This window comes from Salmonella bongori NCTC 12419, from assembly GCF_000252995.1.
Classification (GTDB): domain Bacteria; phylum Pseudomonadota; class Gammaproteobacteria; order Enterobacterales; family Enterobacteriaceae; genus Salmonella; species Salmonella bongori.
On record NC_015761.1, the window covers coordinates 3917307 to 3974977 of the forward strand.

General features: G+C 51.8%; 56 protein-coding genes and 1 pseudogene (1 of these 57 only partly in view). 25 read left to right on the forward strand and 32 right to left on the reverse strand.

Going from position 1 to position 57671, the window contains the following annotated elements; genetic code table 11:
• Window positions 1-1814, reverse strand: partial view of a formate dehydrogenase-N subunit alpha gene (fdnG, locus tag SBG_RS18515; protein WP_077909600.1) — the 5' portion only. It extends 1237 nt beyond the left edge of the window; only the first 1814 of its 3051 coding nucleotides appear in the window; it begins with the start codon at window positions 1812-1814; its stop codon lies off the left edge, out of view.
• Window positions 1815-2008: 194 nt separating this feature from the next.
• Between fdnG and fdhD the strand changes: the two genes are divergently transcribed.
• A complete protein-coding gene (fdhD, locus tag SBG_RS18525) occupies window positions 2009-2845 on the forward strand; it encodes a formate dehydrogenase accessory sulfurtransferase FdhD (protein WP_024135159.1) in 837 nt (278 codons plus the stop codon).
• 128 nt (window positions 2846-2973) lie between these two features.
• A complete protein-coding gene (locus SBG_RS18530) occupies window positions 2974-3186 on the forward strand; it encodes a YdgH/BhsA/McbA family protein (RefSeq protein WP_000836010.1) in 213 nt (70 codons plus the stop codon).
• A 45-nt stretch (window positions 3187-3231) separates the two neighbouring features.
• Here the strand turns inward: SBG_RS18530 and SBG_RS18535 are convergent, their stop codons facing one another.
• The gene (locus tag SBG_RS18535) at window positions 3232-3555 is read right to left on the reverse strand and encodes an AzlD domain-containing protein (protein ID WP_000527673.1); all 324 of its coding nucleotides are present in this window, start codon (window positions 3553-3555) and stop codon (window positions 3232-3234) included.
• Window positions 3555-4214: an AzlC family ABC transporter permease gene (locus SBG_RS18540; protein WP_000683592.1), complete on the reverse strand. Its 660-nt coding sequence runs from the start codon at window positions 4212-4214 to the stop codon at window positions 3555-3557. The genes SBG_RS18535 and SBG_RS18540 overlap by 1 nt, the downstream gene beginning before the upstream one ends.
• A gap of 101 nt (window positions 4215-4315) precedes the next feature.
• On the opposite strand from SBG_RS18540, the gene SBG_RS18545 reads away from it, so the two are divergent.
• A complete protein-coding gene (locus SBG_RS18545) occupies window positions 4316-4864 on the forward strand; it encodes a helix-turn-helix domain-containing protein (RefSeq protein WP_020845729.1) in 549 nt (182 codons plus the stop codon).
• A 50-nt stretch (window positions 4865-4914) separates the two neighbouring features.
• Here SBG_RS18545 and rhaM read toward each other — a convergent pair whose 3' ends face one another.
• From rhaM to rhaB, 5 genes are all read right to left on the reverse strand, one after another.
• Complete coding sequence (gene rhaM, locus SBG_RS18550) at window positions 4915-5229, reverse strand: L-rhamnose mutarotase (RefSeq protein WP_000619471.1); 315 nt, start codon at window positions 5227-5229, stop codon at window positions 4915-4917.
• Window positions 5226-6374 carry a lactaldehyde reductase gene (gene fucO, locus SBG_RS18555; protein WP_000009273.1) on the reverse strand — a complete coding sequence of 383 codons (1149 nt, stop codon included), beginning with the start codon at window positions 6372-6374 and terminating at the stop codon, window positions 5226-5228. The genes rhaM and fucO overlap by 4 nt, the downstream gene beginning before the upstream one ends.
• A gap of 116 nt (window positions 6375-6490) precedes the next feature.
• The gene (rhaD, locus tag SBG_RS18560; protein ID WP_001179785.1) at window positions 6491-7318 is read right to left on the reverse strand and encodes a rhamnulose-1-phosphate aldolase; all 828 of its coding nucleotides are present in this window, start codon (window positions 7316-7318) and stop codon (window positions 6491-6493) included.
• Between the two features lie 142 nt (window positions 7319-7460).
• A complete protein-coding gene (gene rhaA, locus SBG_RS18565; protein ID WP_000211452.1) occupies window positions 7461-8720 on the reverse strand; it encodes an L-rhamnose isomerase in 1260 nt (419 codons plus the stop codon).
• Window positions 8717-10186, reverse strand: coding sequence for a rhamnulokinase (gene rhaB / locus SBG_RS18570; RefSeq protein WP_000143950.1), 1470 nt, complete (start codon window positions 10184-10186; stop codon window positions 8717-8719). The genes rhaA and rhaB overlap by 4 nt, the downstream gene beginning before the upstream one ends.
• 300 nt (window positions 10187-10486) lie before the next feature.
• Between rhaB and rhaS the strand changes: the two genes are divergently transcribed.
• Window positions 10487-11323 carry an HTH-type transcriptional activator RhaS gene (rhaS, locus tag SBG_RS18580; RefSeq protein WP_000217122.1) on the forward strand — a complete coding sequence of 279 codons (837 nt, stop codon included), beginning with the start codon at window positions 10487-10489 and terminating at the stop codon, window positions 11321-11323.
• 130 nt (window positions 11324-11453) lie between these two features.
• Complete coding sequence (rhaR, locus tag SBG_RS18585) at window positions 11454-12302, forward strand: HTH-type transcriptional activator RhaR (protein WP_000013286.1); 849 nt, start codon at window positions 11454-11456, stop codon at window positions 12300-12302.
• On the opposite strand, the gene rhaT is transcribed toward rhaR, so the two are convergent.
• On the reverse strand, window positions 12299-13333 hold the full coding sequence (gene rhaT, locus SBG_RS18590; RefSeq protein WP_000063535.1) for an L-rhamnose/proton symporter RhaT: 1035 nt from the start codon (window positions 13331-13333) through the stop codon (window positions 12299-12301). The two genes, rhaR and rhaT, sit on opposite strands and share 4 nt — an antisense overlap.
• A 614-nt stretch (window positions 13334-13947) precedes the next feature.
• Between rhaT and SBG_RS18600 the strand changes: the two genes are divergently transcribed.
• The gene (locus SBG_RS18600; RefSeq protein WP_015703087.1) at window positions 13948-14631 is read left to right on the forward strand and encodes an oligogalacturonate-specific porin KdgM family protein; all 684 of its coding nucleotides are present in this window, start codon (window positions 13948-13950) and stop codon (window positions 14629-14631) included.
• A gap of 140 nt (window positions 14632-14771) precedes the next feature.
• On the opposite strand, the gene SBG_RS18605 is transcribed toward SBG_RS18600, so the two are convergent.
• The 3 genes from SBG_RS18605 to SBG_RS18615 are packed head-to-tail and all read right to left on the reverse strand — an operon-like array spanning window position 14772 to window position 17589.
• On the reverse strand, window positions 14772-16079 hold the full coding sequence (locus tag SBG_RS18605) for a TRAP transporter large permease (RefSeq protein ID WP_000566807.1): 1308 nt from the start codon (window positions 16077-16079) through the stop codon (window positions 14772-14774).
• Window positions 16072-16587: a TRAP transporter small permease gene (locus SBG_RS18610; protein WP_001091418.1), complete on the reverse strand. Its 516-nt coding sequence runs from the start codon at window positions 16585-16587 to the stop codon at window positions 16072-16074. Before SBG_RS18610 ends, SBG_RS18605 begins: the two co-directional genes overlap by 8 nt.
• Before the next feature lie 18 nt (window positions 16588-16605).
• Window positions 16606-17589, reverse strand: coding sequence for a TRAP transporter substrate-binding protein (locus SBG_RS18615; protein ID WP_000812809.1), 984 nt, complete (start codon window positions 17587-17589; stop codon window positions 16606-16608).
• Between the two features lie 329 nt (window positions 17590-17918).
• On the opposite strand from SBG_RS18615, the gene sodA reads away from it, so the two are divergent.
• Window positions 17919-18539 (forward strand): superoxide dismutase [Mn], encoded by a 621-nt coding sequence (gene sodA / locus SBG_RS18620; protein ID WP_000122637.1) that lies wholly within the window; start codon window positions 17919-17921, stop codon window positions 18537-18539.
• A gap of 69 nt (window positions 18540-18608) precedes the next feature.
• On the forward strand, window positions 18609-19280 hold the full coding sequence (gene yiiM / locus SBG_RS18625; protein ID WP_000559241.1) for a 6-hydroxyaminopurine reductase: 672 nt from the start codon (window positions 18609-18611) through the stop codon (window positions 19278-19280).
• A gap of 82 nt (window positions 19281-19362) precedes the next feature.
• On the opposite strand, the gene cpxA is transcribed toward yiiM, so the two are convergent.
• Window positions 19363-20736: an envelope stress sensor histidine kinase CpxA gene (gene cpxA, locus SBG_RS18630; protein ID WP_000580407.1), complete on the reverse strand. Its 1374-nt coding sequence runs from the start codon at window positions 20734-20736 to the stop codon at window positions 19363-19365.
• A complete protein-coding gene (gene cpxR / locus SBG_RS18635) occupies window positions 20733-21434 on the reverse strand; it encodes an envelope stress response regulator transcription factor CpxR (protein WP_001033730.1) in 702 nt (233 codons plus the stop codon). Before cpxR ends, cpxA begins: the two co-directional genes overlap by 4 nt.
• A 150-nt stretch (window positions 21435-21584) precedes the next feature.
• Between cpxR and cpxP the strand changes: the two genes are divergently transcribed.
• The 7 genes from cpxP to SBG_RS18670 all read left to right on the forward strand — a co-directional run bounded on the left by cpxP (window position 21585) and on the right by SBG_RS18670 (window position 29293).
• The gene (gene cpxP, locus SBG_RS18640) at window positions 21585-22085 is read left to right on the forward strand and encodes a cell-envelope stress modulator CpxP (protein ID WP_001233472.1); all 501 of its coding nucleotides are present in this window, start codon (window positions 21585-21587) and stop codon (window positions 22083-22085) included.
• A 147-nt stretch (window positions 22086-22232) separates the two neighbouring features.
• The gene (gene fieF / locus SBG_RS18645) at window positions 22233-23135 is read left to right on the forward strand and encodes a CDF family cation-efflux transporter FieF (RefSeq protein ID WP_001077319.1); all 903 of its coding nucleotides are present in this window, start codon (window positions 22233-22235) and stop codon (window positions 23133-23135) included.
• 184 nt (window positions 23136-23319) lie between these two features.
• Window positions 23320-24282, forward strand: a complete 963-nt coding sequence (gene pfkA / locus SBG_RS18650) for a 6-phosphofructokinase (RefSeq protein ID WP_000591793.1) — start codon at window positions 23320-23322, stop codon at window positions 24280-24282.
• Between the two features lie 206 nt (window positions 24283-24488).
• Complete coding sequence (locus SBG_RS18655) at window positions 24489-25478, forward strand: sulfate ABC transporter substrate-binding protein (RefSeq protein WP_000758705.1); 990 nt, start codon at window positions 24489-24491, stop codon at window positions 25476-25478.
• A gap of 101 nt (window positions 25479-25579) precedes the next feature.
• A complete protein-coding gene (locus tag SBG_RS18660) occupies window positions 25580-26329 on the forward strand; it encodes a CDP-diacylglycerol diphosphatase (protein WP_000750751.1) in 750 nt (249 codons plus the stop codon).
• Between the two features lie 73 nt (window positions 26330-26402).
• Window positions 26403-27707 carry an SLC13 family permease gene (locus SBG_RS18665; protein WP_000061010.1) on the forward strand — a complete coding sequence of 435 codons (1305 nt, stop codon included), beginning with the start codon at window positions 26403-26405 and terminating at the stop codon, window positions 27705-27707.
• Window positions 27708-27820: 113 nt separating this feature from the next.
• Window positions 27821-29293: a DASS family sodium-coupled anion symporter gene (locus SBG_RS18670; RefSeq protein WP_000375609.1), complete on the forward strand. Its 1473-nt coding sequence runs from the start codon at window positions 27821-27823 to the stop codon at window positions 29291-29293.
• 40 nt (window positions 29294-29333) lie between these two features.
• Here SBG_RS18670 and tpiA read toward each other — a convergent pair whose 3' ends face one another.
• Both tpiA and SBG_RS18680 read right to left on the reverse strand, forming a co-directional pair.
• A complete protein-coding gene (gene tpiA / locus SBG_RS18675; protein WP_001216334.1) occupies window positions 29334-30101 on the reverse strand; it encodes a triose-phosphate isomerase in 768 nt (255 codons plus the stop codon).
• A gap of 109 nt (window positions 30102-30210) precedes the next feature.
• Entirely contained in the window at window positions 30211-30810 is a 600-nt protein-coding gene (locus tag SBG_RS18680) for a YiiQ family protein (protein WP_000802236.1), read from the reverse strand.
• 100 nt (window positions 30811-30910) lie between these two features.
• Here SBG_RS18680 and SBG_RS18685 point away from each other — a divergent pair, with 100 nt between their 5' ends.
• Window positions 30911-31357 (forward strand): DUF805 domain-containing protein, encoded by a 447-nt coding sequence (locus SBG_RS18685; RefSeq protein WP_000155240.1) that lies wholly within the window; start codon window positions 30911-30913, stop codon window positions 31355-31357.
• 102 nt (window positions 31358-31459) lie between these two features.
• Here SBG_RS18685 and fpr read toward each other — a convergent pair whose 3' ends face one another.
• Together fpr and glpX are read right to left on the reverse strand one after the other, a co-directional pair.
• On the reverse strand, window positions 31460-32206 hold the full coding sequence (gene fpr / locus SBG_RS18690) for a ferredoxin--NADP(+) reductase (RefSeq protein WP_000796288.1): 747 nt from the start codon (window positions 32204-32206) through the stop codon (window positions 31460-31462).
• A gap of 96 nt (window positions 32207-32302) precedes the next feature.
• The gene (gene glpX / locus SBG_RS18695) at window positions 32303-33313 is read right to left on the reverse strand and encodes a class II fructose-bisphosphatase (RefSeq protein ID WP_001250627.1); all 1011 of its coding nucleotides are present in this window, start codon (window positions 33311-33313) and stop codon (window positions 32303-32305) included.
• Window positions 33314-33523: 210 nt separating this feature from the next.
• Here glpX and SBG_RS18700 point away from each other — a divergent pair, with 210 nt between their 5' ends.
• Genes SBG_RS18700 through SBG_RS23280 form a run of 3 tightly spaced genes read left to right on the forward strand, consistent with a single transcriptional unit; the run spans window position 33524 to window position 35336 of the window.
• A complete protein-coding gene (locus SBG_RS18700) occupies window positions 33524-33709 on the forward strand; it encodes a hypothetical protein (RefSeq protein ID WP_000237157.1) in 186 nt (61 codons plus the stop codon).
• Window positions 33710-33765: 56 nt separating this feature from the next.
• The gene (locus tag SBG_RS23275) at window positions 33766-34737 is read left to right on the forward strand and encodes a hypothetical protein (RefSeq protein WP_231845615.1); all 972 of its coding nucleotides are present in this window, start codon (window positions 33766-33768) and stop codon (window positions 34735-34737) included.
• A complete protein-coding gene (locus SBG_RS23280) occupies window positions 34707-35336 on the forward strand; it encodes a deaminase (protein WP_052308280.1) in 630 nt (209 codons plus the stop codon). Before SBG_RS23275 ends, SBG_RS23280 begins: the two co-directional genes overlap by 31 nt.
• Window positions 35337-35381: 45 nt before the next feature.
• On the opposite strand, the gene glpK is transcribed toward SBG_RS23280, so the two are convergent.
• Entirely contained in the window at window positions 35382-36890 is a 1509-nt protein-coding gene (gene glpK, locus SBG_RS18710; protein WP_000136773.1) for a glycerol kinase GlpK, read from the reverse strand.
• A gap of 20 nt (window positions 36891-36910) precedes the next feature.
• Window positions 36911-37756, reverse strand: a complete 846-nt coding sequence (locus SBG_RS18715) for an MIP/aquaporin family protein (protein ID WP_000084288.1) — start codon at window positions 37754-37756, stop codon at window positions 36911-36913.
• A gap of 398 nt (window positions 37757-38154) precedes the next feature.
• Between SBG_RS18715 and zapB the strand changes: the two genes are divergently transcribed.
• The gene (gene zapB / locus SBG_RS18725) at window positions 38155-38394 is read left to right on the forward strand and encodes a septal ring assembly protein ZapB (RefSeq protein WP_000051364.1); all 240 of its coding nucleotides are present in this window, start codon (window positions 38155-38157) and stop codon (window positions 38392-38394) included.
• Window positions 38395-38595: 201 nt separating this feature from the next.
• Here the strand turns inward: zapB and rraA are convergent, their stop codons facing one another.
• The 7 genes from rraA to priA form a co-directional block, all read right to left on the reverse strand.
• Window positions 38596-39081 (reverse strand): ribonuclease E activity regulator RraA, encoded by a 486-nt coding sequence (rraA, locus tag SBG_RS18730; protein ID WP_000872917.1) that lies wholly within the window; start codon window positions 39079-39081, stop codon window positions 38596-38598.
• A 92-nt stretch (window positions 39082-39173) separates the two neighbouring features.
• Window positions 39174-40100 carry a 1,4-dihydroxy-2-naphthoate polyprenyltransferase gene (menA, locus tag SBG_RS18735; RefSeq protein ID WP_000139495.1) on the reverse strand — a complete coding sequence of 309 codons (927 nt, stop codon included), beginning with the start codon at window positions 40098-40100 and terminating at the stop codon, window positions 39174-39176.
• A gap of 66 nt (window positions 40101-40166) precedes the next feature.
• Complete coding sequence (gene hslU / locus SBG_RS18740; protein ID WP_001293333.1) at window positions 40167-41498, reverse strand: HslU--HslV peptidase ATPase subunit; 1332 nt, start codon at window positions 41496-41498, stop codon at window positions 40167-40169.
• A gap of 9 nt (window positions 41499-41507) precedes the next feature.
• On the reverse strand, window positions 41508-42038 hold the full coding sequence (gene hslV, locus SBG_RS18745; RefSeq protein ID WP_000208241.1) for an ATP-dependent protease subunit HslV: 531 nt from the start codon (window positions 42036-42038) through the stop codon (window positions 41508-41510).
• Between the two features lie 91 nt (window positions 42039-42129).
• Window positions 42130-43113: a cell division protein FtsN gene (gene ftsN / locus SBG_RS18750; RefSeq protein ID WP_015703088.1), complete on the reverse strand. Its 984-nt coding sequence runs from the start codon at window positions 43111-43113 to the stop codon at window positions 42130-42132.
• A gap of 93 nt (window positions 43114-43206) precedes the next feature.
• Window positions 43207-44232, reverse strand: a complete 1026-nt coding sequence (cytR, locus tag SBG_RS18755; RefSeq protein ID WP_000841340.1) for a DNA-binding transcriptional regulator CytR — start codon at window positions 44230-44232, stop codon at window positions 43207-43209.
• A 154-nt stretch (window positions 44233-44386) separates the two neighbouring features.
• Window positions 44387-46585, reverse strand: coding sequence for a primosomal protein N' (priA, locus tag SBG_RS18760; RefSeq protein ID WP_000109408.1), 2199 nt, complete (start codon window positions 46583-46585; stop codon window positions 44387-44389).
• Between the two features lie 203 nt (window positions 46586-46788).
• Between priA and rpmE the strand changes: the two genes are divergently transcribed.
• Window positions 46789-47001 carry a 50S ribosomal protein L31 gene (rpmE, locus tag SBG_RS18765; RefSeq protein WP_000715284.1) on the forward strand — a complete coding sequence of 71 codons (213 nt, stop codon included), beginning with the start codon at window positions 46789-46791 and terminating at the stop codon, window positions 46999-47001.
• Between the two features lie 44 nt (window positions 47002-47045).
• Here rpmE and SBG_RS18770 read toward each other — a convergent pair whose 3' ends face one another.
• The 3 genes and pseudogenes from SBG_RS18770 to metJ form a co-directional block, all read right to left on the reverse strand.
• Entirely contained in the window at window positions 47046-47711 is a 666-nt protein-coding gene (locus tag SBG_RS18770; RefSeq protein ID WP_000832007.1) for a TIGR02117 family protein, read from the reverse strand.
• A 137-nt stretch (window positions 47712-47848) separates the two neighbouring features.
• Window positions 47849-48042, reverse strand: a pseudogene (locus SBG_RS23285) (YiiX family permuted papain-like enzyme); the annotation flags it as partial.
• Window positions 48043-48100: 58 nt separating this feature from the next.
• Window positions 48101-48418 (reverse strand): met regulon transcriptional regulator MetJ, encoded by a 318-nt coding sequence (metJ, locus tag SBG_RS18775; protein ID WP_000852811.1) that lies wholly within the window; start codon window positions 48416-48418, stop codon window positions 48101-48103.
• Window positions 48419-48682: 264 nt separating this feature from the next.
• On the opposite strand from metJ, the gene metB reads away from it, so the two are divergent.
• On the forward strand, window positions 48683-49843 hold the full coding sequence (gene metB / locus SBG_RS18780) for a cystathionine gamma-synthase (protein WP_000197196.1): 1161 nt from the start codon (window positions 48683-48685) through the stop codon (window positions 49841-49843).
• Between the two features lie 2 nt (window positions 49844-49845).
• Window positions 49846-52278, forward strand: coding sequence for a bifunctional aspartate kinase/homoserine dehydrogenase II (locus SBG_RS18785; RefSeq protein ID WP_000115240.1), 2433 nt, complete (start codon window positions 49846-49848; stop codon window positions 52276-52278).
• A gap of 90 nt (window positions 52279-52368) precedes the next feature.
• On the opposite strand, the gene SBG_RS18790 is transcribed toward SBG_RS18785, so the two are convergent.
• Window positions 52369-53376: an MFS transporter gene (locus SBG_RS18790; RefSeq protein WP_000401539.1), complete on the reverse strand. Its 1008-nt coding sequence runs from the start codon at window positions 53374-53376 to the stop codon at window positions 52369-52371.
• Between the two features lie 223 nt (window positions 53377-53599).
• Window positions 53600-54736: a hypothetical protein gene (locus SBG_RS18795; protein WP_000074703.1), complete on the reverse strand. Its 1137-nt coding sequence runs from the start codon at window positions 54734-54736 to the stop codon at window positions 53600-53602.
• A gap of 135 nt (window positions 54737-54871) precedes the next feature.
• Between SBG_RS18795 and SBG_RS18800 the strand changes: the two genes are divergently transcribed.
• Both SBG_RS18800 and metF read left to right on the forward strand, forming a co-directional pair.
• The gene (locus SBG_RS18800) at window positions 54872-56428 is read left to right on the forward strand and encodes a bifunctional metallophosphatase/5'-nucleotidase (RefSeq protein ID WP_000768321.1); all 1557 of its coding nucleotides are present in this window, start codon (window positions 54872-54874) and stop codon (window positions 56426-56428) included.
• A gap of 194 nt (window positions 56429-56622) precedes the next feature.
• Window positions 56623-57513, forward strand: a complete 891-nt coding sequence (metF, locus tag SBG_RS18805; RefSeq protein WP_000007508.1) for a methylenetetrahydrofolate reductase — start codon at window positions 56623-56625, stop codon at window positions 57511-57513.
• The last annotated feature ends 158 nt before the right edge of the window (window positions 57514-57671 follow it).

Sequence of the window (57671 nt, forward strand, 5' to 3'; positions counted from 1 at the left end):
GATGGATCAACATCGTTAGACTCACCGTGGTTTTGCCAGAAGGTGGACGTTTCGGTGTTGAGTGGATCGATAGTGACCAGGAACTTGAGTTTGGAAAGCGATGCGATCACTTTGTTTTTGTTCGGGAATGAGGCGACCGGGTTAAAGCCCTGGCAAATATAGCCATTCACTTTCCCTTCGTTCATCATCTCAAAGTACTGCAACACGTCGTACCCTTTATCCCACTTCGGCAGCCAGTCAAAGCCCCAGCTGTTTTCCGCCGTCGCTTTATCACCAAAGAAGGCCTTCATCATTGACACGAAGAATTTCGGGTAGTTGCCCCAGTAGTTCACTTGCCCCTGGAGCAGTGGCTTTGGCGTGTTGGCGGCAAGGTAAGTCTGTAGATCGGTTTGCTTTTCGCTTGGCAGCGTCAGATAACCCGGCAGGCTTTGTGACAGCAGGCCTAAGTCGGTCAGCCCCTGAATGTTGGAGTGACCGCGCAGGGCGTTGACACCGCCGCCTGCCATCCCCATATTGCCGAGCAGTAGCTGAATCATCGCCATAGTACGGATGTTCTGCGCACCGACGGAGTGCTGCGTCCAGCCCAGCGCGTACAGGAATGACGCGGTTTTATCTTTGGCGCTGGTTTCTGCGATGTACTCACAGACTTTCAGGAAATCGGCTTTTGGCGTCCCGCAGATATTTTCCACAACCTCCGGCGTATAGCGGGAAACGTGCTGTTTCAGCAGGTTCCAGACGCAACGCGGATGTTGCAGCGTGGTGTCACGTTTGGCAAAGCCGTTTTCGTCCAGCTCATAGTTCCAGCTGGTTTTATCGTACTTGCGTTTATCCGCGTCATAGCCGGTGAACAAACCATCGTCGAAGCCAAAATCTTCACGCACGATCAGGCTGGCGTTGGTGTACGCCTCGGTGTATTCACGGTTATATTTTTCGTTCGTCAGCAGGTACAGCATTACGCCTGACAGGAAAGCAATGTCAGTACCAGAGCGGATCGGGGCATAGAAATCGGCTACCGACGCCGTACGCGTAAAGCGTGGATCGATAACAATCAGTTTCGCGCCGTTGCGAATTTTCGCTTCCATCGCCCAGCGGAACCCGACCGGGTGGGCTTCAGCGGCGTTACCGCCCATCACCACGACGAGGTTGGCGTTCTTGATGTCGACCCAGTGGTTGGTCATCGCACCGCGACCAAATGTTGGAGCAAGACTTGCTACCGTTGGTCCGTGTCAGACACGCGCCTGGTTGTCGACCGCGAGCATACCCAGCGCGCGGGAGAATTTTTGCGTTAAATAACCGGTTTCGTTACTGGACGCGGAAGCACACAGCATCCCGGTGGAGAGCCAGCGGTTAACGGTGACGCCGTCGGCATTCTGCGCCTGATAGTTGGCGTCGCGGTCTTCCTTCATCAGTTTGGCGATGCGCTCAAACGCTTCTTCCCAACTGAGCTTTTGCCATTTATCGGAGCCAGGTGCACGGTATTCGGGGAACTTCAGGCGGCTTTCTGAATGGATGAAATCCACCAGACCGGCCCCTTTCGGGCACAATGCGCCACGGTTAACCGGATGATCCGGATCCCCTTCGATATGGAAAATAGATGCTTTGGCGTTTTTCGCACCGTCGCCGAGGCTGTACATCAACAGCCCGCAGCCAACGGAACAGTAGGTGCAGGTGTTACGGGTTTCGCGGGTGCGCAGCAGTTTATATTGCCGTGTTTCCGCTAGCGCTACGCTGGGTGCAAAACCCAGTGCCGCCGCCGTGGTGCCTGCCATACCGCCAGCGCAGATCTTAAAGAACTGCCTTCTGCTGACCTGCATGGTTTGCTCCTTGTTTCGACATTGTCACTTCTCTTTCACATTTCTCTATCCGAAACGCTCAGGGAGTGGTTGTTATTTTTCTTTACGGGCTGGCCCGCAAAGGTTCAGAATTGGGTAAATTTTCCTCCATCCGGGAGGAGTTGTGACAGAATACCATAATGTTGGTGTGCGTGTTCTTATATGGTTAAAAGAAAGTGAACAATATACTGTCTGAAGAAGTCCTAAATGTGACTGATTTCACAACCTCACGCCAGCTGACTCTCTGGAAACGCGAGGATTTACAGCACCCCCGACGTGATGATGTGGCCGAAGAAGTGCCGGTTGCGCTGGTGTATAACGGCATTTCGCATGTCGTCATGATGGCTTCTCCGAAGGATTTGCCCCATTTTGCGATGGGATTTTCGCTGTCTGAAGGGATCATTGACAGTCCGCGTGACATTTTTGGGATGGATGTTGTGCCGTCCTGTAACGGACTTGAAGTGCAGATCGAACTTTCCAGCCGCCGCTTTATGGGGCTGAAAGCGCGTCGCCGCGCGCTTGCCGGCCGCACCGGCTGCGGCGTGTGTGGCGTTGAACAGCTCAATGACATCGGTAAGCCGGTGCAGCCGTTGCCATTTACCCAGACGTTTAACCTCGGCAACCTTGATCGGGCGTTAACACATCTGAATGATTTTCAACCGACAGGTAAGCTGACCGGTTGTACCCATGCGGCAGCGTGGGTCATGCCGTCGGGTGAACTGGCGGGGGGCCATGAAGATGTCGGACGCCACGTTGCGCTTGATAAACTTTTAGGCCGTCGCGCCGTAGAAGGTGAACGCTGGCGGCAGGGTGCAGTACTGGTCTCCAGCCGCGCCAGCTATGAAATGGTGCAAAAATCCGCCATGTGCGGCGTAGAGATCCTGTTTGCAGTTTCTGCCGCGACGACGCTCGCCGTTGAGGTCGCCGGGCGCTGCAATCTGACGCTGGTGGGGTTTTGTAAGCCGGGCCGGGCGACGGTTTATACCCATCCTCAACGGTTGATCAGTGCGTGATTGATATTCAATTAGTTTGAAAAAGAAAGGCAAATCCTTCCACTTTTAGTTGTCCATGTATCCGCCTATGATTTAGCTCATCAAGGCATGGTGCCTTACTCAAACAACGAATCGTAAGGATTTATATCATGAAAAGCATCAAAACTTTTGTCGCAGTTATCGCTTTGGCTACCTCTTTTGGCACTTTTGCTGCCCAGTCTGTCACCGCAACCGGTACGACGCTGGAAAACACCGAAGCGAAGATTGCCGCGCAGGCTGAACAAGCGGGTGCAAGCTCTTATAAAATTACTCAGGCATACACCGGCAACCGCGTACATATGACGGCAGAACTGCTGAACTAAGCCGCCAGCCACTGTCGAAAGAGCGCCCCGGGGCGCTTTTTTTGTTTAATTTATCCCCGCCAGCCGCAATAGCGCAGTGACTACCGCGGCGGCGATAATCACCACAATCAGCGGCATTTTACGCCAGGCTAAAAATACGGCGAAGGCCACACCCAGAACGCGCGCCATCCCGGCAAAATGTTCACCTTCGTAGAAGGTGGTCGCCAGAGCAACAGAGAATAACAGCACCGTGGCCGCATCTGACAGCAACGCCTGTGAACGTTCGGATAGCGCCAGACGGCTGCCAAGTTTCGCGCCGCCGAGCCGCATCAAATAGGTTCCCGCAGACAAAAGAGCAATACCGATAATAAATAGCGTCATATTGCCCATTATTTTTCCCTCGCCAGTAAGCCCAGCAGCGAAAGCAGCACCGGCAATCCGGCCGCCACAAAAGGAACGGCGGCAAGCGACAGCGCGGCGCCGCTGCAACCACGAATCAATGTGGTGCGGTTTTTAAACGCCGGTATCACTAACGCCAGTAAGATCGCCGGGAATACGGCATCCAGACCGATGGTTTCCGGTGCCGGGAGCAGTTTGCCGACACCTGCGCCAATCAGTGTGCCAATCGGCCACAATAGGGCGACGCCCAGACCGCATAGCCAGTAGGCGGCTTTACGTTGTTCGGGTGTTTTTTGCGACAAGCCGAATACCACGCTCTCATCATTCATAATATGGCAGCCGAAAAAGCTGGCGGCGCGGGTGCCAACCAAATCGCGCACCGTTACGCCAAACGGCACGTGGCGGGCATTCACCAGTAACCCTGCCGCTGCCGCTGCCAGCGGATTACCACCGCTGGCAACGATCCCAATAAACATAAATTCGGACGCGCCTGCCAGCACAAAAATAGAGAGTACAAACGGCACCCACATGGGGAAGCCGTAGGCCATTGCCAGCGAACCATAAGACATGCCGACAACACCCACAGCCAGGCACACTAAAAATATCGCTTTTATCGTGTCTCCTTTGAGACAGGAAAAGTAATGTTTCATCTTCTTTTAGCCATATCGAACGAATTTTCATTATAATGAACGGAACAGATATGCTTTACAAGACGAACGTTTCGTTCGTTATAGTGAACGTTGGATTTTTTATGACACAACCTATCAGCGTCATTGCCAGAAGCCTGGTGCGCGAACGCCGGAGAACCGGATTATCGCTGGCGGAAATTGCCCGGCGTGCGGGAATTGCCAAATCGACCCTCTCACAGTTAGAAGCGGGAAATGGCAATCCCAGCCTTGAAACGTTGTGGTCGCTTTGCGTTGCGCTGGATATTCCCTTTGCGCGTCTGCTGGAGCCGCAGGAACAAAAAACGCAGGTGATTCGTCGCGGTGAAGGGATGAAAGTCGTGGCGGAACAAGCGCATTATCAGGCTATTTTGCTGGCGGCGTGCCCGCCGGGAGCGCGGCGTGATATCTATCTGCTGCTGACCCAGCCTGGAGCGGATCGCGTTTCTCATCCACATCCGTCGGGATCGGTGGAGCATATTATCGTGACGCAGGGAAAAGCGCTGGTCGGCTTAACCGACGCAGCGGAGGAGTTGGCGGAAGGGGATTATATTTGCTACCCCGGTGACCAGTCGCATATTTTTAAAGCGCTGGAGCCGGATACCCAGGCGATTCTGGTGCTGGAGCAGAACTGAGCCAGCTGCCGGTTGTGCCGGATGGCGCTACGCTTATCCGGCCTACGGTCCTAAGCCAGATAGAACACTTCCTGTAGCTCGGCGCTAACCGGGCTATTGTCCGGATTGGCGGGCATTACATCGCGCATAAATTTCCACCAGCGCTGACAGACGTCGGTGCTGGCAACGGCGTTCCAGCGCTCCTCGGATTCAATCTCAACGGTGGCGAACAGCAGATTCCGTTCCTTATCAAGGTAGATTGCGTAGTGATGGGCGCCATGTGCCTTCAGCACGCTTTCCAGTTCCGGCCAGATGGGGTTATGGCGACGTTGATACTCCGCGTGGGCATCAGCATTCACCTGCATCACGAAGGCCTTGCGGATCATAATGCCTCCAGATACAGCTCGCGAACTTCATCACGGCTGGCGGCGCGCGGGTTGCACGGCGCGCAAGGGTCAGCAAGCGCTTTATCCAGCCAGCCTTCGATATCTTCTTTGGTGACGCCCAGTGTGCTAAAGCCCTGTGGAATACCCACGCGTTGGCTTAGCGCGCGAATGGCGTTAATGGCTTCCTGGCTCGCGGCTTCATCGCTCATGCCACGCGTATCCACGCCCATCGCCTGCGCCACGCGGGCAAAGCGCGCTACCGCGTTGGGACGGTTAAAGTTTTCGATGATCGGCAGCAGGATGGCATTGCAGACGCCGTGCGGCAGGTTATGCGTCGCGCCCGGCTGGTGCGCCAGTGCGTGAACCAGGCCCAGACCAGCGCTGTTGAACGCCATTCCCGCCAGATATTGTCCAAACGCCATTTGCTCACGGGCTTCGAGGTTATGACCATCCTCAACCGCTTTCGGCAGCCACAGATTGATCAGACGAATTGCTTCCAGCGCGTTGGCATCAGTGAGGGGATGTGCGCCTACCGAAACATACGCTTCCACCGCGTGGGTCAGCGCGTCCATACCGGTTGCCGCGGTGACAGAGGCCGGGATCTCCAGCATTACGCTGGCATCATCTACGGCGATATCCGGGATGATGTTCGGGTCGATAATGACCTCTTTTACCTGACGCGTGGTGTCGATGATAACCGCATTGCTGGTCATTTCTGCAGCGGTACCGGCGGTGGTATTGATCGCGACCAGCGGTACGCCCGCGTTCTTCACTTTTCCGACGCCGGAGTAGGCGGTAGACGGCCCCGGGTTGGCGGTGAGGATTTTCACTGCCTTCGCGGTGTCGATCGGGCTGCCGCCGCCGAAGGCGATGATGTAATCACAGGCTTGCGCCTGGTACACAGCATAGCCTTTTTGTACCAGAGCCTCGGTGGGGTTCGGGAAGACTTCATCAAACAGGTGATAAGGCAGCTGATGCGCGTCCAGAGCGCTAAACAGGCTGTCCAGTAGGCCGAGTTTGACCAGTTGACCATCGGTTACGATCAGCGCTTTGCCCCATTGCTTATTCGCCACCAGATTGACCATATCGCCAATTGCCCCTGCGCCATGCAGGCTGATTTTAGGCAATGCCAACATAAAGCTCATAACGTTCTCCTTGAACAAGATCCCTGGTGCCTGATGGCGCTACGCGTCTCGGGCCTACGATGAAACGAGTACTGTCATGTAGGCCGGATAAGGCGAAAGCGCACCCGGCACCTGTATTAGTACAGTTCGATCGCGCTGGCCAACGGGGTTACGCCAAAGCGTTTTGCGAGCGCCACCAGCTCGTCACGTGCGATGGTCTGTTTCATACCGCCCATCGAATAGATTTTGACTAACACCTCAGCTGATTTCTCGGCGGTATCTATCAAACCGAACGCTTCATCAAGGTTAGGTCCGCTTCCGAATACGCCGTGGAAAGGCCACAGCACCAGCGAATGTTTTTGCATCTCCTGGGCAGTTGCCTGACCGATTTCATCGGTACCTGGCACCATCCACGGCAAAATGCCCACGCCATCCGGGAAGACCACCAGGCACTCAGTGCTCCCTTCCCACAGTTTGCGGGTGATAAGCGCGGTGTTATTTTCCAGGACATAGGTAAGGGCAATCAGGTTGGTGGCGTGGCAATGCATAATCACGCGGTCTTTGCCGTGGGTGGCTTTGATGCGTTCGCAGTGGGAGAGAAAATGCGCCGGGAGTTCGGAGGTTGGGACGGCTTCATGGGTTAAGCCCCACAGGATATGGTAACCTGCGCCGTCGCTGTCCACTTTGACCACGCCTAAATTGGCTGCCGGATCGAGCTGAATGTTACGGAAGAATTTGCCGGAGCCGGTGACGATGAACGGCGTGTTTGCCAGCATCGGCATCGGCTGGCTGAGGGCAATGTAGCGCGGCTTTTCGTGGAAATCAGCGCTAAAGGGGGCAATATCCGCCTCATCCAGGCGTAGCGTCAGGTTGCCGCCGTTACGTTCATCCCAGCCTTTCAGCCAGGCGTCGGAAGTCGCTTTGATCATCCCCTGGACAAACCAGGAGGTGGTAATATTTTGCATGTTCGTGTTCCCATTTATTGCCCGAAGGTTATTCGGGTCTTACGTAGGCCGGATAAGCGCAGCGCCATCCGGCAATCGTGTTTCATTTATTGCCGGATGGCGACGCGGGCGTCTTATCCGGCCTACAGATCAGGCGTCGCTGTCAGCTACGTTTGCTCAGAATCTCTTTCTCGTATGTTCGTACGCTTTCCAGCCATTGGCTGCCAGCAGGCGTATCATGGCGCTGGCAGTACATTTCCCAGACGGCCTGCCACGGCAGGGATTTTTGCTCTTCCAGCAGCGCCAGACGCGCGGTGTAGTCACCGCTGGCTTCAAGCTGACGCAGTTGTTTTGTGGGTTCCAGCAGAGCGCGCAGCAGCGCTTTTTTCATGTTGCGGGTACCGATGACCCATGCCGCGATGCGGTTGATAGAGGCGTCAAAGAAATCCAGGCCAATGTGAACGCGATCAAACAGATTGTGGCGCACGATTTCACTGGCAATTGCCTGGGTTTCATCATCCAGCAATACCACGTGGTCGCTGTCCCAACGTACCGGACGGCTTACATGTAGCAACAGGCGCGGCACGTACAGCATAGCGGCGGAGATTTTGTCGGAAATCACCTCGGTAGGATGGAAGTGACCGGCGTCCAGACATAGCGCGGTTTGACGGCTGGTGGCATAGCCCATATAGAACTCATTGGATCCGACGGTGTAGCTTTCTGCACCAATACCGAACAGCTTGCTTTCTACCGCATCAATATGATGCGCCGGGTTCAGCTTTTCGCTGATCACCTCATCCAGTGCCTCCAGCAGACGCTGGCGTGGGGCTAAACGGTCAACGGTGATATCTTTCATGCCGTCCGGGATCCAGATATTCATCACCGACGGTGTGCCCAACTGCTCGCCGAAATAGGCTGAAACGCGGCGGCTGGCTTTGCAGTGATCTATCCAGAACTGACGGATTTTGTCGTCAGCATGCGCCAGCGTGAAGCCGTCTGCGCTCAGAGGATGTGAGAAACAGGACGGGTTGAAATCCAGACCCAGTTTGTTGGCTTTTGCCCATTCCACCCAGTTTTTAAAATGTTCAGGTTTGATTTGATCGCGGGCAACCGGCGCCTCGGACTCAAGATAAATCGCGTGCAGATTCAGGCGTTTTGGCCCCGGGATCAGGCTCAGTGCCTGCTCAAGGTCCGCACGCAGTTCGGTGGCGTTACGCGCTTTACCAGGATAATTACCGGTCGCCTGAATGCCGCCGGTTAGCGAACCTTCCGGGTTTTCAAAACCGGCGACGTCATCGCCCTGCCAGCAGTGCATAGAGACCGGCAAACGATCGAGCTGGCGCAGCGCCTCTTCGACATCAATACCTACCGCAGCGAAACGTTGTTTCGCCAGTTCCCAGGCGTGTTCAAGTTGAGTGGTCATGCGCAAAGCTCCTTTGTCTGTCGTGTTGGTTGAAACTGCGCTTTGTGACGGGCAATTTCACTGTCAGGATTAGGGATAAAGGTTTTCAGGTCGTCGTTAGCGCAAACAACCTGGCGGAACTCATCGACGTTGCTTAGCTCGTCGAGAGTCATTAATTGGATACCGATGTTGCCAAGAGTGGAGGCTTCAATCGGCCCGGCCAGCACCCGTATACCGCAGGCGTCGGCGCACAATTGATTGAGTAGAGTGTTCTGGCAGCCGCCGCCGACAATATGCAACTGGCTGAATGCTTCCCCACGCAGGCAGGCCAGCTCCTCCAGGACATCGGCATACAGCAAGGCCAGGCTGTCAAAGATGCAGCGCGCCAGCTCGGCATTGCTGACGGGAACCGGCTGGTCGGTTTCGCGGCAGGCAGCCTGAATCTCGGCGCTCATATCTGCCGGATTGATAAAGCGGTCGTCATTCGGGTTAATCAGGAAACGGCAGGCGGGAAGTGCCTGCGTTTGCGCGATCAACGCTGGCAGATCGGTCACATTGCGTTCTTTCAGCACACGCTGAAGCAGCCACAGGCCCATGATATTTTTCAGCACACGGTAGCGGCCTTCCGCCCCGCCTTCGTTGGTGATGTTGGCGGCCAATGCGTCGTCGGTGGTGTACGGCATCTTGCTTTCGAAGCCCATCAATGACCAGGTCCCTGATGAAAGATAGGCGCTATGCTTATTCGCCAGCGGTGAGGCAATGACGGCGCTGGCCGTATCGTGGCTGGCGACGGCAACCACCGGGATACGGTTGCCCTGCGGACAGATCCAGTAACCAATGACATTGCCAGGGTGGGTCGGGCGACCAAACCAGCTTTTCTCTACCCCGGCCCATGCCAGCAACGTTTCGTCCCAGTCATCGGTGTTGATGTTGACCAATTGAGTGGTCGTGGCGTTGGTATATTCCCAGTTCAGTTCACCGGTCAGGCGATAGCTAAAGTAGTCGGGCATCAGCAGCGCGTGCGCAACCTGAGGAAGTAACTCTGGCTGCTGTTCGGCCAGTGCGCGCAGTTGATAAAGCGTATTGAACGGCAGAAACTGAATGCCGCTACGGTGATAGATTTCACTTTTACCGAGCTGTTTCTGTGCCTGAGCCATTATGCCGGTTGTTCGGCTGTCACGGTAAGAGATCGGTAAACCGACGCGTTGACCCTGTTTGTCGATCAGCACATAGTCCACACCCCAGGTATCAATCCCGATACTGTCAATCCGGATACCTTCATCGCACACTTTCTGTAGCCCCAGGCGAATAGCCGCTTCCAGGCTATCAATATCCCAGGTATCAAAGCCTGCTGTTTTTTGCAGGCAGTTGGTGAAGCGGTGGATTTCGCGCAGCGACAGGGTGCGATGATCGCAATCGTAACGCGCCAGCATTACGCGTCCGCTGGATGCCCCGAGATCGACCGCGACACAATGGCGAAAAGTCATGATGAGGTCCTTCTGAAAGTGAATGCACCCAGTCTAAGAACCCCAGCTCACCGCTACCTTCTTGTTAGTGACAGTCAGAATTAGCCGCTGGCAACATGGCAAAGATGAACGTGATAGCGTTCACAGTTTCCATTAATTTGCCGGTTTCATGCTGATGTGATGCCCGCCGCATTTCCCGATCTTTCCGCTGGTTTCTTGAAAAAATGACCGTCTTTACGCGCTTTAGCGTCGAAAATTTAAGGTGAGATTGATAACCCTTAATTACTATTTCGGTCATGTTGAATTCAGGAGGAAGCGAGCATGACTGTACTGCATAGCGTGGATTTTTTTCCGTCAGGTAAGGCCCCTGTCGCCATTGAACCCCGACTTCCCCAATCGGCGTTTCCGGAACATCATCATGATTTTCATGAAATTGTGATTGTTGAGCATGGAACCGGAATTCACGTTTTTAACGGTCAGCCTTATACCATTAGCGGCGGTACCGTCTGCTTTGTTCGCGATCATGATCGGCATTTATATGAACATACTGATAATCTCTGCCTGACGAATGTGTTATACCGCTCGCCGGACGCGTTTCAGTTTCTTGCCGGATTAAATCAGCTTCTTCCGCAGGAACAGGACGGGCACTATCCCTCCCACTGGCGGGTCAATCAGGGAATATTGCAACAGGTTCGCCAGTTGGTGGGGCAAATGGAGAATGTGGGTGAAGGAATGGACGCGCCGACGGCGGCGAACCGTGAAATCCTGTTTATGCAACTGCTGGTTTTGTTGCGTAAAAGCAGTCTGATGGAAGGCGCGGTCGATAATGATGCACGTCTTAATCACCTGATGGCATGGCTGGAAGACCATTTTGCCGAAGAGGTATGTTGGGAAGCTGTGGCGGAGCAGTTTTCGCTGTCGCTCCGCACTCTGCATCGTCAGCTTAAACAGCATACCGGGCTTACCCCCCAACGTTATCTCAACCGTTTACGCCTGATTAAGGCCCGCCATCTGCTGCGCCATAGTGATGAAAGCGTTACTGACATTGCCTATCGCTGCGGTTTTGGCGACAGTAACCACTTTTCGACGCTTTTTCGCCGCGAATTCAACTGGTCACCTCGTGATATTCGTCAGGGGCGCGATGCGATACTCCAGTAACGCGAATGCTATCACCGTTTTTGGTTACAGGATTTGCTAGTAATAAGCGCCTTGTAATACCGGGTGGCGGCGATCTATAGGTCGGGTAAACGTAGCGCTACCCGGCAAGCATTCAACCTGAGGTGTTGCGGTGGCGAATCAATTGATCCTTCTCAAAGACGATTTTTTTGCGGATGACGAGCAGGCCGTCGCCGTTGCCGCTCGCTATCCTCAGGATGTCTTTGCAGAACATACTCATGAGTTTTGCGAACTTGTCATTGTCTGGCGCGGCAATGGTCTGCACGTACTAAACGATCGTCCTTACCGGATCACGCGTGGCGATCTGTTTTATATCCGCGCCCAGGACAAACACTCCTACGCCTCCGTTAATGACCTGGTTTTGCAGAACATCATTTATTGTCCCGAACGGTTGAAGCTGAATCTGGATTGGGATACGGCTATCCCCGGATTTAATCATGCCGATGGGCATCCCCACTGGCGATTAGGCAGCGCCGGCATGGCACAGGCACGTCAGCTGATTGGTCAGATTGAGCATGAAAGCCAGCAGCATGATCCACAGGCGAATACCATGACGGAACTGTTGTTCGGCCAGTTGGTAATGACGCTACAACGACATCGCTATGCGACCACTACCCAATCACCAATCTCCAGCGAGACGCTGCTCGATAAGCTGATTACCGCGCTGGCCGCAAGTCTGGAACGCCCCTTTGTGCTGGATGCCTTTTGCGCACAGGAGCAGTGCAGCGAGCGGGTGTTACGCCAGCAGTTCAGAAGCCAAACCGGAATGAGTATTAACCAGTATCTGCGCCAGGTACGTATTTGCCACGGACAGTATCTGCTTTCGCACAGTCGGTTGATGATTGGGGACATTGCGATGCGCTGCGGTTTTGAAGACAGCAATTATTTTTCGGTGGTATTCACACGGGAAACCGGGATGACGCCAAGCCAGTGGCGTCATCTCAGTGAGCAGAGCGATTAACTAGCCATCCCCATTCCGACGATATTGGCAGCAACGATGATCACGACGCAGCCCAGACTCAATACGCTGACAGGATGACGACCGGCATTTTTCCACTCTTTCAGTAACAGACCGACAATCCCGCCGCACAGCACATAGAAGCTCATATGCAGCATCCAGCTCATATAGTCATATTGCGCCGGAATACGCGCGTGGCCCCAGGCATAGAAAAAGAACTGTAAATACCACATCAGACCGCCCAGCGCCGACAGCAGTATATTGCTGATGATCAGCGGTTTTGCCAGCGAGAAGTCAGCTTTTATCGACAGGTTTTTCACTTTTGCCAGACGAATAAAGCAGAAGCCAAGGTTAACCAGCGCGCCGCCGCCCATGATCACGACATAGCTTGGCAGGGCGACATAAAGCGGGTCAACACCCAGCGCGGCAGCGGCTTCGTGCATCGGTTTTGCCGCATTCATCGCAAACGACATTCCGGCGGAGAATACGCCACACATAACCGCCAGCAGCAAGCCTTTTTTCAGATTAAACTCTTCAGCTTTAATCCCCATTTTGCGCTCTTTTAACTGCCCGGCGCGCGTCACAATCCCGACGCCGATCAGGGCGACAAAGACGCCAAGCAGGGTCATGCGTCCCCCTTCGGTATGGATTAACACATCGAAATTACCGTTGATAATCGGCGTCATCAGTGTGCCGACGATAAGCGTAATGCCGATAGCGATACCGATACCCATTGACATGCCAAGGTAACGCATGGTCAGGCCGTAATTAATGTTGCCGATGCCCCACATGGCGCCGAACAAAAAAACGGGTAGAAGCGTGGAGAGACTAAACGATCCATAATAGGTCCAGAAATCTGGTAGCAACAAGGCGCTAATTGCCCATGGCAGAATAAGCCAGGAGACAATGCCGCCCACTGACCACATGGTTTCCCATGACCACTGTTTCACTTGTTTGAACGGGGCATAGAAACAGGCTGCACTGGCCGCCCCTATCAAATGCCAGAAAATACCCATCGTAATCGCATTACTCATGACATGATCCTCATTATTTTTATGGACGGGGTACCCCTTCCGTAGGCATGAGTTTAAAAATTGTTCAGCCTGTTAACCTTGTAACGTTTGCCGCCGTTGCGCGTACTCTGGCAATCAGCACGTTAATGAGGTGATTAAGTTCACGTTTTAAAAAAGACGAAACAGATGATGGTGATATAAGACTTAGTTAATGCAGCGGATAATATTAGTTTTATAAACTTCCTTCATAAAAACGACACGAAACGGTATGGTTGGCAATAATGCAAAGAAAACGCTGCGTGAGATCACATAATGAGGAAATCCTGACGAACTGCCAGTTAAAAAATGGTTATACAGGGATTGGTTATTTTATTTGATTATATTTATAGTTTAAATGCCTAAAAATTAATGTTAGCAATCAACAAAATATAATAATAAGGAAATCCCTATATTAACGACGTTAATGAAGTTACAGTTTATTTTTATGTTGCGAATATAAATTTCATTTATTTTATTTTGCTTTTTGAACATTATCTCAATTTTAAATTAAAGGAGATTGTCTGTATTGTCGCGCTCCGTAATGCATATTATGGTTGCAATGTTAGACATAAAACACCGTTTTAATTTTAAATTGAATGGATCATGTTATGAGAAAAGCTCTTTTCTTACTATTACCTCTTGCTGTAACTAATGCGCATGCAGTTTATGTTGATGTTCGCCATGAATATCTTGACGACAGTAAAGCTAACTTTGACCGTGCATATATCTCTCATCGTTTTGCGAATGGTTTTGGTTTTGCGCTGGAGGCTATCTCAAAATCAGGCGGGGATGACACAAATAAAGCCTTTAACGATATGGAAACACAGGGTAACGAATATACGATAAGCTATCAGTTCAAAACCGGAGATGTCGCCTGGCAGCCGGGTTTTGTGCTGGAAACGGGTGACGGTTATTCTACCTATAAGCCTTATTTTCGCGCGACGTGGACATTGAGTGAAAGCTGGTGGATTGGGGCGCGTTATCGTTTCGAATATGTACGACGCTCTTCTGATGCCCGGGATGATGATACCATCAATCGTATGGATGCTTGGGCAGGTTATAAATGGAATAATTTTGACTGGACCATTGAAGGGATTTATAAGAAAGCCGATAAATATGATCTTTATGATGGTGGTAAGGATAACTATGAATATAACTTCAGAACGGCTTATATCATCGGCCAATGGTCTCCGTTTGTTGAGGTCGGTAATGTTTCTGTAAGCGGCAACAGTGATGAAAGGCAAACGCGTTTCCGTGTTGGTTTAGGTTACACCTTTTAATCATTATTTCCGTCTGTTATTTATTCCCTTTTCCGGCTGCTTTACAGGCAGCCGGATTTTTTATGTGGCGATCCTCGTCGGATAATTGTTAGTGTGCGTAGTTTGCTAAACAGCAACGAGTATAATTGAGAATAAAGCGTTTACATGATACCCAACAGACGCGGTAAAAACAGAGTGATTTCCGGCAAGTAGGTAATTAATAACAGAACACCGATAATTGCCCCGTAAAAAGGTACCAGCGGCTTGATCACATGCTCAACTTTGACCTTTCCTACACTTGCTCCCACGTATAAACCACTACCCACGGGCGGAGTAATAGTACCAATCGCCAGGTTATAGATCATGATAATACCGAAATGAACAGGATCGACGCCCAGTTTAATCATAATCGGCAGCAGAATCGGCGTAAAAATCAGAATTGCAGGGCCGATATCCATAAATGCGCCGATGATTAATAAAAAGACGGTAATCACCAACAGGATAACGTGTTTATTAGCGGAAATACCAAGGATCATATCGCTTAACGCCGCAGGGATATTGGTGATCGACATTGAAAAGGACATTGCCGAAGAGGTCGCCAGCAGGAACATGATCACCCCCGTCATTACGACGGTTTGCAGCAAAATCGAGGGTAAGTCTTTAATTTTCAGTGTGCGGTAAAAAACCATCGTCAGCAATAATGTATAAATCACCGCAATAGCCGATGCTTCAATCGCGGTAAAAATTCCTTGTACAATACCGCCGACAATAATCACGATCAGTAGCAGGCTGGGAATGGCTTCAACGGCCACTTTTAGCGCCATTCCTTTTTGAACAGTAAAAAAGACACGGTAGTTATGACGTCTGGCGACCACCAGCGTGACCAACATACAGCCGATGCCCCATAGTACGCCCGCCACTAAACCTCCGGCAAACAGCGCGGCAATCGACGTTCCCCCGCTTGCCAGCGCGTAAAGGATAAAGGCTGTGGTGGGTGGAATTAGCATTCCCGTTGGCGCTGAGGCGATATTAACGGCGGCGGCGAAGCCCCGATCGTAACCTTCACGGGCGCTCATTGGCACCATGACGCCGCCAATCGAGGTAGATGCGGCAATGGCTGAGCCGGAAATTGCCCCGAACATCATGTTGCCGACGATATTGGTATACGACAGCGAACCGGGCAGTTTGCCGGTAAACAGTTTGGCAAAATTGACCAGCCGGGTGGCGATTCCGCCGCTATTCATGATCACCCCGGACAAAACGAAGAACGGTACGGCCAGTAAGGCAAAGCTATCCAGACTGGAGAACATTTTTTGCGCGGTGGCGAACATCGAAATGTCGAAAGGCAGCACCAGCATCATCGTGCTGAATGAGGCAATGACGATGCAGATCCCAATTGGCGCGCCCATCGCCAGTAAAACAACAAAAACGGCAATGAGCGTACAGGAGGCAAAAATAGGGTCAATCATGTGATTTCTCCAGAGAGTGCTCAGAAGTATGCATGGTGGAATGGATAGCTTTCAGGGCATCGATAATATTCAGTAGCCCATAGAGGATGATCAGTACGCCCGCACAGGGGAGAGCGTAATAAATTTTTCCCATTGGAATGCCCAGCGCAGGCGAGATTTGCAGCATAGAAATCGCAGAGATCTTTAACCCTCCGATAATTAACACCCACATGGAAAATGCGATAAAAATGACCTGCAGGATAATGTCCCACCCGCCGCGAAGGGTCGGCGACGCTTTATCCAACAAAAGGGTCAGACTAATATGCTGTTTTTGACCCGCGACAAAAGCCATGCCTAGCATCGATACCCATACCAGTAAAAATCGCAGCATCTCTTCGGTAATGGTGCTGGGAACGCCCAATATGTAGCGGCTCATCACCTGCCAGCAGGCGATACCCACCATAATAGCCAGCATCAGGCAGCAGACGGCGCCCAGTAATGAATCAAGTCCTTTTCTGAATGTATTCATCTTAATTTCCTGATTAAATTATTTTTTTGCTGTCTGGATACGTTGATATAGCCCGTAAAGACGCGGTTTGTTTTTCAGTTCGTCGTAAATAGGCTGTACCGCGTTCTGGAAGGGTTTTTTGTCGATGTCGTAGAATTCCACGTTGAAATCTTTCACTGCCGCCAGCCTGGTTTTCTCAATTTCCTTATCCCATGCGGTCTTTTCAAACGCGATCGATGCCTGGATAGCGTCTTTGACAATACGTTGTTGTTCCGGCGTCAGCTTTTCCAGTGTGAGGGTGCTCATTAGCAGGATATCGGGAATGCGGGTGTGCATATCGTACGTGTAATAACGGGCGACTTCGCCGTGGCGGGCGATAGTCAGAGCGAACTCATTGTTTTCCGCGCCGTCGAGAATGCCTTGCTGTAACGAGGTATAGACTTCCGCCTGGCTCATGGCGATGGGTGAAGCGCCCAACAGTTTGAGGGTTTGGATTGCCGTCTCACTTTGCATTACGCGGATTTTTTTCCCACGCAAATCCTCAATGCGTTTAACCGGCGCTTTGCTCATATAAAAATTACGCGCGCCGGAATCATACCAACCCACGCCGACAAACCCCTGTGCTGCGGTGGTTTGATAAACAGGTTCCATTACCTGTGGGTTATCCATTACGCGATAGTATTCATCAACGCTGGAAAACAGGTAGGGGAGTGAGAAAACGCCGTACTCAGGCGAAAAACTCTCCATCAGTCCGGAGGACACTTTTGTGATATCGACGACGCCAACCTGCGTCAACTCTACCAGTTCGCGCTCGCCGCCAAGCTGCCCATCCGGGAAGTATTGTACTTTGATATCCCCGCCAGTTTTCGTTTCAACTTGCTGCCCAAAGAAGTGCAATGCATCTTTTACCGGCTGACTGTTTTCAGCGTAGGCCAGGCGTAAAACCGTTTCGCCGTGGGAGAAGAAAGAGAGTGTAAAGAGTAAGGCCAGCGTAGCCAGATGTATAAAACCAGGTTGCTTCATAATTCCCTCGCAATGGTAATAATTTGCCGGGAATGTAATCGCGTACTGAAATTATAACCTTTTTGATTTTGCCACTACTGACAAAACCTGGCACCAAAAGAAAGATTTTGAAACCCTGTTTCACATTTATTAGTTTCCAGGAATTTATCACCGTGTCGTTTCTACGACGAGACTGAAAAACGGTGGTTTTTCAGCCGTTGCCGCGGCGATTATAACCACGAAAAAAGTACGGCATTGATAATCATTTTCAATATCATTTAATTAACTATAATGAACCAACTGCTTACGCGGCGTTAACACTGTGCCGCTCGACAATAATGGAGATGATTATGAGTTATACACTGCCATCCCTGCCGTACGCTTATGATGCACTGGAACCGCACTTCGATAAGCAGACGATGGAGATTCACCACACTAAACACCATCAAACCTACGTCAATAACGCTAACGCGGCGCTGGAAAGCCTGCCTGAATTCGCTAATCTGCCGGTTGAAGAACTGATCGCTAAACTGGAGCAGGTACCGGCGGATAAGAAAACCGTTCTGCGCAACAACGCTGGCGGCCATGCTAACCACAGTCTGTTCTGGAAGGGCCTGAAAAAAGGCACTACCCTGCAGGGCGATCTTAAAGCTGCGATTGAGCGTGATTTCGGTTCTGTTGAGAAATTCAAAGAAGAGTTTGAAAAAGCTGCAGCAACCCGTTTTGGTTCCGGCTGGGCGTGGCTGGTGCTGAAAGGCGATAAACTGGCTGTGGTTTCTACCGCTAACCAGGACTCTCCGCTAATGGGCGAAGCCATTTCCGGCGCGTCTGGCTTCCCGATTCTGGGTCTGGATGTGTGGGAACATGCTTATTACCTGAAGTTCCAGAACCGTCGCCCGGACTATATTAAAGAATTCTGGAATGTCGTGAACTGGGATGAGGCAGCGGCGCGCTTCGCGGCGAAAAAATAAAGTTGCATTGAAGCCCGTGAGAAGCGAGTCTGATGACTCGCTTTTTTTGTATCTGCATAAGGAGTCGCGATGCATTATCCGGTTGAGGTATTCACAGGCAACATTCAGGATTACGTGGGAAGCCGCCCCAGCGCTATTGCGAAAGTGCAGGTCGATGGTGAACTGATGCTGACGGCGCTGGGTCTGGAAAGTGATGAGCAGGCGGAGAAAAAAATTCATGGCGGTCCCGATCGCGCGCTGTGTCATTATCCGCGTGAGCATTACCTCTATTGGGCGCGGGAGTTTCCGGCGCTGGCGGAGCGGTTTGTCGCTCCGGCATTTGGCGAGAACCTTTCCACTGACGGTCTGACGGAACAGAATGTTTTTATCGGCGATATTTTTCGTTGGGGAGAGGCGCTTATTCAGGTAACGCAGCCGCGGTCGCCATGCTTTAAGCTCAATTACCATTTCGCGATTAGCGACATGGCGAGCCAGATGCAAAACATGGGTAAAACCGGCTGGCTCTACAGCGTGATAGCGCCAGGCAAAGTATCGACAGATGCGCCGTTGGAGCTGGTCTCCCGCTTGAGCGATGTCAGCGTGCAAGAGGCGATCGCCATTGCCTGGCATATGCCATTTGATGATGAGCAGTACCATCGATTGCTGTCGGCGGCAGGATTATCCAAAAGCTGGACCCGAACTATGCAAAAGCGCCGCCTGAGCGGTAAAATTGAAAATAACGCGCGACGTTTGTGGGGATGATATTCCGCCCGGTAGCGCGTTGCTTACCGGGCTCGCGGGCCGGATAAGGCGGTTACGCCGCCATCCGGCGCCACACTGCTTGTTACGAACGCTTATACAGTGGTAGCCAGATAACCAACCGTAAACCGCCTAATGGGCTATCATCCGCTTTCACCCAGCCTCGATGCTGTTGAATGGCGGTTTCGACAATCGCCAGTCCCAGGCCGGTGCCGCCGGATGCTCGGTCGCGCGCTTCATCGGTGCGATAGAAGGGGCGGAAGATCTGCTCTCTGTCTTCAGGGCTAACGCCTGGCCCGTCGTCATCAACCGTAATCGTAATACCGTCTTTATCCACTGAAAAGCCGACTTCAATCTTCGTGTGTGAATAGCGCAACGCGTTACGGACAATGTTCTCCAGCGCGCTTTCCAGCGCGTTCGGGTTGCCATAGAGCGGCCACGGCCCCGGTGGATAATTCACCGTTAACGACTTGCCCATCTGCTCGGCTTCAAAGGCGGCGTTATCCAGGACTTCGCCCCATAGCTGGTTAGCCTTCATCGTTTCGCTGACCAGGGCGTTTTTCTGTTGGTTGCGCGACATTACCAGCAGGTCGTTGATCATACTGTCCAGACGTTGCGCTTCGGTCTCAATACGCTCCAGCTCTTTGCTTTCACCGCTACGACGACGTAACAGCGCCGTACCCAGTTGCAGGCGTGTCAGCGGTGTTCGTAGCTCGTGGGAGATGTCTGACAGCAGACGCTGCTGTGAGGTCATCATTCGCTCCAGCGCCGTCACCATCTGGTTAAAACTGGCACCAGCCGCGAGAAACTCTTGCGGCCCAGCTTCCAGTTCCGGGTGCTGACGCAGGTTGCCTTGTGCAACTTCGTCGGCCGCGTTTTTCAACTTACGGGCCGGTTTCGCCAGACTCCACGCCAGCCACAATAAAAGCGGCGAACTGACCAGCATCGTGACAATAAGCAACAGCAGCGGGCGGTCAAACAGCAGATTAATAAAATCGGACTGTGAACTGCTGGCCGGTCGAATCAGGTAAAGTTGGTAATTATCTTCTCCGTCGCGAACGGAGAAGGGCCCTACCATTTCTACGCGGCCATATTTTTTCTTCTGCGGATGATCGGCGTTATCCGCCTGACCAATAAAGTTACGAATGATCTGCATCTCGCTGCGTTCAGCACCGATCACGCGTCCTTCAGAGGTCACAAGTAATAACCGCTGTCCTGGCGGCGCCCACTTGTCGATCGCGCGGAACAAGCGACGCCACCACATCAGGTCATTGGGCGGATCGTTCGCCAGCTCAGCTTCTACATGTTGCTCTATCATCAATCCCTGGCGCTGTTCGCTGTCCAACAGCTCGGTCATCTGGCGAGAGTCGAGCTTGGGCAGCATCAGTACCAGCATTAACACCAGCGCCAGCGTCAACCAGAAGATGGCGAAGATGCGCGCGGTTAAACTTCCAATCATGAAGCGGAAACCATCAGATAGCCGCGGCCGCGCAATGTTTTAAACCACGGATGACCGTCTTTGCGCTCAGGCAGTTTGCGGCGCAGGTTAGAAATATGCATATCAATGGCGCGATCGAACGGCGTCAAACGTTTACCCAGCACTTCCTGACTTAAATGTTCACGGGAGACCACCTGGCCGAGATGCTGCGCCAGCAGATAAAGCAGGGTGAATTCCGTACCCGTCAGTTCCAGTGTCTGCCCATCAAAGCTGGCTTCCTGACGACCCGGATTAAGGCTCAACGCATCGACTTCCAGCGTCGGAGAACCGTTATCGCTGCTCAGTTGCTGCTGTTCGCTCCAGTGGGAACGGCGCAGAATAGCCCTGATACGCGCCACCAGTTCGCGGTCGTTAAACGGTTTGGGTAAATAGTCGTCTGCACCCAGCTCAAGGCCGAGAACGCGATCCAGTTCACTACCACGTGCGGTCAGCATAATGACAGGCGTCTGGTGTGTCTGGCGAAGCGCTTTTAACGTATCAATACCGTTTTTCTTCGGCATCATCACATCAAGCAAAAGTAAATCGATGCTGTCATCCAAAAGCTCAAGTGCCTGTTCGCCATCGTGGGCCACCAGCACATTAAAACCTTCCATTTCGAGGAGCTCTTTTAACAGGGAAGTCAGCTCTCGGTCATCATCAACTAACAGGATTTTATTCATTGTTTACGTACCTCCGAGGCAGAAATTACGTCATCAGGCGTCGCTAATCCATGACTTTACGTTGTTTTACACCCCCTGACGCATGTTTGCAGCCCGAATCGTAAACTGTCTCTCGTTGAATCGCGACAGAAAAGATTTTGGGAGCAAGCGATGCGCAAAGTTACCGCTGCCGTTATGGCCTCAACGCTGGCACTCAGTTCTTTAAGCCACGCTGCTGAAGTCGTTACAAGCGATAACTGGCCTTCTGGTGAAGGGAGCATACAGCGTAGCGCGCAGAATCATATGTTTGACGGCATAAGTTTAACCGAACATCAGCGTCAACAGATGCGAGATCTTATGCAGCAGGCAAGACACGAACAGCCTCCTGTTAATGTTAGCGAAATGGAGACAATGCATCGGCTTGTCACCGCAGAAAAATTTGATGAAAGCGCTGTGCGCGCCCAGGCAGAAAAAATGGCGCAAGAACAGGTTGCCCGCCAGGTCGAAATGGCCCGTGTTCGTAACCAGATGTATCGCCTGTTAACGCCGGAGCAGCAAGCGGTTTTGAATGAAAAGCATCAGCAACGAATGGAGCAACTGCGCGACGTGGCGCAATGGCAAAAAAGTTCATCGTTGAAATTATTGAGTAGTAGCAACTCACGTTCCCAGTAACAACCCTGTTTTCCTTGCCATAGACACCATCCCTGTCTTCCCCCACATGATGTGGGGGTTTTTTTTATCCCGAATTTGTCATTCTGTTATTACCTTACTGTTTTAAACCATCCGTTATACTACCCGCAGAAGATAGCGGGAGTGTTTATGAATCAAACCTATGGACGGCTGGTCAGCCGGGCGGCTATCGCGGCAACAGCGATGGCATCAGCGTTACTTTTGATCAAAATTTTTGCATGGTGGTATACCGGGTCGGTGAGTATTCTGGCAGCGTTGGTGGATTCGCTGGTGGATATAGCCGCGTCTTTGACGAACTTGTTGGTTGTGCGTTATTCGTTGCAGCCAGCAGACGATGAGCACACATTTGGCCACGGTAAAGCAGAGTCGCTGGCGGCGCTGGCGCAAAGTATGTTTATTTCCGGTTCGGCGCTGTTTCTGTTTTTAACCAGTATCCAGAACTTGATTAAGCCAACGCCAATGAACGATCCCGGCGTCGGGATTGGCGTTACCGTCATCGCTCTGATATGCACTATCATACTGGTCACGTTTCAGCGCTGGGTGGTACGCAAGACCCAAAGTCAGGCGGTACGGGCGGATATGCTTCATTATCAGTCTGATGTTATGATGAACGGAGCGATTCTTATCGCGCTCGGGTTATCCTGGTACGGCTGGCATCGTGCGGATGCCCTGTTTGCGTTAGGTATCGGTATCTATATTTTGAATAGCGCGTTACGTATGGGATATGAGGCGGTACAGTCATTATTGGATCGCGCTTTGCCTGATGCGGAACGACAGGAAATTATTGATATCGTGACGTCATGGCCGGGGGTTAGCGGCGCGCACGATCTTCGCACGCGGCAGTCAGGGCCGACCCGCTTTATTCAGATTCATTTGGAAATGGAAGATAATCTGCCGCTCGTTCAGGCGCATTTAGTGGCTGAACAGGTAGAGCAGGCGATTTTGCGACGTTTTCCGGGTTCAGATGTCATTATTCATCAGGATCCCTGTTCAGTCGTCCCCAGGGAAGGCAAGAAGTTCGAGCTTGTATAATTGATTGTTAAAAAGTGAGCCGGGCCAGCATTTTGTGTATAAATTACCGCCATTTGGCCTGACCTGAATCAATTCAGCTGGAAGGGATTGTTATACTATCTGCATATTCGTTGGATCGTTTCGAAGTGCGAAATCCGCTTCCGGCAATAGATTTCATTTTGCATTCCAAAGTTCAGAGGTAGTCATGATTAAGAAAATCGGTGTGTTGACAAGCGGCGGTGATGCGCCGGGCATGAACGCGGCAATCCGCGGTGTTGTGCGCGCAGCGTTGACGGAAGGGCTGGAAGTCATGGGTATTTATGACGGCTATCTTGGCCTGTATGAAGATCGTATGGTTCAGCTTGACCGTTATAGCGTATCTGACATGATCAACCGCGGCGGTACATTCCTCGGCTCCGCTCGTTTCCCGGAATTCCGTGACGAAAATATTCGCGCTGTCGCGATTGAAAATCTGAAAAAACGCGGCATCGATGCACTGGTTGTGATTGGCGGTGACGGCTCTTACATGGGGGCAAAACGCCTGACTGAAATGGGCTTTCCGTGCATTGGTCTACCGGGCACTATCGATAATGATATCAAAGGCACCGATTACACTATCGGTTATTTCACCGCGCTGGGCACCGTGGTGGAAGCGATTGACCGTTTGCGTGATACATCTTCCTCTCACCAGCGTATTTCTATCGTTGAAGTGATGGGGCGCTATTGCGGCGACCTGACTCTGGCGGCGGCTATTGCCGGCGGCTGTGAGTTTATCGTGGTGCCGGAAGTTGAATTTAATCGTGAGGATCTGGTGGCGGAAATCAAAGCCGGAATCGCGAAAGGGAAGAAACACGCTATCGTCGCTATTACTGAGCATATGTGCGATGTTGACGAGCTGGCGCACTTTATTGAAAAAGAAACAGGCCGTGAAACGCGTGCGACAGTGCTGGGTCACATCCAGCGCGGTGGTTCTCCGGTGCCTTACGACCGTATCCTTGCCTCCCGCATGGGCGCTTATGCTATTGACCTGCTACTGGAAGGCCACGGCGGCCGTTGTGTCGGTATTCAAAACGAGCAACTTGTTCACCATGATATCATCGATGCGATTGAAAATATGAAGCGCCCGTTCAAAAGCGACTGGATGGAATGCGCTAAAAAACTGTATTGATTTTTGGCAATGTAACCTGCTGATGGCGCTGCGTTTATCAGGCCTGCAATATGAGTGTAGGCCGGATAAAACGTAAGCCGCCATCCGGCAAAAAACCACTTTTATATATTCCCCACTGTTATAGCCAATCTTTTTTTATTCTTTAATGTTTGGATACCTTTCTGGCACGCTTTGCTCATCACAACACAACATAAGTGAGTCGGGTAATGAAAAAGTGGGGCGTGGGATTTACCTTATTGCTGGCATCGGCCAGCATTCTGGCAGCGGATATTCAACTCCTTAACGTGTCTTACGATCCAACGCGCGAATTATATGAGCAGTACAACAAGGCGTTTAGCGCCTACTGGAAACAGAAGACCGGCGATAATGTGATTATCCGCCAGTCGCACGGCGGATCTGGCAAACAAGCCACGTCGGTTATCAATGGTATTGAGGCGGATGTCGTTACGCTGGCGCTGGCCTGGGATGTGGATGCTATTGCAGAACGCGGGCGCATTGATAAATCCTGGATCACACGTTTGCCGGACAATTCTGCGCCGTATACGTCCACCATTGTCTTCCTCGTGCGCAAGGGGAATCCAAAACAAATTCACGACTGGAACGATCTGATTAAACCTGGGATATCGGTCATTACCCCAAACCCCAAAAGTTCTGGCGGCGCACGATGGAATTATCTGGCGGCGTGGGGTTATGCCCTGCATCATAATAATAACGACCAGGCGAAAGCGCAGGATTTTGTGAAAGCGTTATATAAGAACGTCGAGGTGCTGGATTCCGGCGCGCGCGGCTCAACCAATACCTTTGTTGAGCGCGGCATCGGCGATGTATTAATCGCCTGGGAGAACGAGGCGTTGCTGGCGACCCACGAGCTGGGTAAAGATCAGTTCGAGATTATCACGCCGGGCGAATCTATTCTGGCGGAACCGACGGTTTCCGTAGTGGATAAAGTCGTTGAGAAGAAAGGGACAAAAGCGGTGGCGGAGGCGTATCTCAAATACCTGTATTCGCCGGAGGGCCAGACGATTGCGGCAAAAAATTACTATCGTCCACGCGACGCTGACGTGGCAAAAAAGTACGACGATGCGTTTCCGAAGCTGAAGCTATTCACCATTGACGAGGTGTTCGGCGGGTGGGCAAAGGCGCAAAAAGACCACTTTGCTAATGGCGGTACGTTCGACCAAATCAGCAAACGCTAAACCGTTTATAAACCCGGTAACATATTATATTGCCGGGTTTTTTCTTTGTAATTGTTTTGCGTTACTCTTTCCCGTCTATGAGACACGGGGGAACGCATAACATGAAAAAGACAGGCTACTTTTTACTGGCGGCGGTGGTCATTGCCGTCGCAGCGGGCGTCGGTTACTGGAAATTTTCCGGCAATCCTGATGCATTACGGGAAATTGTTCTGGAACAGTGTCTGCCCGATCAGTTACAGCATCAAAATCCGGCGCCGTGTGCGGAAGTTAAACCTCGCGCCGGGTATGTTGTCTTTAAAGATCGTCACGGACCGCTGCAATATTTATTGATGCCCACCTACCGTATCAACGGTACAGAAAGTCCGTTATTGCTAGAATCTTCCACACCCAACTTTTTCTGGCTGGCCTGGCAGGCTCGCGGCTATATGAGTGAAAAATACGGACATGACATTCCTGATAGTGTGGTCTCGCTAACCATTAACTCGCGTCTTGGCCGTTCACAGGACCATCTCCATATTCATATTTCCTGCATCCGTCCTGACGTTCGGGAACAGTTAGATAACGACTTCACTCTTATTAGTACCCGCTGGCTCCCGCTGCCAGGCGGCCTGATGGGACATGAATACCTGGCTCGTCGGGTAACCGAAAACGAACTGGCGCAGCGTAGCCCGTTTATCATGCTGGCGGAGGAGGTGCCGGAAGCACGCGATCATATGGGACGCTATGCGCTGGCAGTTGTACGCCAAAGCGATGGCTCTTTTGTCCTGCTGGCGACACAGCGTAATTTACTGACGTTCAATCGTGCCTCTGCTGAGGAAATCCAGGACCACCAGTGTGAAATCCTGAAGTAACCCTGGCGATTCTGGCGTTTACTCTACGTGCCTGTCCCCGTATTCTTGTTGAAAAAAACAACAGGAGACAGGCATGTCGCTCTGGCTTTCGCACCCTCTGTTTCTTCCTTCACTGGTTGTCGGCATTACTATCCTGCTTTGGGCCACTTCATTGTTGCCGGAATTTATAACCGCGCTGCTCTTTTTTACCATAGCGATGGCGGCGAAAATTGCGCCGCCGGAAACGATCTTCGGCGGTTTTGCTTCTTCAGCTTTCTGGCTGGTATTCAGCGGATTCGTGCTGGGGATCGCGATTCGTAAAACCGGGCTTGCGGACAGAGCGGCGCGCGCGTTATCGGCTAAATTAACGGACTCCTGGCCTCTGATGGTTAGCTGTGTAGTGTTGCTTAGCTATGCTCTGGCGTTTGTGATGCCCTCAAATATGGGGCGTATTGCTCTGCTAATGCCGATTGTCGCGGCGATGGCGAAACGCGCCGGAATAGCGGATGGCACCCGCGCCTGGTATGGGTTGGCGTTGGCTGTCGGGTTTGGTACCTTCCAGCTTTCCGCCACCATTTTGCCTGCGAACGTGCCCAACCTGGTGATGAGCGGCGCGGCAGAAGGATCTTATGGCATCCACCTGAACTATGTGCCGTACTTACTGCTGCATACGCCGGTACTGGGATGGTTAAAAGGCATCGTATTAATCGCCCTGATTTGCTGGTTATTTCCCGGTGCGCCCCATGCGCCGCATGAGGTAGAACCGCCTGCGCCAATGAGCCGCAATGAAAAGCGGCTGGCGTGGATGTTGGCGGTGGTGTTGACGATGTGGGTAACGGAAAGCTGGCACGGTATTGGCCCGGCCTGGATCGGTCTGGCGGCAGCGGTAGTGACGATGTTGCCGCGAGTAGGTTTTATCAGCGGGGATGAGTTTGCCAGTGGTATTAATATTCGCGCCTGTATTTATGTCGCCGGGATTCTGGGGCTGGCGCTCACCGTAACGCAAACCGGTATTGGTAATGCAGTGGGGGAAACATTACTGCGCGTTATGCCATTAGATACGCAAAAACCGTTTACCAGTTTCCTTGCGCTCACGGGTATCACGACGGCGCTGAATTTTATTATGACCGCTAACGGCGTACCGGCGCTCTATACGACACTGGCGGAAAGTTTTGCGGATGCTAGCGGTTTTCCACTGTTATCGGTCATTATGATTCAGGTGTTGGGTTATTCCACGCCGCTATTACCGTATCAGGCGTCGCCGATTGTCGTTGCGATGGCGTTAGGAAAGGTGCCGACAAAGGCGGGAATGTTGCTGTGTCTGGCGCTGGCGGCGGTAACGTATCTGATACTGCTACCACTGGATTACGCCTGGTTTCGAGTTCTGGGGAAATTATAGCTTTAACAGACTGTTAATTTTTTGTTTTGTGAGATGGTAAATTGTTTTCTGTATGCCGATGGCCGTTAATAATGGAGCGCTGATTTGCGCACAGGAAACTCAAGGATAGATCCATGGACCGATTGACCCCCATCCGCTGTTGGCCTGCCATCATTTCGCTGGTGATTACGCTGACTATCTGGTTTGTTATTCCTTGTCCTGCGGATGTGACTCCACAGGCGTGGCATCTGCTGGCACTGTTTATCGGCACTATCGCAGCGATTATCGGTAAAGCCATGCCGATTGGCGCTATCGCGATTGTGGCGATTATGCTGGTGGCAATGACCGGCGTTACCCATCCTGGCAAACCTTCAGCGGCGCTGAACGATGCGTTGAGCGGCTTTTCTAACCAGCTTATCTGGCTGATTGGCTTATCCATCATGCTGTCACAAAGTTTGTTGAAAACGGGACTGGGGGCGCGTATTGGCTATGGGTTTATTGCGCTGTTTGGTAAAAGAACGCTGGGGATCGCCTGGGCATTAACGCTGGCGGAAACGCTGATTGCACCTGTGACGCCGAGTAATACGGCGCGCGGCGGCGGCATTATTCACCCGGTAATGCGGGCAATTGCGGAGAGTCTTGGCTCTCAGCCAGGAAATCGCGAGAATGGCGCAACGGGCCGTTATCTCGCGTTGGTGAATTACAACATTAATCCGATCAGTTCGGCGATGTTTATCACCGCAACCGCGCCTAACCCGTTAATTGTCAGCTTCCTGACCAAAGGGACGGATGGCGTTCTGACTATGACCTGGGGAATGTGGGCTATCGCCGCGCTCCTTCCCGCAGTGGTATCACTGGTCGTAATGCCCATCGTTATCTGGTGGCTCTATCCTCCTGCCGTTACGCGTACGCCGGATGCGCCGCAGTTCGCCCGACAAAAGCTCAATGCCCTTGGGCCTCTCTCGCTGGCAGAGAAAATCACCCTCGCGGTTTTCATTTTGTTGCTTTGTCTGTGGGCTGGCGTTCCTGCGATGCTTATGGGAAGCGGCTGGATTGTCAATCCTACCAGCGCCGCGTTAATTGGCTTATCGATTCTGTTGCTGACAGGAGTGTTAAGCTGGGACGATATTCTGAAGTGCCGCGGAGCATGGGATACCATCGTTTGGTTCGCCGCACTGGTAATGATGGCGGATTTTCTCAGTAAGCTGGGGCTGGTCGGTTGGCTGGCGACCAGCGTCGGTAGTGCAATCAACCATCTCGGCGTTCACTGGAGTATCGCGACGCTACTACTGATCCTGCTTTACGTTTATTCGCACTACTTTTTCGCCAGCACCACGGCGCATATTACGGCAATGTTTGCGGCGTTCTTTGCTGCGGGATTGGGCCTCGGCGCGCCGCCGGCGCTGCTTGGGCTGATGCTCGGTTTTTCTTCTTCTTTGATGATGTCGCTCACCCACTACGGTACGGGAACCGCGCCCATCATCTTTGGTTCTGGCTATGTTACGCTGGCGGAATGGTGGAAAACGGGGCTGGTGATGAGTGTGGTTAACCTGACTATCTGGGGTGTAACGGGTGCCTTCTGGTGGCACTGGTTAGGATACTGGTAACGCGCAATGAGAAGGGGGAGATATCCCCCTTCCACGCCATTTAAGCCTGTTTAGCGGCTTCGGCTGCTTTCACGATGACAGCAAAGGCGTCAGCTTTCAGCGATGCGCCGCCTACCAGCGCGCCGTCGATGTCCGGCTGTGCGAACAGTTCGGCCGCGTTGGAGGCATTTACGGAACCACCGTACTGGATAATGACCTGCTCAGCGATTTTAGCGTCGGCTTTGGCAATGTGATCACGGATGAATTTATGTACCGCCTGAGCCTGGGCCGGGGTCGCAGATTTGCCAGTACCAATTGCCCAAACGGGTTCGTAAGCGATAACCGCGCCTTCAAATGCTGCTGCGCCCTGAGTCTTCAGCACCGCGTCGATCTGGCGTGCACAAACTTCTTCTGTTTTGCCTGCTTCGTTTTCCGCTTCAGTTTCACCGATGCACAGTACTGGCGTCAGACCCTGTTCTTTCAGGATCGCAAATTTTTTCGCGATCAGTTCGTCTGATTCTTTATGGTAAGTACGGCGCTCGGAGTGGCCGATGATGATGTACTGCGCGCCGATATCCTTCAGCATTTCAGCCGAGGTTTCACCGGTGAATGCGCCAGACAGGTTCAGATCAACGTTCTGCGCGCCCAGCATGATGTGGCTACCGGCAGCAGCACGTTTCGCCAGGTCGATATACATTTCCGGCGGAGCGATTGCCACGTCGCAGCCTGCGACGCCCGCCAGTTCTTTACGCAGGTTAGCCACCAGTTCATTTACCATGTGGCGGCTGCCGTTCAGTTTCCAGTTACCCATCACTAAAGGATGTCGCATTTTAATTCTCCACGCTTTATCAGCGAATTAAGGAAGATGGCCGCTCTTCAGAGCAGCATGGTCTGTGAAACAGTATAGAGATTCATCCCTGGAAAGGCTTTGCTTTTTGTCATTTATTGGTTTCTTCTAGGTTGGCGGATAGCGCTAGCTTAATCGGTTCAACTGCGAAGGTCAGCCCCTTTTCACCGTTATCAGCGACAACATAACGTACCGCGCCTTCGGTCTCGGCGTAGTAGTGTTTGCCTTTACCGGCGATAAGCAGCTTTTGCAATTTTTTCTGGCTTTGTTCTTTTGTCAGCAACGGTGCAACGGTGCGGATGATAGCGGCCATATATTCCAGCGCTTTCGCCTTCGCCGCTTTCTGCTCCGGTCCCTGAATCGGCAGCCAGGTAATCTGCATACTTTTTACTTTGAGCGTACCGCGCTCCAGCGCCGTGGAGGCATACAAATTTTCGTTAATCTTACTGGCGGCGCGAGTCAGACTCGCCTTGTCGCGACTATTCTCAATGGCGCGAAACTCATTGAGTGGCAGATCGGGATTCTGACGGTTAAAGTTTTCACGAAATTGGCTAATAGAGAGATCAAAGGTAGGCGAACCCGCCAGCAAATAGGGTGCCGTCGTGGTCGATGAAGAGAGCTGCGCACGCGCCGTTATACTGGCGGTGAAGGCAGAAAACAACAATAAAAACAGAGTACATCCAGGCTTCATCAATCTTACCTTTCGTTAGGACTGCTCACGATTAAAACGATAACTGTCGGCCTTGTCAAAAGGGTAAACTGTAGCGGAAGGTAAAATATAAGGAACTTACATGACCATACAGCAATGGTTATTCTCATTTAAAGGGCGTATCGGACGCCGGGATTTCTGGATTTGGATTGGCCTCTGGTTTGCCGGAATGTTGGCGCTGTTTTCGTTGGCAGGAAAAAATCTGCTTGATATTCAGACGGCGGCATTTTGTCTGGTGTGTCTGCTGTGGCCGACAGCCGCCGTTATGGTTAAACGTCTGCATGACCGGGGACGCTCCGGCGCGTGGGCGTTGCTAATGATACTGGCGTGGATGTTGTTGGCCGGGAACTGGGTCATGCTGCCAGGTATGTGGCAGTGGGTCGTCGGGCGGTTTATTCCGACTCTGATCCTGGTAATGATGCTTATTGATTTAGGCGCGTTTGTCGGTGTTCAGGGTGAAAATAAGTTTGGTAAAACGACGCAGGACGTGAAGTTTAAAGCAGAAACGCAAACGGGCGGTAAACCGTAACCTTCCATGCGGTAAATTGCCCGGTGGCGCGGGCGCTTACCGGGTCTACGGAGTCGTGCCGATGTGTAAGCCGGATAAGGCGAAGCGCCATCCGGCAAAACATCACCAGTAATGTTCAGCCGTCATATGCCCTGGCCGGCGGCGCAGATGTTTGGTCATCTGGCGGGTCTCTTTCAGCAGTTGCTGCGTGTCGCGCACCATCTGCGGGTTTCCGCACAACATGACGTGGCTGGTCTCTTTATCCATCGGCAGGCCAACGGCTTTTTCCAGATCGCCGTTTTCAATGAGTGCAGGCACGCGTCCGGTAAGCGATCCTGGCACGTTTTCCCGGCTGACAACTGTTTGTATGCGCAACTTGCCTTCATAACGCTTTTGTAGCTCCAGCATCAGCGGCAGATAGCTTAAATCGGCGGCGTAGCGCGCGGCGTGGACTAAAACCAGATTGTTAAAGCGCGCTAAATCCTGGCCATATTGCAGGATCGATAAATACGGGCCGATAGCGGTGCCGGTCGCCAGCATCCATAGCGTATCGCAGTCAGGCACTTCATCCAGAACAAAGAAACCGGACGCGTCGCTGACCACTTGTACTTCGTCGCCGGGTTTTAGCGCCGCCAGTCGCGGGCTGAGTTTGCCTTCCGGAACCGTAACCAGATAAAACTCTAAATCAGGATTGTCAGGCGCATTCACATAGGAATACGCGCGCTGAATGCGTTCGCCATCGATCTCCAGTCCGAGTTTGGTAAATTGGCCTGCAGTAAAAGGATTAATGGGGGCGTGAACGGTCAGGCTGAACAGTGCGTCAGTCCAGTTTTGCACCTTAGTGACTTTACCTGTTACCCAATCGGCCATGGTTTTCTCCTGTTCTGAATCGCTACCCTTATCTTCGTTCGTCAGGAGAAAGATTTCCAGCCCCGCAGGGCCGGAAGGCTCTAACTAACAAATGCGCTAGAGGATATGCGCCTGCACTTCTGGATCTTTGCGATCAAGATAGTGAATAGACTGAATGCGCCGGATCGTGCGTGATTTACCGCGGATCAGCAGCGTTTCTGTGGTGGCAATATTGCCTTTACGGCTAATTCCTTCCAGCAGATCGCCTTTCGTGATGCCGGTCGCGGAGAAAATAACGTTATCGCTGCGTGCCATTTCGTCCAGACGCAGCGCTTTGCCCGCTTCAATACCCATCGTTTTGCAGCGCGACAGTTCCTGTTCGCCAATACGCCGGTTTTCTTCGCTGTCGCCTTTCACGTCATGACGCGCCAGCAGACGTCCCTGCATGTCGCCGTCCAGCGCGCGGATCACCGCTGCGGACACGACTCCCTCCGGCGCGCCGCCTATTCCGTACAGCACATCGACTTCGCTATCCGGCATACAGGTCAGAATTGAGGCCGCGACGTCGCCGTCAGGAATGGCGAATACACGCACGCCCAGATTCGCCATCTCTGCGATAACATCGTCATGACGCGGTTTCGCCAGGATAGTCACGGTCAGATCGCGAAGCGGTTTACCCAGCGCATTCGCAATATTACGCAGGTTATCCGCCAGTGGCAGATTGAGATCAATTGCTCCTTTGGCGCCCGGGCCGACGATCAGCTTTTCCATATACATATCGGGCGCATTCAGGAAGCAGCCTTTATCGCCGACAGCCAATACCGCCAGCGCATTGGCCTGGCCCATTGCCGTCATGCGCGTACCTTCGATCGGATCGACGGCGATATCTACCGCATCGCCGTGGCCTGTACCGACGTTCTCGCCGATATAGAGCATGGGGGCTTCGTCGATTTCGCCTTCGCCAATGACGATAGTGCCGTCAATGTTGACCTGGTTGAGCATGATACGCATGGCGTTGACCGCCGCGCCGTCAGCCGTATTCTTATCGCCTCTTCCCAGCCATTTGTAGCCAGCCAGCGCTGCCGCTTCGGTCACGCGGGAAAATTCGATGGCAAGTTCTCGTCTCATAACAAACTCGTAGCAGAAAGGAATGGTGCGCAGTGTAGCATGTAATAAGTAGAACTCTTTAATATAGTATTTTTATTAAAATTCAATAGCTTAATGTAAGCTATTGAATTTAAAAAATTATAGGCTATTGTTCTAATATTGCTATTTTTTGATATTGACGCAAAGCAGGGTATGCGTAGAATACATGCGGGTTAACGAAGGGAAAAGCTTATGGTTATAACATTAGATGAACATCGTAGAGATACAGCTCCGGCGGGCGATCGCTCTAACGAGAGTAATGCTGATAACGAAAGCGCTATGGTTCTCACTTTTACGCCCAAGAAAAGCATTGAAAATGTTGATGATGATCAAGCTATTGCTGCTATTCTTGCCAGGGCAAAAGCACTGAAGTGGTGATCAATAGTTAAGTATTCTATATTGAGTGCTCTCAACTGTAGATTGTGAGCATTTAAATGGGAACTAATACTGCACAAAAACTTCCTCCTGTTTCTTCTGACCAAGATTCCTCCTCCCAAAATTCAATTGAAATTATAAAAAACAGGCAATCAAAAGAATTGATTTTGGCTTTCTGTGGGCCAATTGGATCTGGAATAAAAGCAATTAGATTAGCATTTGAAAATAATCTTGAAAATCTTGGTTATAAGGTTCATCATATTCACATAAGTTCTTTAATGGATAAAGTTAAAAAAACCTCTGTAAATACTGATCCCTATAACCGATATATAGAAAAGCAAAATCAAGGTAATACCCTAAGGCAAACTTATGGCCCTCAGATTATGGCTGAGGCCGCTATTGCCAGTATTGCTGAAATAAAACAAAAATCAAGAACTTCGATAAATGCTGAAGCACGTTTTAATGAAAAGTTTGTGTATATTATCGATCAATTAAAAAATCCTGCTGAAGTTGAGTTATTAAGACTTGTTTATCAACATAACTTCTATTTAATAGGAGTTGTAAGAAACGAATCTGAAAGAAAAAGAAACTTAAGAGATGAAGGGATTTCTCCTCAGCATATAGATGAACTCATACATTTAGATCGTAAAAGTGGCGGAAGCAAAGGGCAGCAAGTTGAAAAAACTATTCTTGATGCCGATTTCTTTATAAGAAATAATCAAAGTCATTCAACTCAGCTAAATAATAAAGTAGAACGGTTTTTGGGCTTGATTCATGGAAAAAATGGACTCACCCCATCGCTGCATGAGAAAGGTATGTTCAATGCCTTTAGCGCTTCTCTTCAATCTGCATGTTTGTCTCGGCAGGTTGGAGCGGCTATTGTTGATCATGAAGGGAATATTTTATCAACCGGAAGAAACCTGGCGGAGGGCTGTATACATTTGAAGATGAAAATAAAGACTTCAGATGTATTCATAAGGGAGGTAAATGTTATAATGACATGCATAAAGCTAAAATTAAAGATAGCATAACTAAACAAATTAATCTAAGTTTAGATAATGTGCTCACGCAAAGTTCATCAAAACCTTTATTAGAAAAAGCTATTCGGAGTATATTTGTTGATACTAACTTTGTAGAAACACTTGCATCTAATATTTATAGCAACTCCCCAATAAAATCTTTAATTGAATATTCGAGAGCGATACATGCTGAAATGGATGCCATTACAACGTTAGCACGTACAGGAGAGGCATCCACTAAAAATAAGATTATGTTCACTACTACATATCCTTGCCATAATTGTGCTCGTCATATTGTTGCTGCAGGTATTGTTAGTGTTTACTATATAGAGCCTTATGAAAAAAGCCTTGCCTTAGATCTCCATGACGATGCCATTAATGATACAAACATTAATGATACCCAGAAAGTGAATTTTATTCAGTTTGAGGGAGTATCACCACGCCGATATGCTAAGTTTTTCTTTACTACGTCAGATCGAAAAAATTCACAAGGTTATGCGTATCCTTATGCTACGAAATATAGTAACCATGTGGATTATCAATTTATTGATAGCTACCAGGAAATGGAAGATAAAATTACGCAGATATATACCAGTAAAATAAGCGATTAATACCATTTTTAAGAGTCGGCCTATAAAATAGGCCGACTGATAGTATTACTTGTCGTGCTCTTCCCACGCCATCGCGCGTTTAACCGCTTTCTTCCAGCCGCTGTAACGGTAGTTACGCTCGGTAGTTTCAATGCCGGGGCGGAATTCACGCTCAATGACGGCTTTTTCCTGCAATTCGTCCAGATTCTGCCAGTAGCCGACTGCCAGACCGGCCAGGTAGGCGGCGCCCAGGGCCGTGACTTCACGTACTTCCGGGCGTTCTACGCGAGCGCCGAGGATATCCGACTGGAACTGCATCAGGAAATTGTTGGCGACCGCGCCGCCGTCCACGCGCAGGGCGTGCAGGCGAATACCGGAGTCAGCCTGCATTGCCTCCAGTACGTCGCGGGTCTGGTAAGCAATGGATTCCAGCGTCGCGCGGATAATGTGATTAGAATTCACGCCGCGGGTCAGACCAAAAATGGCGCCACGGGCATACGGGTCCCAGTAGGGTGCGCCCAGGCCGGTAAAGGCCGGGACAACGTACACTCCGTTGGTATCTTTCACTTTCGTGGCGAAGTATTCGGAGTCGAACGCGTCGCTGATCAGCTTCATTTCGTCACGCAACCATTGAATGGACGCTCCCGCCATAAACACTGCGCCTTCCAGCGCATAGTTGACTTCGCCGCTCGGGCCGCAGGCGATGGTAGTCAACAAGCCGTTTTCCGATTTTACCGCTTTCTCACCGGTGTTCATCAGCATAAAGCAGCCAGTGCCGTAGGTGTTTTTCGCCATCCCTTCCTTCACGCATAGCTGACCGAATAGCGCCGCCTGCTGATCCCCGGCGATACCGGCGATAGGAATACGTGTTCCGCCTTTACCGCCAATATTCGTCTGGCCGTAGACTTCGGAGGACTTACGTACCTGGGGCAGCATCGCGCGTGGGATATCCAGCACGTCCAGCATTTTGTCGTCCCAGTCAAGATCGTGAATGTTGAACAGCATGGTTCGTGAGGCGTTGGTATAATCGGTGACGTGGACGCGCCCCTGCGTCATCTTCCAGATAAGCCAGGTGTCCACCGTACCGAACAGCAGTTCGCCACGCTTCGCGCGTTCACGCGAACCTTCCACATGATCAAGGATCCATTTCACTTTAGTGCCGGAGAAGTACGGGTCGACAACCAGACCGGTGTTGTCGCGGATGTAATCTTCCAGGCCATCGCGTTTAAGCTGTTCGCAAATATCGGCGGTACGGCGGCACTGCCAGACAATAGCGTTGTATATTGGTTTGCCGGTTTCACGTTCCCAGACGATCGCGGTTTCTCGTTGGTTAGTGATGCCGATAGCGGCAATCTGATCGGAACTGATATCGGCCTTAGCCAGTACTTCTACCAGCGTTGAGCTTTGGGAGGCCCAGATTTCCATCGGGTCGTGTTCCACCCAGCCTGGCTTAGGGTAAATTTGCTCAAATTCACGCTGCGACACGCTGACGATATTCGCGTCATGATCCAGAACGACCGCGCGGGAGCTGGTAGTGCCCTGGTCGAGCGCAACGATATATTTTTTTTCAGTCATAATTTTGTCCCGTAATCAGATTACAGCGAAGCATTTTGTTGTGTGGTAGCGGTGGAATCCTTCTCTTCCACGACGCAGGTATCGCACGGCAAATGACGACCAATGAATTTGCGATAAGCAAATGCGCCCAGAATAGCGCCGACGATGGGGCCAAACAGCGGCACCAGGAAATAAGGAATGTCTTTTCCACCGGTAAACGCAATCTCGCCCCAACCGGCAAGCCCGGCGAACATTTTTGGGCCAAAATCACGCGCCGGATTCATCGCAAAACCGGTTAACGGCCCCATAGAGGCGCCAATAACGGCGATCAGCAAGCCAATCAACAGCGGAGCCAGCGGGCCGCGCGGCACACCGTTGCCGTCGTCAGTCAGCGCCAGAATCAGTCCCATCAGAATAGCGGTAATCACCATTTCAACCGCGAAGGCCTGCACAAAATTGATATGAGGATTCGGGTAAGTTGAGAAAATGCCAGCGAGATCAAGACTTTCAACGCTGCCACGTACGATATGGTGCGTTTGTTCGAAGTCCACGAAAAGATTGTAATAAAGCCCGTAAACTAACGCCGCTGCGCAAAACGCGCCGGCAACTTGAGAAAGAATAAAAGGAATAACTTTACGTTTTTCGAAACAGGCAAATAGCCAGAGCGCGATAGTGACTGCCGGGTTCAGGTGTGCGCCAGAAACACCTGCCGTCAGGTAGATAGCCATCGCTACTCCCAGACCCCAGATGACGCTGATTTCCCACTGGCCAAAGGTCGCTCCGGCGACTTTAAGCGCAGCGACACAACCCACACCGAAAAAAATCAACAACCCGGTACCGAGGAATTCAGCAATGCACTGGCCTTTTAAGGTTGATGTTTGACTCATAATCGGATCCTGAAGAGTATGTAATGATTATTGGTATGCGAGGAGGTCATGGACATCCACGATGCCCTGTAGGCACACTGTTAATTTATCGTTAACGAGCAAAAACGAGAAATATCGAAATCAAAATGTGTGTACTGTGTCAATAAAATGAGCGTTATCGCGCCATGAAGCGCGTTTTGAGACAGAAGAAGAATAGATGTTGAATCATTTCATTAACCAATATGTTAACACTTTTAAGTTATTGGATGAATGCTACCAGGAGATGGATGAAAATTGTTGCAAACCGCGATATACGCGGTATGTCGCTGGACAGCGAGAGCGGGGCTTCATACAATCGGCACTATATATTGTGCGCGTTTACGTGAAGCGTCGCCTTGCAATTCAGGAGAGGTAAGATCATGTCTTTAGAAGTGTTTGAGAAACTGGAAGCAAAAGTACAGCAGGCGATTGACACCATCACCCTGTTACAGATGGAAATTGAAGAGCTGAAAGAAAAGAACAACAGTCTGGCGCAGGAAGTACAGTCTGCACAGCACCAGCGTGAAGAGCTGGAGCGTGAAAATCATTCTCTGAAGGAACAGCAGAGCGGCTGGCAGGAACGTCTGCAGGCGCTGCTTGGTCGTATGGAAGAAGTCTGATTACGCTTTATCTTTCGTGCCGTAGCTGCGTTGGCTGCGCTCAGTTACCCCAGTCACGTAGTTCACTACGCTCCTGGGGATATCTTCGCTTGCCGCCTTGCTACAACACGAAATCTTTCGCGTAATCATCCCTGCGCGTAAGCCGACATCCGGCAATCAGCGACAACGCATAAAAAAGGCGCCTTATGGCGCCTTTTTTGATCACTCGATATCGAGCGGGTCTTCGGAGAGGATGATTCCGGTATTGTCGGCGTAGAGATGATCGCCGGAGAAGAACGTTACGCCGCCAAAATTAACGCGTATATCGCTTTCTCCAATGCCTTCACCTGCGGCGCCAACCGGAATGGCGGCGATTGCCTGAATGCCGATATCCAGTTCTTCCAGCTCGTCTACCTGACGCACCGCGCCATAGACGACCAGCCCTTCCCATTCATTTTGCGCGGCCAGACGCGCCAGCTCCGCGTCGACTAATGCACGACGGACAGAACCGCCGCCATCCACCAGCAGAACCCGACCACGGCCATTTTGTTCGAGCAGATCGTACAGCAACCCGTTGTCCTCGAAACATTTTACCGTGATGATTTGTCCGCCAAACGACGACCGTCCCCCAAAGTTAGAGAACAGCGGTTCCACGACGTTGACATCTTCCTGATAGATGTCACAAAGCTCGGAAGTATCGTATTTCATAGGCTTAACGTTCAGTTGCTGCGAGAATTTTTAGTATATCGCGCTAAGTACACTGTTGGCAAAATCATCAATTGTTAATTGATATTTGTCAGTTAAACGGTCCACTGACTTAAGAGTATCCCAATCACAAATAACAGGTTGGTTAACAGTGCGCCTTTGACGGTACGTTCAAGCATCGGACGCATTGCCGCAGGCTCCCTTTCGCGCATTACATAGCGCGCCTGGTTGATGAGTAACGGCGCGGCCAGAATAAACAACCATCCCCACAGGCTGTGTAGCGAAATCAGATTAAATAGCGCCAGACAGAGCAGGGCGCCTGTCAACAGGCAGGCATGATAGCGACGCGCGTTGACATCGCCCAGGCGCACCACCAGCGTATTTTTACCATTTTCACGGTCGCTGTTAATATCGCGCAGGTTGTTAATATTCAGTACGGCCGTCGCCAGTAAACCACAGGCGGTGGCCGGGAGAATCAGATCCGGGATCAGCGTGTGCGCCTGGAGATACCAGCTCCCCATAACGCTCAGCCAGCCAAAAAAAACCAGCACAGAGATATCGCCCAACCCGATATAGCCGTAGGGCCGATTACCCACGGTGTAGGTGATGGCGGCAATAATCGACAGCCCGCCTAAAACTAAAAAGCCAATAAAGTCGGTTAACGTATGGCACGCCACCGCCACCAGCGCCAGCCCGGAGATACAGATCAGCACGACGGTAATGATTAACGCCCGCTTCATCTCCTGTTGGGTGATAACGCCTTTTTGCATCCCGCGTAGCGGCCCGATGCGATCCGGTTTGTCGCTGCCTTTGACGGCATCGCCGTAATCGTTGGCGAGGTTGGATAAAATTTGCAGTAGTCCGGCGGTGATAAGAGCCAGCAGTGCGACCAGAGGATCGAAGTAGCCTTGCCACCAGGCCAGAGCTGTACCGACGATGATCGCCGCGAAGGCGAGGGGTAAGGTCTTGGGTCGTAAGCTTTCCAGCCAGGCCAGAGTGCGGCTAATTTGTTGTTCAGTCATATTTAGCGCCAATAAAAATGGGGCTTTTCAGCCCCATCAACAGTGATGAAAATGCATTGGACGCGATTATAAGATAAAACGGCTTAGATCTTCATCTGCGACCAGCGCATCCAGATGTTTGCTCACATATTCCGCATCAATTGTGATATTTTGGCCGTGCAGATCGCTGGCGTCATAGGAAATATCTTCCATCAAACGCTCTAGTACGGTGTGCAGACGACGCGCGCCGATGTTTTCGGTAGTTTCGTTAACCTGCCAGGCGGCTTCGGCGATGCGTTTAATACCGGAATCGGTGAACTCAATATTGACGCCTTCGGTTGCCATCAGCGCTTTGTACTGCACGGTGACAGACGCGTTAGGTTCGGTCAAAATACGTTCGAAATCGCTGGTGGTCAATGCCTGAAGTTCAACGCGAATGGGCAGACGACCCTGCAGCTCCGGGATCAGATCTGATGGCTTCGCGACCTGGAACGCGCCAGAGGCGATAAACAGAATATGATCCGTTTTGACCATACCGTGTTTGGTTGAGACAGTGCAGCCTTCTACCAGCGGCAGTAAGTCGCGCTGTACACCTTCACGCGATACATCCGGGCCAGACGTTTCGCCACGCTTACAAATTTTGTCAATCTCATCGATAAAGACGATGCCATGCTGTTCAACCGCGTCAATAGCGTCCTGTTTCAACTCTTCCGGGTTGACCAGCTTAGCCGCTTCTTCTTCAACCAACAGTTTCATCGCGTCTTTAATTTTTAACTTACGCGGTTTCTGTTTCTGGCCGCCCAGGTTCTGGAACATAGACTGCAACTGGCTGGTCATCTCTTCCATGCCCGGAGGCGCCATAATCTCTACGCCCATCGGCGCGGCGGCGAGGTTAATCTCGATCTCTTTATCGTCGAGCTGGCCTTCGCGCAGTTTCTTGCGGAACGTTTGACGGGCGGCAGAAGGCTCCTGCTGCTGTTCGGTTTGGCCCCAGTTATTTTTTGCCGGTGGGATCAGCACATCGAGAATGCGTTCTTCCGCCAGTTCTTCCGCACGATAGCGGTTTTTCTCGATAGCCTGTACGCGAACCATTTTCACTGCGGCATCGGTTAGATCGCGGATGATGGAATCCACTTCTTTACCCACATAGCCCACTTCGGTGAACTTGGTGGCTTCGACTTTGATGAACGGCGCGTTAGCGAGTTTTGCCAGACGGCGGGCAATTTCAGTTTTACCAACGCCGGTTGGGCCAATCATCAGAATATTTTTCGGGGTCACTTCGTGGCGCAGCTCTTCGTCAAGCTGCATACGACGCCAGCGGTTACGCAGTGCAATTGCCACGGAACGCTTGGCGTTATCCTGGCCGATAATGTGTTTGTCCAGTTCGCTGACAATTTCGCGTGGGGTCATTTCAGACATGAGAGGTCCTTACGCTTTGGAGGTCAATTCTTCAATGGTGTGGAAATGGTTGGTATAAATGCAGATATCGCCTGCAATATCCAACGCCTTTTCAGCAATTTCGCGTGCGCCGAGCTCGGTGTTTTCCAACAGAGCGCGAGCAGCAGCCTGCGCATAAGGACCGCCGGAGCCGATAGCAATTAAATCGTTTTCAGGTTGGACGACATCGCCATTACCCGTGATGATGAGCGAAGCGGTTTCATCCGCGACGGCCAGCAATGCTTCAAGCTTGCGCAGCATACGGTCAGTACGCCAGTCTTTCGCCAGTTCAACGGCGGCCTTGACCAGATGCCCCTGGTGCATTTCCAGTTTACGTTCAAACAGTTCGAATAGCGTGAAGGCATCCGCAGTACCGCCCGCAAAGCCCGCAATGACTTTGTCGTTATAAAGGCGGCGGACTTTCTTCACATTGCCTTTCATTACCGTATTGCCCAGTGTGGCCTGACCATCACCGGCGATTACCACGTGGCCGTTACGGCGTACGCTTACTATTGTTGTCACGAGCAGACCCCTTGGTTACAAAAGCAGAATTCGGGCCCCGTACGGCGTACGGGGCATAATGCAAGTATAGATGGGGGGGATTTTGAGGGTTTCAACCCCCGGTGGCGAGTCGAATACAGTTTGTATGGCCTGCCATCTTCAGACGATTGATGGTGCTGTCGGCATTTTCTTTACCTTTAACCGGCCCGATAACCACGCGGTTCCAGCCGTTATTGGTGGTAATTTTGGAGTCAAAACCTTCAAAAGCCAGTTGGGCGCGTACGCTCTCCGCTTGCTCTGCGCCTTTGAACGAACCGCATTGCACCATCCAGCGACGTTCGTCTTTTTTCTCAGCCGTGGCTTTTGGTGCTTCAGGCGCACGCGTAATTGGCGCGGCTTTTGGCTCTGGCGCGCTGGTATGTGCGGGCGTTTGCAGCAAATCCTGATAGGGCTGCTGTGAAGCTGTTTGTTTCGGCGGCGGGCTTTGACGCGCAGGTTGCGCAGGAACAGACTGTACCGTACGCGTTTGTGGCTGCTCATTTACCCGCGGCTGCGTTCGTGGTTGCTGGACGGGTTGCGTTTGAGTCCACTGCTGTTCCGCTTGTTGCTGCGCCTGACGCTGGCGCTGTAGCGTTTGCTGGCGCTGTTCGGGCGTCTGCTCGTTCCACGGCACTTCATTAAGCTGCGTTGGCTGTTGACGCATATCCGCCTGCATCTGTGCCAGTAACTGACGCTGCTCGCTGGTGAGCTGATTCGGATTCATGACCTCGCCGCCGGCAGATGGTTCTGTTGGCGTGCGGACGCCCGGTTGCCGACTTTCCAACTCTTTGATGTAGCGCCAGCGCTCTTCCGGTTTTGGTGGAAGCCCATTGCCGGTGACTTTCTGGTTTTGTAGTGTTTCGGACTCTTCTTTTTTATGGTGTGTAATGAAGTAAAGGCCGCCGATAAAGGTCACAAGGACGGCCGCCGCAATCGCGACCATGGCCGGCGAGACCGCAGGCATGTTGCTTTGCTTCTTCCGTGAGTTCCGTGAGGTGCTCTTTTTGCGCCGCGAAGGAGCCGGTTGGCCGCGACGTACATAATCTCGTTGTGCCACTATCGTTTCGCTGTATTTATTCATTCGTCAGCCCGTCATGTTACTGAAGCGACGGGCCTTTGACCAGACAGGTGAGTCTTAAAGCTATTTACTTTAAGGTAAAGCGCGCGTAGAACCGCGAATAATCAATTCGCAATCCATTAAGCGCGAGCCACTGTTTACATTATGCCCCTGCATTTGATCGAGCAACAGCAGCATCGCCTCGCGACCAATGTCAAAACGCGGCTGCGCCACCGTCGTCAGTGGTGGGTCGCAAAACTCGGACAGCGCGATATTGTCAAAGCCGATAATCGACAAATCGTCAGGCACTTTCAACCCCTGGCGCTTGGCCCAGGAGAGTGCGCCCAGCGCCATCACATCGCTATGACAAAAGACAGCGGTAGGCGGCAACGGTTGCTCAAGCAACTGTTTTAATGCATTTGCCCCGGCTTCGTAGGTAAAGTCACCACGGGCGATGTAATGCGGATCGACCACAATGCCGCTGCGTCGTAATGCCTGTACGTAGCCTTGTAAGCGATAGTGGCAGAGCGGCATATCTTCCGGCCCCGCAATGCAACCAATGCGTTGGTGGCCCAGATCCAGCAGGTAATTCATGGCATTGAACGCGGCGGTAAGGTTATCGATATGTACCGTTGGTAGCTCAAGTTCCGGCGCAAACTCATTCGACATCACCATCGGAGGCAAATTGCGTTGCTCCTCCACGCTGGCGTCAAAGGGCAACCGGGAACTCAGAAGGACCATGCCGTCAATCTGTTTAGTGATGATGAGATTAAGGAAAGTTTTTTCTTTCTGGTTTTGATGCGCGCAATCGCCAATCAGCACCAGATATCCCTGTTCTGCAGCGGTCACTTCGATACCGCGAATAATTTCACTGAAGAAGGGATCGCAAATATCCGGGACAATGACCAGAATCGTACGGGATTCATTTCGTTTTACGTTTCGCCCCATCGACTGCGGAAAATACCCCACTTCAAGCGCGGCCTGTTCAACCCGGCTACGGGTCGACTGGGAGACTTTATCGGGGTTCATTAACGCGCGGGATACGGTTGCCGTAGAGACTTTCGCCTTCAACGCCACATCCTTCATCGTAGCGGCAGTAACCTGCTTGTTCGATTTCACTCTTTCTCCTCGCCTGGGAACTGCTGGCGCAGATCTATCCCTGGTAACACTCATCAAAAACATTTTTATCAGATAGTGCGTGGAAGCGGTTACAGAATTTTCATAAAAAGTGTGATGGCTCTTTAATTTTACGATCCGTCTCGCATCGTGAGGGCTATCCCTCAATTGGATCGACGTCAAGAACCCACTTAACTTTTCGTGCCTCAGGAAGCGTATTAATCAACACCAGCGTGCCGCTGATGATGTGTTGCAGGCGAATCCGCGAAGGATGCTGCAGTAATATTTGCCAGCGATAGCGACCACCACGTTTTGGCGCGAGGGCCGGAACTGGACCTAATAACCATAGTTTATCGTCTGCTAGCGGGCTGGCCTGAATCAAGTTACGCAGTTGCTGGAGGAAGACCGACGCCTGCTGATTATTATGATCCTCTGCGCGTATAATGACGTGGCTGGTCCATGGTGGGAGTTGAAGCGATTGCCGTTCCGCCAGCGCCTGTTCCGCAAATGCATCATAGCCTTTATGCAGTAACGTTTGCAGCAGGGGATGCTCAGGATGATGCGTTTGTAGCACCACTTCACCTTGTTTACCCGCGCGCCCGGCGCGTCCTGAAACCTGAGTGTAGAGCTGGGCAAAACGTTCCGCTGAACGAAAATCGGCGGAAAAAAGCGCGCCATCGACGTCCAGTAACGCCACCAGAGTGACATCCGGGAAATGATGGCCTTTCGCCAGCATTTGCGTGCCTATCAGGATGCGCGCTCCGCCACGGTGAACCTCCGCTAAATGCTGCTCCAGCGCGCCTTTGCGACTGGTGGTATCACGGTCGATTCGTGAGATCGGCACGCCGGGGAAGAAGGGCGCCAGCACCTGTTCCAGTTGTTCCGTCCCTAACCCAACCGGTAGCATATGCGTGGAACCGCAGGAGGGGCACTGGCGCGGCACGGGACGCTGGCTATCGCAGTGGTGGCAGCGCAGATGATGCTGCGCCTGGTGCAGCGTATAGTAATGATCGCAGCGCGGACACTCCGCAATCCAGCCGCAATCGTGACACAGCAGCGCGGGCGCGAATCCCCGGCGGTTCAGAAATAAAATCACCTGATTGTCAGCCTGGAGATGTTGGCGCATACGGGCGATAAGGGCGGGGGCGAGTCCTGCCTGGAGACGCTGGCCTTTTAAATCCAGCACATGCTGCAGGGCTGGTCGAGCGTTGCCCGCGCGTCGCGTCAGGCGCAGCAGCCGATATTTTCTTTGCCGTACGTTGCAGAGCGTTTCCAGAGCTGGCGTGGCGGAGCCGAGAATAATCGGAATTTGTTCACTATGGGCGCGATACACCGCCAAATCGCGGGCATGGTAGCGCCACCCTTCCTGCTGTTTATAAGAACTGTCGTGCTCTTCATCGATGACAATGACGCCAAGATTCTTAAACGGCGTAAAAAGCGAGGAACGTGTGCCAATGACAATGGCCGCTTCGCCGTTTTTTGCTTTCAGCCATGCCGAAAGACGCTCACTATCATTTAGCCCGGAATGCAGCACTTCCACCGGCGCGTTAAAACGTTCGCGAAAACGGGCGATTGTTTGCGGCGTCAGGCCGATTTCCGGCACCATCACCAACGCTTGTTTACCCTGCGCGAGGATGTTTTCCAGCACGCTCAGATACACTTCTGTCTTACCGGAACCCGTGACGCCTGCCAGCAGCCAGGCGGAGAAGCTATCTGATGCGCTGTGAATCGCGCCGACCGCCGTCGCCTGCTCGGTATTGAGCCGCAGCCGCTCCCCTGCGACGGCATAATGCTCTCGCCAGTCGGTAAACGCAGGTGTTTCACTGGCGAGCTCACAAAGCCCTTTCCGTCGCAGCGTTTGCAGTGTGGCGTCGGTAAAATCGCATTCAGCCACTTGATAGCGCCAAATCTTGCCTTGCCGTAGCGCCGCCAGCGCCTGCTGTTGCCTTGGCGAACGTTTCAGGCTGTTAATATCGAGCGCCAGCCCCTCTTCGGTAGCAAACCAGTACCAAAGGGGCGCGTTGCTGGCCGGTTTCCCCTGGCGTAATAAAATCGGTAGGGCGTGAAACAGAACGTCGCCGATAGGATGGTGGTAGTACTCCGTCGCCCAGAGGAGTAAACGCCAGACGGAGGGGGAAAAGACCGGTTCGTTATCCAGAATTTCAATGACCGACTTTAATTCATTAAGCGGTAATTCGCTGTGGTCGCTGACTGAGACGACAATGCCCACACGCTCTTGCTGCTTGCCGAACGGCACGCGTACGCGGCACCCGGCTTTGACGTCCCAGCCATCCGGCAGCCGGTAATCAAAGGTTCGGGGAAGCGGAACGGGCAAGGCAACGTGCGCGACGGACATGGTATCTTCCTGACTTGAAATTTCGTCGGGTAGTATACACATTACGATAAGGGAGCGCGGATCAGTTTGCATACGGTGGTCAAATTCTGTATGATTCGCCGCCTTTGGTGCGTATTGCGAGCATCAAACCCTTTACTATTAACTTCGCGTGGTGTCTGGCGTTAGGGCTGGAAGAGCGACGCGGCCTTACACTGAGGTTCCCCATGAAAAAAGGTATTCACCCGAATTACGTAGAAATTACTGCAACCTGTTCTTGCGGTAATGTTATCAAAACCCACTCTACCGTGGGCCACGACCTGAACCTGGACGTGTGCGGCAAATGCCACCCGTTCTTCACTGGTAAGCAGCGTGTTGTTGATACCGGTGGTCGTGTTGAGCGTTTCAACAAACGCTTCAGCATCCCTGGCAGCAAATAAGTTATCGCCAGAAAAAAAGCGCCGCAGGGCGCTTTTTTTGTTTTCTACCAGGGATAACAGTATTTGTTCAGACACACTCTGTGATCCTCCACCGCTTTCATTACGCTTCCTGCCGTGAGTTTTAACGAAGAATGTATTGTCAGTCCCGCGCTTTCCAGCCCCTTCGCTGTCCATGTATTGCAAGTGTTGAGTATGCCGTAGCGGCCATTCGCGGCGTAAAACTGGCTATCGCCGTAAATTCCCTGTTTTAACGGAATCAGATTACCCTCTTCGTCACGGGCAAAGCTGCGGCCCAGATAGCGCATCAGGCTGCTGCGCTGGTTTGTGTCCAGGGATAATGACATTATCTCGCTACCGGCGAAATAACGTTCAGGTTTACCGGAAAACGCGACGATGTGCATCACCGCGCCGGATGACCAGAACATGGCCTGGAGCGTAAGCGCGGTGGTTATTTCTTGTGACTGGTAAAAGCCCTTATCGCCCCAGCCGATTTCATACCACTGCGCCTCCTGAGCGAACCGTTTTTTAAGCTGTGGCAGAACGGTATTAACCTCACGGGCTGGCGCAATAATTCCCGTGTGCCAGCCATGACTGACGATATAGATTTCCGTCGGGGAAGGCTGTCCGCCTGTCGTGGGGTTTACGGCTTGTGGAAAGGTTGTGCAGCCATATAGCAATAAACTTATCCAGACGATAAAAACACGCTTCATGAAGTACCACCAGCAAAGGCGGGGTATTTTGCGGCGTTTCCCTAATAGCGCCACGCTTATCGGGTCGATATGAAAGTGGTACGTCATGGATATTTTATATTGCCTTAGGTTACCGTACGGGGAGCGCCGTCACTGAAGGCCTCAAAGATATACGGTGTGTTGTTGCGTATGGCCGCCATGCCGGTATGGCTGTACTTTTAATAGGTTGCCAGTTGCATGGCTTTACTTTGGAAGGGGTGAGCAACCTGGAAAATAATTTCACCGGTTTGTGGCTCCCAGGCAAAAGTGGTGGCGCAACCAGAAGGCTAAAAACCAGCGAGCCACGATTCATGGCCTAATGGTTTTATTGCACAATGAAAAAGAGCGGCGAGTGTGCCGCTCTTTCTATATCAGTATTCCCACGTTTCCGGGTCAATTCCCATCTCACGCATGATCTCTTTTGCCGCTTCCGGGATTTCATCGCTGCGCTCTTTTCGCAGATCGGCATCATCCGGCAACGGTTGCCCGGTAAAGGCGTGCAGAAATGCTTCACACAACAGCTCGCTGTTGGTGGCGTGGCGCAGGTTGTTCACCTGACGACGCGTACGTTCATCGGTGAGGATTTTTAACACCTTCAGAGGAATGGAAACCGTAATTTTTTTGACTTGCTCACTCTTCTTACCGTGCTCAGCGTATGGGCTGATATATTCGCCGCTCCATTCAGCCATGAGATACTTAATCCTCTTCGTCATTAATATTGAGGTCTGAACCTGAGCCCGGACCATAATTGCGCGTAGTTTACCGTAGTGGCGCGGCCCTGACACGAAGTTAGCGGTCGCAGATGTGCGCTAATGCATATAATTTTAACGGCTATTTGCGGTTTGCTCAATCTATACGCAAAGAAGTTTAGATGTCCAGATGTATTGACGTCTATTGTGGTAGTGGTTAATCTGTGGCCTGACGTTCACCGACTCAGCCAGGAATATCTTCATATGACGCGTAAACAGGCCACTATTGCAGTGCGTAGCGGATTAAACGACGACGAACAGTACGGCTGCGTTGTGCCGCCAATCCATCTTTCCAGTACCTATAACTTTACCGGTTTCAATGAGCCGCGCGCGCATGATTATTCCCGTCGTGGCAATCCCACGCGCGATGTGGTTCAGCGCGCGCTGGCGGAGCTGGAAGGTGGCGCGGGCGCAATATTGACCAATACCGGCATGTCGGCGATTCATCTGGTCACGACCGTTTTCCTTAAGCCGGGGGATTTGCTGGTCGCGCCGCATGACTGCTACGGCGGCAGTTATCGTCTGTTTGACAGTCTGGCGGCACGTGGCTGTTATCGTGTTCGGTTTGTCGATCAGAGCGATGAACGTGCGTTACACGCGGCGCTGCAGGAAAAACCGAAACTGGTGTTGGTAGAAAGTCCAAGTAATCCATTGTTACGGGTGGTGGATATTGCGAAAATCTGTCGGCTGGCGCGCGAGGCGGGCGCAGTGAGCGTTGTTGATAACACGTTTTTAAGCCCGGCGTTGCAAAATCCGCTGGCATTGGGCGCCGATCTGGTGTTGCATTCATGCACGAAATATCTCAACGGTCATTCGGATGTCGTGGCTGGTGTGGTGATTGCTAAAGATCCGGAAATTGTCACCGAGCTGGCATGGTGGGCGAACAATATTGGCGTCACTGGCGGGGCGTTTGATAGCTATCTGCTACTGCGTGGTTTACGCACGCTGTCACCGCGTATGGAGGTCGCCCAGCGTAATGCGCAGGCGATTGTGGATTACCTGCAAACACAGCCGCTGGTGAAGAAACTGTATCATCCGTCGTTACCGGATAATCAGGGACATGAGATCGCCGCGCGCCAGCAAAAAGGCTTTGGCGCAATGTTAAGTTTTGAACTGGATGGAGATGAGGAGACGCTGCGTCGTTTTCTTGGCGGACTGTCGCTGTTTACGCTGGCGGAATCTTTAGGGGGAGTGGAAAGTTTGATCTCTCACGCTGCGACCATGACACATGCTGGTATGTCGCCACAGGCGCGTGCCGCCGCCGGGATCTCCGAAACGTTACTGCGTATTTCCACCGGTATTGAAGATGGCGAAGATTTAATTGCCGACCTGGAAAATGGCTTCCGGGCTGCAAACAAGGGGTAAACATGAGTGTGATGGCGCAGGCAGGGGCGAAAGGTCGTCAACTGCATAAATTTGGCGGCAGTAGTCTGGCGGATGTGAAGTGTTACCTGCGTGTCGCAGGCATTATGGCGGAGTATTCGCAGCCTGGCGATATGATGGTGGTGTCCGCTGCAGGTAGCACCACCAACCAGCTGATCAGTTGGCTGAAGTTAAGTCAGACCGATCGCCTCTCTGCGCATCAGGTGTTACAGACATTACGTCGCTATCAGTGCGATCTCATTAGCGGGCTGCTTCCCGCCGGGGCAGCAGATGACTTAATTGGCGCTTTTATTAGTGATCTGGAGCGCCTTGCCGCCCAGCTTGATGGCGGCGTAACGGATGCTGTCTATGCCGAAATAGTCGGCCATGGTGAAATCTGGTCGGCAAGATTGATGTCTGCCGTACTGAATCAACAGGGGCTGGATGCCGCATGGCTGGACGCGCGCGCATTTTTACGCGCCGAACGTGCCGCGCAGCCGCAGGTTGATGAAGGACTTTCTTATCCTTTATTGCAACAGCTACTGGCGCAGCATCCGGGTAAACGTCTGGTGGTGACTGGCTTTATTAGCCGTAACCATGACGGTGAAACGGTACTGCTGGGGCGTAATGGATCGGATTATTCCGCTACCCAAATCGGCGCGCTGGCGGGGGTTTCCCGCGTCACCATCTGGAGCGATGTGGCGGGCGTTTATAGCGCTGACCCGCGCAAAGTCAAAGATGCCTGCCTGTTGCCGTTATTGCGTCTGGACGAAGCCAGCGAGCTGGCGCGTCTGGCGGCGCCTGTTCTGCATGCCCGTACGCTACAGCCGGTGTCCGGCAGTGATATTGATCTACAACTGCGTTGTAGCTATACGCCGGATCAAGGGTCTACCCGAATTGAACGGGTGCTGGCTTCCGGGACGGGCGCGCGTATCGTGACCAGTCACGATGATATCTGTCTGATTGAGTTTCAGGTGCCCGCCAGCCAGGATTTCAGGCTGGTGCACAAAGAGATCGAGCAAATTTTAAAACGGTCGCAGGCGCGTCCGCTGGCGGTGGGCGTGCATCGCGATCGCCAGCTCTTGCAGTTCTGCTATACCGCCGAGGTAGCGGATAGCGTACTGAAACTCCTCGATGATGTTGGGCTGCCGGGCGAATTACGCTTGCGGCAGGGGCTGGCACTGGTGGCGATGGTCGGGGCGGGCGTCACTCGCAATCCACTGCATTGTCATCGTTTCTGGCAGCAACTCAAAGGTCAGCCAGTGGAATTTACCTGGCAATCGGAGGAGGGCATCAGCCTCGTGGCTGTGCTGCGTACCGGCCCGACCGAAAGTGTGATCCAGGGGTTGCACCAGTCGCTATTCCGCGCTGAGAAACGTATTGGCCTGGTGTTGTTTGGCAAGGGGAACATCGGCTCCCGCTGGCTGGAACTGTTTGCCCGCGAGCAAAGTACGCTTTCCGCACGCACCGGTTTTGAATTTGTGCTGGCGGGCGTGGTGGATAGCCGCCGTAGCCTGCTCAGTTATGACGGCCTGGACGCCAGCCGTGCGCTGGCATTCTTTGATGATGAAGCCGTTGAGCAGGATGAAGAGTCGTTATTCCTGTGGATGCGGGCGCATCCGTATGACGATCTGGTGGTGCTTGACGTGACTGCCAGCGAGCAGTTAGCCGATCAATACCTCGATTTCGCCAGCCACGGCTTCCATGTGATTAGCGCTAATAAACTGGCGGGTGCCAGCGCCAGCGATAAATATCGTCAGATTCATGACGCGTTTGAAAAAACAGGGCGCCACTGGCTGTACAACGCTACCGTGGGCGCGGGGTTGCCTATCAACCACACGGTGCGGGATCTGATTGACAGCGGCGATACGATTCTCTCGATCAGCGGGATCTTCTCCGGGACGCTATCCTGGTTATTCCTGCAATTTGACGGTACGGTGCCGTTTACCGAACTGGTCGATCAAGCGTGGCAGCAGGGATTGACCGAACCCGATCCGCGCGTGGATCTTTCCGGGAAAGATGTCATGCGCAAGCTGGTGATTCTGGCGCGCGAGGCGGGGTATGACATCGAGCCGGATCAGGTGCGTGTAGAATCATTGGTGCCAGCACACTGTGAAGAAGGATCTATCGATCACTTCTTTGAGAACGGCGATGCGCTGAATGAGCAGATGGTACAACGTCTGGAGGCTGCCCGCGAACTGGGGCTGGTTCTACGCTATGTCGCGCGTTTCGACGCCAATGGTAAAGCGCGCGTCGGCGTTGAAGCGGTACGCCCGGAGCACCCGCTGGCGGCGTTGCTGCCGTGTGATAATGTTTTTGCTATTGAAAGTCGTTGGTATCGCGATAATCCGCTGGTGATCCGTGGGCCGGGCGCGGGCCGCGATGTCACTGCCGGGGCGATTCAGTCCGATATCAACCGCCTGGCGCAGTTGTTGTAATACGCCTGCCCGCCGGGTGGCGGCTTCGCCTGATCCGGCCTACGTTAAGCCTGGTTCGTAGGCCGGATAAGAGGCGAAAGGGGGATCTGCTTAACTTTCGTCAGATGCGTTTTTTGCATTGGCGACGATAAATCGGTTCATCTTCGCCTGGATAATGGCTGCGCCGACAGGCGGAAACAGCAATGCCCAGAATAGCGTCCAGCCGCTCTGTATACCCGTATCTTCGTTTTTATTCGCCAGCAATGTTCGGATTTCGTCGCTAAGCGTCAGGCACAATATTGCTGTGCTAAACGGCATCATTGCTGACAGCCATCCCGCGCTACATGCGGTCATGAGTCGGGGCGAAGGCGCCACAAACTGCATTTCCCGGTGAATTCTGACGAACCAATAAATAATATAAAATGGAATGAAAAAGGCCAATAATGCGACGACAACGGGTTCTGCGCACTCAGGTCGCTGGGTTGATGAGTTTCTTTTTGGCGGAGCAATAGAGAAAAGTTCTTTTTTGATCGGTAGCAGGAACAAGAGGGCGATAATCGATAATGTAATCGCGATGCTCGATATATACTCCTGGGGGATGGCGTATATAAATATAGACAGATAGCTAGCGATGATAAATTTGAACAGTAAGCAGAGGCTAAATAAAATAACAAATGTCTGTGTACTGCCGATAGCGCTGAAAAGCAGCATGGGGACTAACAGCGTCATTACCCCCACGCAAAAACGCATCAAAAACTGCCCTATGGTCAGTCTGATTACTTCAGATGGGTCATTTACGTAGAAGGAACAGACCACGCCAATGATTAACAGCAACGCAACAAAGTAGAGTGAGTAACGATTTTTTATACGGCAGACAAACCAGCTTGCGATCATCCCAAGCAGATATCCCATCTGGGCACCCGCGAGAATCGCACCAATACGGTTAGCTGGAATGGACAGCGATTGACTCCAAAAATGAACGCTATACGACGACGCGCCTAACGCGCTGATAAATGAGAGCGCAAAAAAGAAAAAAATGATACTCCAGAATCGATAGCTACTCAGGAGGTCGGCGCAAGTCCATTTTTTATCTGGCATCGACGGTAAAGCAATTTCCATATTTATTCCTTATTTCCCATAGGCTGTGAGAATGTATATAACCATTCGAATTGATAATAAATATTAATTTGGCGGATAGTGGTTTATAGAAAATATTAACGCAAAGCGAGGGGGCATTTTATCAAATACTTCTCTTCTTTTTATAGTGTATAACAGCAGAAAGTGAGGTGATGAAGTCTATAGCGCCGTCTGAAGTATATTCTGTAGTTTTTTATACGTGACATTACATCATTGAATTAAATGATATTCCATGTGAGTTGTATTTTTCTGCCAGTAAATACAGAATTTGCGTGACGTGCCCGGCGGAATAATGGGCGCTTTGCCGGAATTCTGGCTGCTGGCATAACCAGGCAATAAAGCGGCGACTGGCCGCCATGTTAATGGCGACGCCTTGTTCTAAATGGGAGCCAGTTAACGAACAGACCATTTTGCGGTTGCTGCCTTGCCCCCAGAGTTGCCACTGATTCTGCCACCATCCCTGCCAGGTTTTGCCTAACAGTTGCCACGCTGCGCGACATTCCTCATCATTTATCTCTTCTTCAACGAACCACAGCGAGGCCAGACGCTGACGAAACCGCTCCGCCCATGCCGTAATAACCGCGCCGCGCAGAAAACACTCATGGGCAATGATATGCGTTGTGACGGCAGGAAAACGGTTTTGTAGTAGTCGAAAATGACCATGAGCGGCGATGACCGGGCGAAGCATCGTCCCCTTCGCGTTGCGTTTAAGCATGGCCGGGCCATATTGAATCTCATCGAATTGGCTGCGCTGCAAAAATTGTCGTTCTTTAAAAGCGATACGGTGAGTAATATCGCCATTCTCGCTTTCTGGCGGCGCAATTCCTTTCCAGTGATAATGCAGACTCTTTCCGGCGGAAAGCGGCGTAAAGTTGCCGGAAATATGCAGAATATTGCCGCGAATAGCATCAAAACTGACAATAACATAAAGCTGTTGCGAGGCGCTGCTACCCTGAAACGGTACGATTAGCGCAACGCTACAAATCTGCTCCGGCGGGGCAGTAATTTGCTGCGATGGCTGTTTTGGCGTCCAGACTTTTTTGCAGTGCTGACACTGAAGCCGCTGCGTTCCCCGGGGATTATGTCCGTAACGAATTAACGCATGCTGGTAGCATTGTGGGCAGAAATGGCCATACTCGCGGGCATATTGCGCTAAACAGGCTGACGCCCAGCGTCGAAATTCATCATCGTTAAACAGCGGCGGGTAGCTGCCGCAGGCCCGGCAGTGTAGCGCTGGATAGCCCAATCGATGGTCTGGCCAGACATAGTCCGGCGAATCGGGCACCCCCAGATTACGGCAGCCAAAACTTTTGCAGGTGTTGATCGTAAATAGCGGTGACATAGCGAATTACCAACGATTTTTCAGGGTCGTTGATTTTGTTGTAAAACTATCACGCGCTGGTGTGATTGTTCTCACATAAAAAGTTCTTTCAGAACGTAACGTAGCGATTCTTTACGTAACTGAAAGGGATTGAATATGAAGCTAAAAATAATTGCCGCCGGGATTCTGGTATCACTGCCGTTCTGGGCCTGCGCGAAAGATGTCACCATTATTTACACCAACGATCTTCATGCTCATGTCGAGCCTTACAAAGTGCCATGGATTGCGGATGGCAAACGTGACATCGGCGGCTGGGCGAATATCACCACTCTGGTAAAACAGGAAAAAGCCAAAAATAAGGCTACATGGTTTTTTGATGCCGGTGACTATTTTACCGGGCCATATATCAGCAGCCTGACGAAAGGCAAAGCGATCATCGACATTATGAACACCATGCAGTTTGATGCTGTTACGATGGGGAACCATGAATTTGACCACGGTTGGGACAACACACTATTACAGCTTAGCCAGGCGAAGTTCCCAATTGTTCAGGGCAATATCTTTTATCAAAACAGCAGTAAATCATTCTGGGACAAGCCGTACACCATTATTGAAAAAGATGGCGTAAAAATCGGCGTTATTGGTCTGCATGGCGTGTTTGCCTTTGATGATACGGTCTCCGCTGCGACGCGTGTGGGTATTGAAGCCCGTGATGAGATCCAGTGGTTACAGCGTTATATTGATGAGTTAAAAGGCAAAGTGGATTTGACCGTCGCTTTGATTCACGAAGGGACGCCTGCGCGCCAGTCCAGCGAAGGCAGCACTGATGTACGACGCGCGCTGGATAAAGATATTCAGACGGCGGGCCAGGTGAAGGGGCTGGATATTCTGATCACCGGTCATGCGCATGTTGGTACGCCGGAACCGATTAAAGTCGGCAATACGCTGATCCTCTCAACGGACAGCGGCGGCATTGATGTCGGCAAACTGGTGCTGGACTACCAGGAAAAGCCGCATCAGTTTACCGTGAAGAACTTCGAGCTGAAGACCATTTTTGCTGATGAGTGGAAGCCCGATCCGCAAACGAAACAGGTCATTGACGGCTGGAATAAAAAGCTTGATGAAGTTGTGCAGCAGACGGTCGCGCAGTCGCCGGTCGAGTTAACCCGCGCTTATGGCGAATCATCCTCGCTGGGTAATCTGGCTGCGGACGCGCTGCTGGCGGCGGCGGGGAAAGATACCCAGTTAGCGCTGACCAACTCAGGCGGGATCCGCAATGAAATTCCCGCAGGTGCGGTAACGATGGGGGCGGTGATCAGCACCTTTCCGTTCCCTAATGAACTTGTCACGATGGATCTGACGGGAAAACAATTGCGTAGCCTGATGGAACATGGCGCTGGATTAAGCAACGGCGTTTTACAGATGTCAAAAGGGCTGGAGATGAAATATGACACCAGTAAACCGGTTGGGCAGCGGGTAGTTGCATTTACGCTTAACGGCAAACCAATTGATGATGCGGCGGTTTATCACATTGCGACCAACAGCTTCCTCGCGGATGGCGGCGACGGTTTTGCCGCATTTACCGAAGGTAAAGCGCGGAATACCTCCGGCGGCTACTATGTGTCGAATGCGATAGTTGATTACTTTAAGGCGGGCAACACCATCACGGATGAGCAGCTCAAAGGGATGCGCGTTGCGGATGTGAAGAAGTAATTTCCCCTGCCGCGGCGCGTTCAGTGTCGCGGCGTGACATGAAGAAAATTCATCTTTGCTGAATATTCCTCATTCTTTGGCGTGATTTTTCTGTTGACGTCCTTTCTTTTTTCGGTCATTTTTACATCTGGACGTCTAAACGGATAGATGTTTGCAGCACAACAAATAATAACATGCGATTGATGAGGTAAGGTATGAGCTTTTTTCACGCCAACCAGCGGGAAGCCCTGAATCAGAGCCTGGCGGAAGTACAGGGTCAGATTAACGTTTCGTTTGAATTTTTCCCGCCGCGCACCAGCGAGATGGAGCAAACCCTGTGGAACTCTATTGATCGCCTGAGTAGTCTGAAACCGAAGTTTGTTTCAGTCACGTATGGCGCTAACTCTGGGGAGCGCGACCGCACTCATAGTGTTATTAAAGGCATTAAAGAGCGTACCGGGCTTGAGGCCGCGCCGCACCTTACCTGTATTGACGCCACGCGCGATGAACTGCGTACCATCGCCCGCGACTACTGGAATAACGGTATCCGCCACATTGTCGCTTTGCGCGGCGATTTGCCGCCGGGCAGCGGTAAGCCGGAGATGTACGCTGCCGATCTGGTTGGTTTGCTCAAAGAGGTGGCCGATTTCGATATTTCAGTAGCGGCCTATCCGGAGGTACATCCGGAAGCGAAAAGCGCGCAGGCCGATCTGCTTAATCTGAAGCGTAAAGTGGATGCTGGCGCTAACCGCGCGATAACCCAATTTTTCTTCGATGTGGAAAGCTACCTGCGTTTTCGCGACCGCTGTGTTTCTGCCGGTATCGACGTAGAAATTATTCCCGGCATCCTGCCGGTATCTAATTTTAAGCAGGCGAAAAAATTTGCCGATATGACCAACGTGCGCATTCCGTCCTGGATGTCGCTGATGTTTGAGGGGCTGGATAATGACGCAGAAACCCGCAAGCTGGTCGGGGCGAATATTGCAATGGACATGGTGAAAATTTTAAGCCGTGAAGGTGTGAAGGATTTCCACTTCTATACGTTGAATCGTGCGGAAATGAGTTATGCCATTTGCCATACGCTGGGCGTAAGACCTGGTTTATAACCTTCTGCCCTCTGCCGGGGCGCTTTATTACAACTCATATTGATCTACATCTCTGTAACTAAAAATATAAAAGGTATTGGCTATCGAATCTGTGGATTAATTCAACTATATCTATTTGCTCCTGGTGTATATCGTAACGGTAACATTTAAAAGGGAGC

Coding starts and splice junctions, on each gene's coding strand:
- hslU (WP_001293333.1), bottom strand. CDS start 41,498: ATGTCTGAAATGACCCCACGCGAAATTGTCAGCGAACTGGACAAACAC.
- rhaT (WP_000063535.1), bottom strand. CDS start 13,333: ATGAGTAATGCGATTACGATGGGTATTTTCTGGCATTTGATAGGGGCG.
- SBG_RS18790 (WP_000401539.1), bottom strand. CDS start 53,376: ATGGAAATTGCTTTACCGTCGATGCCAGATAAAAAATGGACTTGCGCC.
- metF (WP_000007508.1), top strand. CDS start 56,623: ATGAGCTTTTTTCACGCCAACCAGCGGGAAGCCCTGAATCAGAGCCTG.
- rhaM (WP_000619471.1), bottom strand. CDS start 5,229: ATGATCCGCAAGGCCTTCGTGATGCAGGTGAATGCTGATGCCCACGCG.
- menA (WP_000139495.1), bottom strand. CDS start 40,100: ATGACTGAACAACAAATTAGCCGCACTCTGGCCTGGCTGGAAAGCTTA.
- fieF (WP_001077319.1), top strand. CDS start 22,233: ATGAATCAAACCTATGGACGGCTGGTCAGCCGGGCGGCTATCGCGGCA.
- rraA (WP_000872917.1), bottom strand. CDS start 39,081: ATGAAATACGATACTTCCGAGCTTTGTGACATCTATCAGGAAGATGTC.
- rhaD (WP_001179785.1), bottom strand. CDS start 7,318: ATGCAAAATATTACCACCTCCTGGTTTGTCCAGGGGATGATCAAAGCG.
- metJ (WP_000852811.1), bottom strand. CDS start 48,418: ATGGCTGAATGGAGCGGCGAATATATCAGCCCATACGCTGAGCACGGT.
- SBG_RS18680 (WP_000802236.1), bottom strand. CDS start 30,810: ATGAAGCCTGGATGTACTCTGTTTTTATTGTTGTTTTCTGCCTTCACC.
- cpxP (WP_001233472.1), top strand. CDS start 21,585: ATGCGCAAAGTTACCGCTGCCGTTATGGCCTCAACGCTGGCACTCAGT.
- yiiM (WP_000559241.1), top strand. CDS start 18,609: ATGCATTATCCGGTTGAGGTATTCACAGGCAACATTCAGGATTACGTG.
- zapB (WP_000051364.1), top strand. CDS start 38,155: ATGTCTTTAGAAGTGTTTGAGAAACTGGAAGCAAAAGTACAGCAGGCG.
- SBG_RS23275 (WP_231845615.1), top strand. CDS start 33,766: ATGGGAACTAATACTGCACAAAAACTTCCTCCTGTTTCTTCTGACCAA.
- priA (WP_000109408.1), bottom strand. CDS start 46,585: ATGTCCGTCGCGCACGTTGCCTTGCCCGTTCCGCTTCCCCGAACCTTT.
- SBG_RS18700 (WP_000237157.1), top strand. CDS start 33,524: ATGGTTATAACATTAGATGAACATCGTAGAGATACAGCTCCGGCGGGC.
- SBG_RS18610 (WP_001091418.1), bottom strand. CDS start 16,587: ATGAATACATTCAGAAAAGGACTTGATTCATTACTGGGCGCCGTCTGC.
- rhaB (WP_000143950.1), bottom strand. CDS start 10,186: ATGACTTTTCGCCATTGTGTCGCGGTCGATCTCGGGGCATCCAGCGGA.
- glpX (WP_001250627.1), bottom strand. CDS start 33,313: ATGAGACGAGAACTTGCCATCGAATTTTCCCGCGTGACCGAAGCGGCA.
- tpiA (WP_001216334.1), bottom strand. CDS start 30,101: ATGCGACATCCTTTAGTGATGGGTAACTGGAAACTGAACGGCAGCCGC.
- SBG_RS18655 (WP_000758705.1), top strand. CDS start 24,489: ATGAAAAAGTGGGGCGTGGGATTTACCTTATTGCTGGCATCGGCCAGC.
- SBG_RS23280 (WP_052308280.1), top strand. CDS start 34,707: ATGCATAAAGCTAAAATTAAAGATAGCATAACTAAACAAATTAATCTA.
- SBG_RS18615 (WP_000812809.1), bottom strand. CDS start 17,589: ATGAAGCAACCTGGTTTTATACATCTGGCTACGCTGGCCTTACTCTTT.
- rpmE (WP_000715284.1), top strand. CDS start 46,789: ATGAAAAAAGGTATTCACCCGAATTACGTAGAAATTACTGCAACCTGT.
- fpr (WP_000796288.1), bottom strand. CDS start 32,206: ATGGCCGATTGGGTAACAGGTAAAGTCACTAAGGTGCAAAACTGGACT.
- cpxA (WP_000580407.1), bottom strand. CDS start 20,736: ATGATTGGAAGTTTAACCGCGCGCATCTTCGCCATCTTCTGGTTGACG.
- pfkA (WP_000591793.1), top strand. CDS start 23,320: ATGATTAAGAAAATCGGTGTGTTGACAAGCGGCGGTGATGCGCCGGGC.
- SBG_RS18670 (WP_000375609.1), top strand. CDS start 27,821: ATGGACCGATTGACCCCCATCCGCTGTTGGCCTGCCATCATTTCGCTG.
- SBG_RS18535 (WP_000527673.1), bottom strand. CDS start 3,555: ATGGGCAATATGACGCTATTTATTATCGGTATTGCTCTTTTGTCTGCG.
- SBG_RS18665 (WP_000061010.1), top strand. CDS start 26,403: ATGTCGCTCTGGCTTTCGCACCCTCTGTTTCTTCCTTCACTGGTTGTC.
- SBG_RS18795 (WP_000074703.1), bottom strand. CDS start 54,736: ATGTCACCGCTATTTACGATCAACACCTGCAAAAGTTTTGGCTGCCGT.
- metB (WP_000197196.1), top strand. CDS start 48,683: ATGACGCGTAAACAGGCCACTATTGCAGTGCGTAGCGGATTAAACGAC.
- SBG_RS18605 (WP_000566807.1), bottom strand. CDS start 16,079: ATGATTGACCCTATTTTTGCCTCCTGTACGCTCATTGCCGTTTTTGTT.
- SBG_RS18715 (WP_000084288.1), bottom strand. CDS start 37,756: ATGAGTCAAACATCAACCTTAAAAGGCCAGTGCATTGCTGAATTCCTC.
- SBG_RS18770 (WP_000832007.1), bottom strand. CDS start 47,711: ATGAAGCGTGTTTTTATCGTCTGGATAAGTTTATTGCTATATGGCTGC.
- SBG_RS18785 (WP_000115240.1), top strand. CDS start 49,846: ATGAGTGTGATGGCGCAGGCAGGGGCGAAAGGTCGTCAACTGCATAAA.
- fucO (WP_000009273.1), bottom strand. CDS start 6,374: ATGAGCTTTATGTTGGCATTGCCTAAAATCAGCCTGCATGGCGCAGGG.
- sodA (WP_000122637.1), top strand. CDS start 17,919: ATGAGTTATACACTGCCATCCCTGCCGTACGCTTATGATGCACTGGAA.
- glpK (WP_000136773.1), bottom strand. CDS start 36,890: ATGACTGAAAAAAAATATATCGTTGCGCTCGACCAGGGCACTACCAGC.
- rhaS (WP_000217122.1), top strand. CDS start 10,487: ATGACTGTACTGCATAGCGTGGATTTTTTTCCGTCAGGTAAGGCCCCT.
- SBG_RS18685 (WP_000155240.1), top strand. CDS start 30,911: ATGACCATACAGCAATGGTTATTCTCATTTAAAGGGCGTATCGGACGC.
- SBG_RS18530 (WP_000836010.1), top strand. CDS start 2,974: ATGAAAAGCATCAAAACTTTTGTCGCAGTTATCGCTTTGGCTACCTCT.
- SBG_RS18800 (WP_000768321.1), top strand. CDS start 54,872: ATGAAGCTAAAAATAATTGCCGCCGGGATTCTGGTATCACTGCCGTTC.
- SBG_RS18545 (WP_020845729.1), top strand. CDS start 4,316: ATGACACAACCTATCAGCGTCATTGCCAGAAGCCTGGTGCGCGAACGC.
- cpxR (WP_001033730.1), bottom strand. CDS start 21,434: ATGAATAAAATCCTGTTAGTTGATGATGACCGAGAGCTGACTTCCCTG.
- SBG_RS18540 (WP_000683592.1), bottom strand. CDS start 4,214: ATGAAACATTACTTTTCCTGTCTCAAAGGAGACACGATAAAAGCGATA.
- rhaA (WP_000211452.1), bottom strand. CDS start 8,720: ATGACCACTCAACTTGAACACGCCTGGGAACTGGCGAAACAACGTTTC.
- SBG_RS18660 (WP_000750751.1), top strand. CDS start 25,580: ATGAAAAAGACAGGCTACTTTTTACTGGCGGCGGTGGTCATTGCCGTC.
- SBG_RS18600 (WP_015703087.1), top strand. CDS start 13,948: ATGGATCATGTTATGAGAAAAGCTCTTTTCTTACTATTACCTCTTGCT.